The organism is Shewanella sp. AC34-MNA-CIBAN-0136 (assembly GCF_040309945.1).
Lineage (GTDB): Bacteria > Pseudomonadota > Gammaproteobacteria > Enterobacterales > Shewanellaceae > Shewanella.
On the sequence record NZ_JBEOPJ010000012.1, the window covers coordinates 57,672 to 115,342 of the forward strand.

Consider the following 57,671-nt stretch of genomic DNA (forward strand, 5'->3'; position numbering starts at 1 on the left):
CCGCATCCCGCCAACGAGGCCATAATGCCGAGTAACAAGGCATCATCAAACCATGATACTTGACGGGATGGAGGGGAACTTTGCTGCGAGTCCCCCTGTGTAGTGTTAGCGGGAAGATCATCGAGCAAAGGTGTTGTCATAGATTAAGCCATTAACGCCGTGAGAATAAGGGCAACGGCAATACTAATCGCCATTTCAACGGCTGCAATACCGATGTTTTGTTGTTTCTCAACTTCTTCAGCAAGATTGATACCGGCTAACACCATTTTTTTCACTATGGTTATTAATAACGATAATACCACCAGCATGATCAATGAGAATGCGCACCAACCAATAATGTTGCTTACATGGGCTGTTGGGTCATAAGCAATAAAATGACTCGCCGCATTAAAGCTTAGTGCCATGGCAATCATGTAGCCGCTGTGACGAAGTGCTAATGCCGTTTGGCCCTGAGTTAACGCTTGTTGCATTGACGCGCCTTGATTACGTTTGGCATAACGCTTTTCACGTAGTCGGGTGAGTATGACTAACATCAGTTGTGAGATTAAAAAGGCACTAAAAATAGCGATAAAGGTATCTAGAGTAATATCTTCAGCCCACATTAATACCGCGCGGATAATAATGGCAGTGGCTATGGCTGCAGCAGCATCAACCACAGCAACAGAAATATTACCTTTAAGAATCTCATCGTTTTTAGCAAATTCATTTAAGGCGATTTTATCATGTAAAAAACGGCCTAATTTAATCAGTATTAAGCCAAACAAGCCGTATGCCGACATGCCAATCGCTTCAGTTAAATAAGACGGAGCCGCTTCGCCTGTGATAGCGCCAGTTAGCACAATACCTAAAGCCGCCACAGCACCAGCGGTACTGATCCCAAAGGCAAAGTTGTCGCGCTCGGCTAACTCTGCACTGCTGTTGACTTTAACGCTCCACCCCTGCAAATAACGCATTAGCGTCAGCAAAATGATAGCGATGGTTAAATCAATGGCTAAAATAATCGCCAAATGTTGAGTTAAGCCATATTCTTGAAAAAATGTCATGGTGAGTCCTTACCTATTTTCCACGGCTAACACCGCGACTAGTGCGGCTGCTTGAGTTACGGAAACTGCTGTCTTTTGAGTAGCTCGAACGAAATTTTCTACTCGCGCTCTGAGTGGTGCTATTAGCTTTGGGTGCACTGGTACTTTGACGTGACAAGCTAGTAGAGCCTGTTCGAGCTTTTGCATAAGGGCTGTCGAATCGTTTCCCTTGGCTGTTAAAACGTTTCTTGGTTTGTTCAAAGGTTTTGGTTTGCGAAGTTGCTTGTTTTGGTGAAGTGTAACGGTAACGTCCCACATCATTATAATAGCTGTAACCACGGTTACCCGACCAACTACCGTAGCCTATTGGGCGGGAGAAGTTAGAAAACATCGCATACATGCCATACCAAGCCCAAATGGAGGTGCCGCTTGAATTATTTTGCCAGCTACCATATGCAGGATTACCCACAAGTTGGCTGCCTGCACCACTGCCTTCGGTGCCATTTGCTAGGGCTTCAGCCTCACGGCTAATAGCATTAACTCGAGCGAGTTGCCCTTTAGACATATCGGCAACAACATTGACTGGATCAGACAGCATATCGTTATACAAACTGGTGTCAGCGGCTTGATAAATATTCTGTGCTTCAGCTAACTGTTGGTCTAAATCAATAAAATTAGCGCTGTCGTTTAAGTCTTTGTAACGACGCGTTAATGACTTAAACATTGGCCCTTCAGTGCTGGCATCTTTAGCCAATTCTTCTAGTAATGGGGTTAAGTCGGATTGACGCTGAGCGAGAACTCGAGTGTATTGTTTGAGTAACGTCGCATTGCGTAACTGATTGTTATCGAGCGAACTGGCCAACAGATCAAGTCGTTGTTGGGTCAGTTGCTGGTACTTAGCAATTTGTTCCGGTCTATCGTCACCGCAACCGCCAAGGGTTAAGGCAACAAACAATACCGTTATCAATGTGAGTACACGTGGGAGGTGACCTACCATGTTTTCTCCAAAATGTAGATTTTTCATGTGCTAATTCAATATGACACAGGTTATAGTAATCTTAGTGTCAATGATATTAATCTGATCATTTGACTGGCTGATAGATATACCATTCACGACATAATATGTTCAACGTTCATTTTCTTTAGGGATCATTATTGCCATGCAAAACCAAAGTAACAAGGTATTATCTGCAGCGATGCTAGACAGCGCAGATCGTTACTGGTTAAGACTCTGCGACGTTTGGCCAGAAGCTAAAACAGCACTGACAGCCATGCAACAGCAAGAGTTAAAGGCCGTATTTGGCTTAAGTGACTATATGGGTGAGCAACTTTGTCGTCATCCAGAATGGATTGTGCAGTTATTTGATGGCTTATTAAGTGATGTTGTGCGCAGTGAGTTTGATGCGCAGTTACATTCGCTATTAGCTGAGTTAACTCAAGAAGAGCAAGTTAAGTCTGCCTTACGTCGTTATCGTAATCTGCAAATGGTGCGCTTAGCGTGGCGTGACTTTTTAAATTACACCCCAGTTGAAGAGTCATTACTCGATTTATCTGCATTAGCAGAGGCATTGGTAATTGCTGGACGTGATTGGTTATATCAAGAGATGTGTCAACAATACGGCACACCAACAAGTGCTGAAGGTAAGCCACAACCCTTATTGATTTTAGGCATGGGTAAACTGGGTGGTCGTGAACTTAACTTTTCATCAGACATCGACTTAATTTTTACCTTTCCAGAACATGGTGAAACCGTTGGCGGTCGACGGACTCAGGCAAATCAGCAATTTTTTATCCGCATGGGACAACGCTTGGTGAATTTACTCGACCAAGTCACCGTGGATGGATTCGTTTTCCGTGTCGACATGCGTCTACGACCTTATGGTGAAAGTGGTCCTTTGGTGGTCAGTTTTAGCGGTTTAGAAGACTATTACCAAGAGCAAGGCCGTGATTGGGAGCGTTATGCCATGGTCAAAGCGCGCGTACTTGGACCTTGGTCTGGCTATTGCGATGAGTTGCATGACCTACTACGACCATTTGTTTATCGCCGTTATATTGATTTTTCTGCGATTGAATCACTGCGTAAAATGAAGCAATTAATCGCCCAAGAAGTTAGGCGTCGTCAGTTAACCGATAATATTAAGCTTGGCGCCGGCGGGATCCGCGAAGTTGAATTCGTGGTGCAAAGTTTTCAGTTGATCCGTGGTGGCCGCGAGCCTGCATTGCGTCAGCAAAGTTTATTTGGCGCCATTGATACCTTGTACAGCTTAGGGCAATTGGAATACTTAGCGGTTGATGAGCTTAAACACAGTTATATTATATTGCGTCGAGTGGAAAACTTGTTGCAAGCCATTGACGATAAGCAAACGCAAACCCTGCCTAATAATGAGCTCGATTGGCAACGTTTATGTTATCCGCTAGACATGGCCGATGAAGCCGAACTTCGTCAAAAAATTAATCAAGCAATGGTCACCATTCATGGCCATTTTAATGCCACTGTGGGTGGTACTGACAGCCATGAACACAATGATCATTGGACTGCTTTATTTTGGAATGTGCAGCAAGATGAACACGCTAACGCCTTGTTGCAAGAGCAACAAATCGATGATGCCGAATTATGGCCACTATTAAATGAGTGGCATCAAACGGTGTCGAAACGTTCTATCGGACCTCGAGGACGTGAAACGCTAGACAAATTAATGCCTAAGTTGCTTGAAGAGTTAGTCACTCAAACTAAACCGAGCCAGGCGTTTAAACCAGTAGCTAAAGTGCTGGATAAAATTTTAACCCGTACTACCTATCTAGAGCTTTTATGTGAAAACCCAGGCGCTAGACAGCAATTAGTGAGTTTGTGTTGTGCAAGCCCTTGGATTGCCCGCGAACTGGCGAATTTCCCAATGCTGCTCGATGAGTTAATTGATCCGTCGCAGCTGTATGACATTACTTCGATTGATGATTATCCTAGTGAATTACGTCAGTATTTATTACGTGTACCTGAAGATGACATGGAACAGCAAATGGAAGCGTTACGGCAGTTTAAATTGTCTCAGCAGCTTAAGATTGCGGCCGCAGATGTTACTGGGGTATTACCTGTCATGCAGGTTAGCGATCATTTAACCTTTTTAGCTGAAGCCATTATCGAACAAGTTGTACTACAAGCTTGGCATCAGGTGGCATCTCGCCATGGTATACCTGCAGGAACGAGCCCAAGTAACATGGGTTTTGCCGTCATTGGTTACGGTAAGTTAGGTGGAATTGAGCTGGGTTATGGTTCTGATTTAGATTTGGTGTTTCTACACGGCCACACAGGTGCTGGCACAACTGATGGTAAGCGTCCTATTGATATCGGCCATTTCTACCTCAAGCTTGCCCAACGTATTGTGCATTTATTTGCTACCCGGACAACGTCTGGTGAGTTATATGAAGTGGATATGCGCTTACGTCCGTCAGGTGCTTCTGGTTTGTTGGTGAGTGAGATTGAGCATTTTGGTACCTATTTACAACAAGAAGCGTGGACTTGGGAGCATCAAGCATTAGTGCGATCTCGTTTTGTATTTGGTGATTATTCGCTTGCCGGTCGTTTTAGTGATTTACGTGCGAAAATATTGAAAATAGAGCGTGATAAAGAGGTATTAGCCAAAGCGGTCAAAGACATGCGGATAAAAATGCGTGAGCACTTGTTGCAAGTTGAACCAGGGCAATTTGATCTAAAACAGAGTGCTGGTGGTATTGCAGACATAGAGTTTATCGCTCAGTACTTAGTGTTAGCGAATGCTCATCAATATCAGGAATTAACCATTTGGTCTGATAATGTGCGTATCTTTGAAGTGTTGGCGGAGTTGGAGTTATTACCCATCATGCAAGCCCAACATTTAACCCAAACCTATTGCTGGCTGCGTGACGAGAATCATGAACTGACATTACAACAGTTGCCCGGTAAATTACCCATACAAAGTGTGCAACAAAAAATCGACAGTGTAATTGAAATTTATAATGAAATTCTATCGGTTTAAACATTAATCAAAGTAGATTAGGTTGATATTTAGTCACTTAACTGCTTTGATTATAGAACTATTATTTTGATTGAATAGGTTGTTTAATGCTGCTGGCACCGATACCTGACAATGAATACACTCGACTCGAAACGCTTCGAGGGCTGAACGTGCTCGATACGATCGCTGAAGAACGTTTTGATCGTATCACTCGGTTGGCTAAGCGATTGTTTTCAGTGTCAATTAGTGTGGTGAGTTTAATCGACTCCGATCGCCAATGGTTCAAGTCTGTGCAGGGGTTGGATGTATGCGAAACCCGGCGTGATATTTCATTTTGTGGTCATACTATTAATCAACAACATGTTTTAGTTGTGCCAGATACACTAAAAGATGAACGTTTTTCCGACAATCCGCTTGTATTGGCGGCTCCTAAGATTCGATTTTATGCCGGCTATCCGTTGACTATGCCTAATGGTGTGAGGGTAGGTACCTTGTGTATTATCGATGACAAGCCGAGATCTTTCTCTAAAGATGATGAAGATGCCTTGGAAGACCTTGGCAAAATTGTCGCAGAAGAACTGCTGTCGATTCAGCAAAATACCTTAGATGCGCTAACCGGTATTTCTAATCGTCGAGGCTTTGAATTACTCGCTAATAAGACGCTTGCTTATGGTGATAGGCTTGATTTTGCAACGTGCTTAATTTTCTTTGATTTAGATTATTTTAAAGCAATTAACGACAATTTTGGCCATGAAGAAGGTGATACTGCCTTGAGGACTTTTGCTGGCTTATTGATCGACAGCTTCCGCGAATCGGATATTATTGCCCGCTTTGCTGGTGATGAATTTGTGGTAATGCTGAGCCAAAGCGATGAAATTAGTGTTAATAATGTATTACAACGTTTTCAACAGTGCGTTAATCAACATAATTTGCACAGTGGTAAACCATACCAATTAAAGTACAGTAAGGGCGTGGCGCATCGACAAGCTAGGCAGTCATTATCGTTAAATGATTATTTGGTTAAGGTCGATAAAGCCATGTTTGTCGATAAAGAAAAACATCACCAGAGAACTCAAATTGATGTGAAATAGCGATGATTCGGCTGATGATATTGGTGTTTTTATCTGCGCATGTAACTGATTTGATAAGCTACAAACGTTAAACTCGTTGAGCCGCTGCAAATAATACACTTGGCGCAACTATTATTCATTTGCATATTCGCAGCGAAATAAATCAACGTTATTAACGATTGTTAACAACAATCGTTAATAACGTTCGTTAACAACAACTGCTAACATCGATTTATCGGCACGGTTATGAGTGTATCAATGCTCAGCTTAGTATTTGTTCTATCCACATTTTATAGATAGGTAAACCAATTAATACGTTTATTGGGAACGTTATTCCGAGTGATGCTAACATCGCTAAACCAATATTAGCGTCTGGTATTGCTGCCTTAATTGCGGCCGGCGCAGCAATATAAGACGCACTTGCACTTAAGCCTGCAAGTACTAATATGCTGCCAGAAGGTAAATCAAGTAACACGCCTAAGCCGATACCCGCCCAAGCTAAAATAAATGGAATTACCGCAGCAAATACCAATAAACGCCATTGTTTGTAAGGAATAGGGAAGCATACTTTGGCGGTACTAATCCCCATTTCTAATAAGAATAGTGCTAATAACGTTTTAAAACCACCCAATAACATTGGTGTAAGTGGTGCCATGCCACTAGTGCCATATATCCAGCCTATGATCACCCCTCCACAGAGTAATACGACTCCGCGGCTTGTCAGCGCTTCATGTAATACGCTGCCTGCCGAAGAGTGTTGGCTATCGCCTGCTACTTTTGCTTGTAAGTAGCGGTGTAGCCAAAGCATGATAATAATTGCAGGCAATTCGAGTAGCACTAGATACAACGTTGTTTCAGGTCGTAAAGGCCACTGAGATTGATCGACCATGGTCATCACCACGGCAAATGTTCCCGCACTCACAGAGCCGTAATGAGCAGCAATACTTATGGCTTCTTTTTGCGGTAATTGAATTAATTTTCGCAGTAGAGGATAAAGGCTAAGTGGGATAATGAATCCAAGTGCAATAACAGACAGTAATTCGGTGATCGCTAAATTGGCAGTTTCTCCATGCAGTGCCATGCCACCTTTTAGTCCTAGTGTAAGCATAAGTAAGATAGATAGGGTTTCGTAGGTTGCTTTAGGGACTTTTAAATCAGACTTTATCAACCCGGCAAGCAAACCGAGGGCAAAAAAGGCAATCACAATATCAGGCATGGTATAGGTTCTGTCTGTTATAAAGTATCGCGATTCTGCCTTGTTGTGTTAACAAAGGGAAATCTTTTCAGCGAAAAAATACTGCTATAGTAAACTTATCCATTTACGGCTGATCAGTCGTGTTGTACTTTGCGGGTTTATCATGTTTTTCTTCGCTGATCTATTAAGTGCAAATGGCGTATAGTATGCTTAAATGATAATGCAAAACATTAATAGCAGAGCATGATATGAAAAATGAAATTGATATTCACCGCGCGTTGAAAGTGTTTAACAAAGTCACGCAATATGGTGAGAAGCGGGCGCTTGAAGACGGTCATAATGGTCATGATTATTGGTTGTGTGGAATCAGTGCGCAAACGGATCATGATGGTTATACCATTACTTTAGCCGATGCTCAGGTTAGCTTGACAGTATTTTTTCACAATAAATATCAGTTCGATTACCCGACCAATGATGCTCTTGACAACTTTTTACTTCGTTTTAATGATGTTGAAAACTATCAAGCTTCATAATCTACTGCATAGACTCGCCTGTTAAGCGGTTCATTTCAGTGCTGCAGGCTTATTTACACCCATTGTTGCATTTCAATCAGGCGGCTATAAGTGCGTCTAAATTCAAATTGTAATGCCCCGTCGATATATAAATCTTCTAAGTTGCAGTCGCTATTGAGGATTAACATCACTTTTTGATCATACAATTCGTCCACTAAACTAATAAAGCGTCGAGTCGGATCGTCTTCACTGGCATACGCCAGTTGTCGTTCGCCTGTGGTGGTAGCTAATGCGCCATCTTCGGTGCCGCGAGCTTTAATCCAACTACGTACTTCACCGCCTAATGTAGGCACATTACTGAGCAATATATGGCTAAATCGGCTAGCTAATTCAATGTAATCCAATGCCGAACGTGGGCCTTGGCACAAAGCTGAAAATTCAAACCAAGCAAGTTGTCCATATTGAGCCTCAATGGCAATAGTGCGCTGACAAATATCAATTGAGTCAGGTGTATTTATTATGCTGACATTAGCTTGTGGGTATTGTTGACACAAAAGTGTAAACACCGCTTGAGGCGTTATTGCCGACGGCAATGTTAACCAGCGGGCTGATGTTGTAGGCGTTACGGCGCTAAAATGTAAGCGATGATCGATTTGACCGTCTAAGTGGATCGATTGGGTATATTGTAGGAGCAGATCGATTGTGGGTAAAAAACGATCGCGTTGTAAACCATTTTTATACAAGTCGATTATTGGTACATTTGAGGTTGCAACTAAGATGACGCCTGACTGAAATAATGTTTCAAATAATCGACCGAGTAAAATGGCATCACCGATATCAGCGACAAAAAACTCATCAAAACAAATAACAGAATATTTCTCCGCAATCTGCTTGCCTATGTGAGTTAATGGATCACGTATCCCCGAAGTTTGATTTAATTGCTGGTGGACCATGGCCATAAAACGGTGAAAGTGCAGGCGTAATACGGTTTTATCCGTTTTATGTTGTGAGCTATACATGCTCTGGTTGCACTGAATCTGATCGCACTGAATCTGATCGCACTGAATCTGGTCACACAAGCTTTGATAGAATAGGTCCATCAAAAAGGTTTTTCCTCGGCCTACATCGCCCCATAAATATAAGCCTCGGCTGTTTGTATTAACACAGAGACATTGTTGATAAAGCAAATCAAGCGCGAGTATTGCTTGCTGCTGTGCAGGATCATCAACAATATTTTGCTGAAGACGTTGTTGGTAAGCTTGTAATGGCGACATAGCACTTAGGGTAAATTGTTGATCTGGGTATTATACCATTAACGACTTACTTTATTATGAAGTGTATTTCCTTTAAGCTCTTGTGATAAAAATAACAATCTATCAACAAAGACGATTAACCCAGAGTAATAACTAAGAATAATAACCAAGAGTAATAATCCTAACAAGGACCCAAAATGAATAATAAAAATAAGGGCATGACCTATATTGGTGTCGATATGGCGTTGGAAGGTGATATGCATATTCAAGGTCCAGCAATAATCGCGGGCCAAACTAAGGGTAAAATCAGTTCAACCGATCAAATAAAAATAGAACCTAGTGGTGTGGTTGAAGGTGAGGTTTTTTGTCAAGAGCTGCGAGTGTCTGGCTTATTCAAAGGCAAGTTACATTGTAATAAACTCATAATTGTCAGTTCGGGTATTGTCGAGGGTGAAGTATCCAGCCATCAAATGGAAATTTATGATGGCGGTCAATTTATCGGCATGCGCACTAAAGGGCCTGAATCGTCTGGGTTACCCCAGGTTGATAACGAACGTTTTTCCGAACTCAATCAAACTCCTTCAATGCCGGATAAGAAAACGCCAATTTCTATGGGTAAGCTTAGTTTGGTTGCTGTGGCCGCAATCGTGATTATTACCGCTATGGTTATGCAACCGACAATTAGCTCCATGCTAAATCGCGGTCAAGCACCGTCAGCTGATAGTAATCAAGCAAATGCTCAGCAATACCCACAATCAGCATTAAATATAACAGAAGAAAATGCTGCCGCGCTTCTACAAGAAATGGATCAACAGACTTCATTTGCCGAGCAAACCGAAGAGTTAATTAATGCCGGTCAAAGTGACATTAATGTGGCGATGGAAGATTTACATGCATTAGCACAAACCAGTGAAGCGCTGGGTGATAGTCAGAATGTGAGTGAAAGTGATAATGTTGATCAGAATGGGTCGACGATAAGTACACCTGATAAGTAACTTCATTTCTTATCCTGAGTAGGGAGTAACTATCAAGCTGATATAAAAAATGGCTTTGTTAATCACAGTGTTTACTGAATTAACAAAGCCATTTTGTTATGTTTGCAGAAATCCAAACATTTTATGCTTATCGGTTAATGCCTAAGGATTAATCCGAGCTGGCATTCCAGTACGTTGCTCAAGTAATCGTTTTAATGTAAATGAGTCAGTGTCTGGGTGAGCAACAAAGCGAGTCATGGCTTTATCGAATGATAGTGCTACTGGTTCTAACGAATCAAATTCAGCTTGAGTTCGTGACAGTGGCTCATGAACTTCTAAATAGCGGTTACCATCAGGTTCTTCAGTGGCTTTAATCGGTTGGTTAATAAACTCAACACGTGTGCCAACTGGTACGCTATTATATAAATGTTCAATGTCTTCATCGCGTAAACGAACACAGCCAGAACTTACCCGTAAACCAATACCAAACGTGGCGTTAGTACCGTGAACCGCATACAAGTTACCGACATAAAGGGCGAATAACCCCATTGGGTTGTCAGCGCCTGCTGGCCATACAGCTGGTAATGTTATCCCTTTAGCCGCGTATGATTTACGAATATTAACCGTAGGTGTCCAAGTTGGATTAGCGCGTTTACGTTGTACTGTTGTTACCCAATTTTCAGGGGTATCTTTACCAATTTGACCAATACCAATAGGCAATACTTCGACGGTATTTTTACCCTTCGGATAATAATACAAACGCATCTCGGCAGAGTTAATGACCACACCTTCTCTTTTAGCGTTAGGTAGAATTAGCTGATGCGGGATCAGTAATGTGCTACCCGGTTTAGGTAAGAATGGGTCAACACCTGGATTAGCTTCTAATAAATTAGTCAACCCTAGCTGAAATTGTGAAGCAATTTGCTCTAAGGTTAGTTTCCCCTCAGGAACAACATAATATTGATTTTCACCTACTAAATTACTGCCTTCAGCCGGTAGACGATATTCAACAGCAGCACTCGAAAAACTTAATACAATGGCAGTCGCTGCAATTAAAGTAGAACGTAACGAATTTATCATAAGGGTTATATCATTCCAAAACAGACGTTATATTAGTCAGACTACAATATTTTGCCAAGTTTGACTATTTAGTACAAATAATTAGTACAGGTCATTTGTACAGATGGTTAGGGCGCATCGTTACTTATTACGGCTAATATTTCAACTGAAATTTTTTACTTTTTTTATTTTAATCCTAAGCGTTTAGCCAGCCTGTGTAAGTTACCTGAATCTATTTGCAATTGGCGTGCGGTTGCAGCCCAATTACTCCCTTGCTGAGTATATATTTGCTGGATAAATTGATTTTGAAACTGATCTGTTGCATCTCGTAAGCTTGTTTGTGGTAAAGATGTTGCCGACTGTTTAAGCGTCAGGTTTTTGTTTGAATGGATAGCATCAGGCGATGACTGTGCAAATTCAAAATGGCTGTTGTTAATGATGCATAAACCATCTTTTTGGCTTTGTGATTTAGCTAAAACAGCGGCTCGATGAATGGAATGCTCAAGTTCACGTATGTTGCCAGGCCAGTCATATTGCTCCAGTAATTGCAATGATGAAGGCTCTAATCTTAAATGGGCCAAGTGTAATTGCTGTCTATAGCGCTCGATAAAGTAGCCCGCTAATAAATGGATATCTTGTTGACGTTCTCTTAGTGGTGGAACCATAACCGGGAACACGCTTAAACGATGGTATAAATCTGCTCTAAATCGTCCGGCCAATACTTCGCTTTTTAGGTCTTTATTGGTTGCGGCAATAATACGAACATCGACTTTTAAGCTACGATCATCACCGACCTTTTGCACGTCGCCAAATTGCAGTACTCGCAGAAGTTTTGCTTGTAAGTTAAGAGGTAGTTCACCAATTTCATCTAAAAATAATGTGCCTTTATCGGCTACTTGAAATTTGCCGCTACGATGGCTAATAGCGCCAGTAAACGCGCCTTTTACATGACCAAAGAGTTCGCTTTCGGCAACGGATTCAGCAAGTGCAGCACAGTTTAAATACTCCAGTGGTTTATTGGCTCGTGCTGATTGTTGATGGATCTGCTTGGCTATCAGTTCTTTACCGGTACCCGTTTCTCCTAAAATCAACACGTTGAGTTCAGTTTCTGCCACCACATTCACTTCATTAAGCAGCGATAATAGATTATCGGCCTGACCAATTATTTCGGTTTCTGTTTCTGTGTCTAATAGCCTAGAGGGTTGGGTATGGGGGATGGTAAACGTTGACGCTTGTTTTTCAAGTTTATCAATCAGCAATGCGTTGTTTAATGAAGCCGCTGCAATTGCGCTAAAGCTGCGCAGTTCATTATTACTGAATTGATCAAACTTATTGGGATCTAATGCATCAATAGTTAATGCGCCAATGAGTTGCTCGTTAGCGAATAATGGTAAACCGATGCAGGCATGCACTTTTAAGTCACCATCTACATTGGGGATTAAGCCATCGTAAGGGTCGGGTAATTCGCTATTGGAAGGGAAACGGACAATATCACCCGCTCGGGCAATGGTTTCAAGTCGCGGATGCTCACTTAAAATAAAGCGCCGTCCTAATACATCCGCACTCAGTCCATCAATCGCTAATGGCTTGAATTGATGCCCTTGGAACGATAACAGTGCAGCAGCATCACAATCGAGGGTTTCTCTTACTGTGGTTAATAAACGAGAGAATCGATCACGTTTAGATAAATTGGACGTGATATCAAGTGCGATACGGGTTAAGTCAGCTTGTCTCAATGCCATGCTAAACTCCAGAAAGGAACATAATAAGTGTCATTATGACAAGTGTGAATATAACAACAAGGGTAAAGCCCAAATTGTTGAAACTAAAGGGGCCACAAAGGCCCCTGATGATGGTTATCAAAGCGTGTTTATTAATGCATACTTAGTTAATCGTTAATGGACTAGCTTGTTTCGCTTTAACGCCTTTGCTAGCAATGGCTTTCTTGATGATGTCAAATAAGAACGCCGCCATCAATAATCCACCAATACTGAAGATAATGTCACCAAACATTCGTGTCCATACAAGGCTTTCCACTAAATCGCTGTGGATCACAGCGGGTGAACGAGCATACCAATAGCCGTGGTCAATGACCGCAAAGAACTGCACAATTCCGACAGGCAATAATGACATAAACAGCATTGCTGCTAAGCCGATATTTAATGTCCAGAATGCCCCTTTAAGGTATTTTTGGTTCCATTGCATATCGCCTGTTAATCCGCGTAAACAGAATAGCATTAGCCCTATACCTAACATACCGTACACGCCCATAAATGCACCATGAGAATGTGTCGCAGTAGTATTTAAACCTTGGATAAAATAAAGCGATATTGGTGGATTAATTAAGAAACCTAATACACCGGCACCAATTAAGTTCCAAAATGAGGTGGCGACAAAGAACATAATGACCCAGTGATAACGTTCCATCCAAGGGCTCGCTTTACGTAAACGATAGGTTCCCACAGCTTCAAAACCAATTAATGCTAACGGCACCACTTCAAGTGCCGAGAATATGGCTCCCCAAGCAATGACTGAGGTTTGGGTACCGGTAAAGTATAAATGATGTAAGGTGCCGATTAAGCCGCCAGTTAAAAACACCACTGTTGTGAATAATACCGCACCGTTGGCACTGCGTGCACGGATAAGGCCTAAGCGAACTAACATTAATGCGATAACGGCTGTTGCAAATGTTTCAAAGAAGCCTTCTACCCATAAGTGGACCACCCACCAACGCCAGTATTCAGCGATGGCAAGGTTTGAGTGTTTGCCCATAAACAGGCCGGCACCATAAAACAAACCGATGGCGACACAAGAGGCGTATAGAATCCAAATTGCCGGCAGTATGTCGCTGTCAACTTTTAATGCAGGGCGCATAGCTGCAGTGATTAACACGGTCCAAATTAATAAGCCCACAAACAATAATATTTGCCATACGCGTCCTAAATCAATGTACTCATATCCTTGATGTCCGAATAAATAGTTCATGTCTAGGTCAAAGTATTGTTGTACGCCAATCCATTCACCAGCCATAGATCCCAATACGATAACGACCAACGCGACCCAAAGAACGTTTACCCCTAAGCGTTGATACTTCGGCTCGTATCCTGATAGTGCAGGGGCAATATATAGCCCTGTGCCTAACCATGCAGTGGCAATCCAAAATACTGCGAGTTGAGTATGCCAAGTACGGGTAACAGAATAAGGCAGAATTTCAGATATTGGGAAACCATAAAATTCTTGGCCTTCAACTGCGTAATGCGCGGTAATTCCGCCAACTAATATTTGCAGTAAAAACAGTCCAATAGCAGTAACAAAATACTTTCCGACGGCTTTTTGCGATGGAGTAGGTTTAGTAAAAAATAATGGATCACCTTTGGCTGGTTCTGGCAATGGTTCCTCTTTGCAGGTGGCGTGATGCCAAGCCAGCATGCCAATACCAAGAAGCAATGTCACTAAGCTTAGTACTGACCAAACAATGTTGTCTGAAGTGGGGACGTTGCCAATTTGTGGATCGTATGGCCAGTTATTGGTATAAGTATAATCATAACCAGGGCGCTCAGTTACCGCAGCCCACGCTCCCCAAAAGAGGAAGGCATTTAACAATTCACGATGTTCAGCATCAGTGATAGTGCCTTCTTTCATGGCATATTGTTCACGTAATGAACTTAATGCAGGATCATCACCAAATAACGATAAATAGTGCTTAGTCACTTCATTAATTGCCGCAATTCGGGTATTTGACAGCGCGACGTGAGTTTCACCCCCAGTACCTTTGATCACTGTGTTATGGCGAATATCATCTCTTAAGCCTTTTTCTAAACCGGCTTGCTGTTCTGAATCGAGTTCAGTGAAATCGCGGTTATAGCGCTCGTTTGCGGTGATAGACAACCAAGCTTGGGCTTCACGATGTAACCAATCTGCAGTCCAATCTGGTGCCACATAAGAACCATGGCCCCAAATTGATCCTAACTGATGCCCGCCCATTGAACGCCATACAAGTTGGCCTTGCTCAATATCATTTTTGGTAAATATGGGTTGGCCACTGGTGTCAGTGAAAGCCGTTGGAATCGGCGGTTTTTCTCGATATATGCCGCTGCCTAAACTGAGTAATACCGTGAAGGAAGCCACTAGCACGATTAGCAGTGCAATGCCGGTGAGTTTATTTTTGCTCATAAGTCCTCTTAGCGCAAAGTCATTTTGATACAGATGACCAGAGCATTACACAAGTCGTGCCAACTTTTTATTGTTATTAAGTTACTGTTATTAATGAATTTTGTTTTTACCTGTCGTTAATATGCTGTCAAAGTGACATATTTAATGAGTGTCAAAAAGACTGTTAATGTCAAAGTGACACTTTGTTTTGGTGATACTGATCATCTTTGTCTAAATAACACTCATTTTCTCTTTTCCAGGTAATGTCATGTGACTAAAGGCCTAATCTTTCTTGTTCGTGTAATCAACGCTAGTCATTTTTAGTCACAGTTATCAATAAATTAGTTTCAACGCTATAGAGGTTTTATGGATTAATTAACATCAGTCATTTACTTAGCATGCTAAGTTGTTATAATGCTTAGCACGCTAACTAAATGGCAATTTATTATGTATAAAGAATTAGAGCGATTAAAAGAACTTTCACTTGCTGAGCACTTAGGGCGATTACATCGTTTATGGCGCACCGCTGCAGACGCGGAGCTCGTACCATTAGGGTTAACTCACCCTCGCTGGACTGCGCTGTGGAAGTTACTGCGCTTGGGCGATAACGTGAGCCAAAAGGTGCTTGCCGATGCTTTAGAGATAGAATTGCCCTCTTTAATGCGCACTTTGAGCCAGTTAGAACAGCAAGGATATATACAGCGCCGCTGCTGCGAGAACGATAAGCGAGCACGAATAGTCAGCTTAACTCCTGAAGGCATCGACATGCTTAAGCAGATGGAAAGCCGCATTATGTTGGTTCGTCGCGATTTACTTGCAGGTATTAGCAGCCAAGAATTAAGTGAATTTGAACGTGTCATTAGTCTTATTAGTGATAATGCTCTTGCTGCGCTGCATAAGAACACTGAACAAGACAACAAAATTCCTGAATGAGAAATAACATGACCCCAGATCAACAATTTGCTCGACTCGTTAAAATCGCTATTTTTATGTTTGTAATGGTGTTTGGTTACTTTATGTTTGCCGATGCAGTAATGCCTATGACGCCGCAAGCCATGGCCACACGAATGGTCACTAAAGTGACGCCACAAGTCAGTGGTAAAATTGCATCTATTGCCGTCGAAAATAACCAACTTGTGGCTAAAGGTGATGTGTTATTTAGCATCGACTCAGCCCCTTACGAGTTAGCGGCTGAGCAAGCTACATTGGCGTTAGAGCAAGCAAAACAAGATAACGCTGAACTTGATGCATCGATACTAGCAGCCAAAGCAGATGTTCAGGCAAATCAAAGTAGTGCACAGCAGAGAAATAGTGAAGCAAAACGCCTTGATGCTCTGTATGCCTCCCGAGGTGTATCGCAGCAGTTAACTGATCAAGCTCAAAGTGAGGCCGTCACGGCGCAGGCCAATTTACTTGCCGCTAAAGCTCGCTTAACTAAGCTAGTGGTAAGTCGTGGACGCAATGGCGAAGATAATTTAAAAGTCCGTCAAGCTCAAAATCGTTTAGCTCAAGCAGAATTAAACCTGTCATACACTCAAATTCGCGCAGACCAAAATGGCGTGGTGACTAACTTACAGTTAGAAGTCGGCAGCTTTGCCACTGTTGGACAGCCGCTATTAGCTGTAGTGTCAGAAAACGTCGATATTATTGCTGATTTTAGAGAAAAAAGTTTACGCGGTATTGAGCCACAATCAACTGCGCTTATTGCATTTGATGGTCAACCTGGACGTTTATATCATGCCAAAGTTAGTACCGTAGATGCCGGTGTGAGTGCCGGGCAATTTGATGCCAATGGCCGTTTAGCTGATCCGCAAGAATCGGTACGTTGGGTACGTGATGCTCAACGCTTACGATTACACCTTGAACTTGACCACCAAGGCGTTAATGCATTACCCGCTGGAGCACGTGCAACGGTGCAATTAGTACCTAATAGCGGTTTACTTGGCTTTCTAGCCAAGGTTCAAATTAAGGTTATCAGCACGCTGCATTATATCTATTAACGCCGCAGTTAAGCCCAATATTGATTGTTAATACTCATTACACCAATTCACACTCAAGGCAATGCTGCAGGTTAATTTATTTGCGTGCAGTATCTTGTATCAATGTCGTAGGTTGTTCATATGTTATTACGCCATAGTCCTTTGACTCAAAACGATTTACGCCAATGTTTACGCATTGCAACAGGCGCCACGCTAGGGTTTGCGATATGCAAGTTTTTCGATCTCAGTTATGGTGTGTTTTTTACCGTCACTCCAATGTTGTTACTGGGTTTAGTCCCTGTGATGAATGCACATGCGATGAGGCAATTATTGGCATCATCTGTAATGTCTGGGATTGAAGTGGGTATTTTAGGCGGTTTATTTGGCTCTCACGCTGGGGTGATATTACCTATCGTGTTTGTGCTATTTTTGTATCGTTTTGCGGCAATGTCACGCGGTAGTTTGTTTTTATTTGGCGCTAACGGGGTTATCAGCTTAAGCATTATGCTGCACTTTGCCAGTTATCCGAGTGTCGATATTAATAATCTCATTTTCAGTAATTTTTGGGCGACAGCGGCCTCTGTTGTAATCGCTTATGCTATGACGGCTTTATGGCCCGATGTTGAACCAAGAGCGCCAGTTGCTGCCGTGGTTAAAGTGCCTAACCGCATGCGACACGAAGCGTTACTCGGTGCATCTATTGCAACTGCATCATTTGTGGTTTTTCAGGTATTTAACTTACGTGATTCTATGTCTGCTCAAGCCACCACCTTGTTATTGTTATTCCCAATGCATTGGAATGGTGCACTCGGTTATGCCCGCAAACGAGCTATCGGTACCTTGTTTGGCGTGACTTTCGGCTTGGTTGGACAAGGGTTACTCTATGATTGGTCTGGATTATTGATTTTTGTGATACCACTATTGTGGATAGGCTTAATGTTGTTTAGCCAAGTACACGTGAGAGAAGCGAGTGGCTCTGGAGTGGGATTCGGTGCTATGACCACCTTAGGGATATTATTCGGTCAATACTTAACCCCAGATAATGACTTAGTTTTTAGTGCTTTGTACCGAATAAGCAGCATATTAGTCGCTATCGTGGCAACATTATTACTGTGTTATGTGGTGCATCGGATATTGAATCGATTTGAAGCTACTCGATTTGGTTGAACATTGGTGTGTGCGGTAAATAAATCTCATTGGAGTATATGAGTTTACTAATATTCGTCAGTTGTGGATTGATTTTAATGGCAGTAGGGAAGTGGCTATTGTTAGAGTATTAGATTACTTTTGAAGAATAATTAGGTAATCGATTGATAATATTAGATATAACGTACGGTTAGTTTTATAGACATAATTACTATAGACATTTTGCATATAAATGCTAATAGTAATGAATCGTATATAAAAAGGACTTAACATGATGAAACAAAATGCTATTATTTTGAGCTTAATATTAAGCTTTCTCGCTTTCGCTCCATTTAAAAGCCAAGCAAACCAATTGCCTGAGTGTAACACGTCTGAATGTATTGAATACTTTAAAGCCTATCGCATTTTAACGAAACGAGGCCACTCCTCAGCAATGGCCATGTTAGCTGAATTCTATTACACCGGTTATGGCACCGATAAAGATTTAGACATGGCGTTAAAATGGTACCGACGTGCAGGTAAATATGGTGTACTGGATGCAAAATATAAAGCGGGTGTCTTGTATTTACAAGATACTCCTCTGAAAGATGTCGACGAAGGTGTTGAGTTTTTACAGTTCGCATCAAAGATGGGCCACTCTCAGTCATCGTATTTATTGGGTAAAATGTATTTAGGTGGTGGCATGGTAGAACAAGATTTGGCACTTGCAGATCAATACCTTGCTATAGCTTATGAAGAAAATAATTTTGCAGCCAGAAATTATGGGCAAATACTTTACCTACATGAATCAACTAAAGATTTACCGCTGAGCAAACTTTACGCTTTAATTTCAAAAGATGTTGTCACGTTAATCCCTGAGAAAACTGTTTCAAACCAGCAAACTGCAGCGATCAATTTTCCTCAAGGTGAAATGGAAACCATTGACGTACAAATGGATACATTTGAAGACATGTTTGGCTCGCATATTACCCAATTGAACCACATGATCCCTGACACTTCAAAAGGCACTGGATCCAATATAGCGGGACAAACATGTGCAAAAATGTGGGGATGTAGTAGTGAAGGTGATGGCCAACGTATTCAGGATGTCATGTTATCTGATTGGGGTTTAGAAACCCTTCAATTTAGGATCGAAGGTTCAATATTTATCATAAAATAATAGCCGAGTTAAATAGAATAATGGGTTTCAATGACAAACTGGTTATTTTTGTTGCAAGGCTAATAACGAAGTTATAGTCAGTTGTTGTAGTCAATACAATAGTAAACAGATAATAAGCGGTTTGATAACCGTTTATTATCTTGAAACTCGTTAGCTAAGGTTATGCTAATGCTAGTATAAAAAAGTGACTCATTGTATTTAAACAAGAGTCACTTTTTTTATTATCAAACGGCATAATAAATGTGTTTTGCAGTAGATTATTGCCAACCAATTTTCCACTGTTGCGGATCCTTAAGAACGCGCCAATTAATAGAGAATTCTTCTGCATTCATTTCTGCACGGATAAGACATTCAACCACGTTTTGTTGCTCGTCATACTCAACTTTAGTCACTGTAAAATGCTTCAATTTTTGAACCACGTTAACTTTGGTCCATTTACTATTCAGTAATTTTTTAGGGTGAATTTGATTCATATTCATGTGGTAGTTCTTATTTATTATTAACGTTAGTACTGGCGTTAATCGCTCGGTGAGTTATTGATTAATAATTGCTGGAGTTGACTCAACTCTTCGATAACAATATCGGCTAAATGTTGATAATCGCGTTCGATGCCATGATTAATTAAACAGGCTATCATTCCCGCGTTATTAGCCGCTTGAATATCGTATAAGTAATCACCAACATAGATAATATGCTGTGGATGTATTTGCCATTGTGTTGCAATGGCCAGTAACGCATCGGGTGCCGGCTTTGCAGGGAAGTGCTCTCGGGTTAACACATGGTCTATGGCGATATTATTTTGTGTTACCTTCATGGCACTGGCTGCAAGGCTATTACGAGTCACTATGGCTGTGGGTAATTTGGCCGCTTCAATAGCGTTAATCAGTTCGGTCATGCCTTTGATTGGTTTGGCACTCATAGCATCTTGATATTCATGCTCAAGAATAATTTTGTTTGCGTTGGCTTGAGTGGCTTTGCAACTTAACTCGTCGACGTATTTAAGAAGGTCTACGCCATTAGGGCAACCAATTTGTTGGCGAATTAAGTCAAAATCTAAACTGGACTCAACTAAGGTGCCGTCTAAATCAAAAATAATGCCTTTTATGTGTATTGGTAAATTCAATGAATACCCTTATGTATTAACATATTTATCGGTCAAACTGTATTGAGTGTAACTCAATTATAAATGGACCTTGTTGTTTTTGTGCCACGAGAAAACCAACACGATCAATATCTTCAAAGTTTAATGTAGGGGCATTCGTGACCGTTCGCCCTCTAAAGCTGACAGTAAAATCTGCCGGGGTAAAAGTATGTTGAGTGAGTGTATCAGCTTGAGTATTAACGTTAGCCACATAGGCTTCACCATAAGATAAATTCGGTGTTTTTAGACGGATTTGATATATTTTCCCGTCACCTTTGGCCGTGATAGTGAGTAATGATGCATCGGCAATTTGATGGATAAAGCTGGATTCTGTCGATGCAAATCCGCCATTATTTGCCAAGGAAACCTGTCCAGAGAATAATAACGCTTGTTGCTCATTAAGCTTCATTTGGCTTTGCGAAATACCGCCCATCACAGTGTCATTATTGATGTTCCACGCTGTGAAGTGGCTTGGGTCAGTAAAGTGAAATAGCATGTTGTCCTCACTGGCACTCCAGACGGGTTGGCCAATTAATAATAAAACCCCAACGGCAGTAGCAATGCCTATTTGTATTGTTTGGCAGACATGCCGATTATTTGCATTGAGTGATCCCATCATATACTCCTATTCATTTTAGTTCGATAAGCACATGTGCTATAGAAACAATGCCGTAAAAAAATGGCTTATCAGGGTGAGGGATAAGCCATAAAGGGTCTTACGGAGGATGATTGTCTTAGAACATCGGGTGTTACTTTATCGGATCAGCTATATCGGGGGATAGTCAATCAGATATCACTTAACGTCTAACTATTATTCATTACGCGTATTTGTGAATGTAGGTTCAGTTTTTTTTAGGTTATTTTGTTTATGTTGCATTATTCCTGGTTGAGGGGAGTTAAATTCGACAAATAACAATGTTGTCAGTACCCTTAATATAAGTTTTACAGAGAGCAAAATATTTTGGACGTAAACGATGTATCAACCGCTCCATCACCCGAGCTTACATTTAGTGTCGTAAGCATTAATTTATTTAACTTTATTGAACCGCCTCACGCCTACTACGACTTTGAAAACATCTATAGTGATAAGCAATGGCAAAAAAAATGTGCATGGTTAGGTGAGTTTATTAACCACAATCAACCTGACATTATTGCTTTTCAGGAAGTGTTTAGTCCTGATGCCTTAGCTAAGTTGACTGAGTCGTTGGGTTATGAATATTTTGTGGCGCTAGATTTACCCGAGGTAGTAAGTGATTATGTGTACCGCAGCCCTGTGGTCGCGATAGCATCAAAGTATCCTATTATTGATTCAGCTAATGTCAGCCCAGATCCGCAATGGGTTAGCCAGTTAGGTTTAGCGGAGTCATTTAGTTTTAGCCGTAAACCGTTACGGGCTACGATACAGTTACCAGTATTTGGTCCATGTGATTGTTATGTCATTCACCTTAAGTCTAAACGCAGTGGCGTGAGTCGTGACGATATCAGTGAAAGTGGCTTACATGGCGGTGCTGATTTTGTTGCACGGCAAGTGCTTGGGCGTTGGGCATCCAGTTTACAGCGCGGCAGTGAATCAGCTCTATTGTGCCATCAAATGCTGATGAGACGACAGCAAACTCAGCAGCCCTTTATGCTGATGGGTGACTTTAATGACACCATGGGCAGTGAACTCTTAGCGGCATTTAATAATCAATTACGAGTGTATCGCAGTGATATTGAAGACCCTGGGCTGGCTAAACTAGGTGAAACCTCATTAATGGCAGAGTTACAGCAAAGCAGTTTGTTTGACAGCTATGAGCTGTTTATCGCCGCGACTAAGTGTAACGCAACATTGGCCCTGGATGAATTTGAGTCAAGCTCACTAGTGGATGAGCAACCGCATCCTGCTAGGCAGCCGACACATTACTATGGCAACAGTGGCTCAGTACTTGATTACATATTAGTCTCAAGTGAGTTTAATCCGACTCAGCAGCAAAACCTCGCTCATATAATTGATTATAAAACGTTTGATCGTCATCTAGTTCGGCCTGACTATGAACGCGACAGCGACAGTACCGATCATGCACCAGTGATGATGAGCTTTTGCGTGCGCACTTAGTGAGTGGCAATGATGATGTTTATAGATGGACTATTGAAAGTGATCGCCACATAACTTGCTAAGTGTCGGCTCCATTTGGTCAAGATAATAAAAAGCGCTGATAAATATCAGCGCTTTTTTAGATTTAACGTAATTGATTTACCGTTGTAATGGGTAAGCTTACTGTAATGTTTGTTTGATTTTTACGCAGCGTTGTTCTTGTTGACGGGTTTCGAGTAGGGCGCGTCTCACCAATGGTGATAAACCCGTTTGTGTATCTAAAACGTGGCTAATAGCATCTATGTTTGTTGCACTACAATCGGTCGGAATTAATTGCGCCGCAAAACTGCGCATAAATACCGGACCTTTATCGTCCATTAGCGGCAAGTTGGCAAAGCGTTGTTCTGCCGTTGCGGCACTTAACAGTTTTTGTTCAGCCGGATAAATATTGTACATTGCGACGCGAATTTTTGAGAACGCCATGCTGTCATTGTTTTCAATGGTATTTAACCACTGACGCTTAAGCGATGACTGTGGGCGGATAACCTCGGCTGCAATCGCGGCTTTTTCACCAGAGTCAGATTGATCAAGGTGTTTTTCTTGGGCGAGTAGCGCCTGAGCATCACCGTAATCATAACGGTTTAATTGGCGGATCATCGCCCAGCGTAAATCTTGATCTATGCTTAACCCTTTAATATGGCTCTTACTTTGCAGTAATGATTGGATATGTTTTAACGCATCGCCATGGCTAGATAAACTAATATAAGCATCGAACCAACGGCGTTGAAAATCACTATTCCGGTAGCTTTCCATACTCATCCGCAGGCTCATTTGGCTAAGTGCCTTAGATATTTTACTGTTGTAAGCCGCATTAGCTGGCGCCATTAAATCAAGATAGTTCTTAGCACGCTGCAGATTACCAAGTACTTGGCCTAGAATGGTGTAGTCTTTTTCGAGTGGCGCATTAATTAACGCGATATTTAAAAACTGATCCAATGATGTATTACCATCAATCACACTGTCCCACATGCTTTGCCACAGCATAGAGCGTAATAGCGGATCGGTTACTTGACCTAGAGACTGTTTGGCGGTGTTAAATGAGCTAGAGTCTAGCGTTACTTTCACAAATCCCCAGTCATCATAGTTTGGGTACACTAAATCAGGACAAACCTCGCCAATTAACTGATCAACTTCGGTATAAGCGCCTTTGTATGTCACTGCAATCACTTGTTGTTTTTCTAGGCCATATCGAGTTTTGTTGAACAACCCTAGTTGTACTCGTTGTTCACGTAGCGTTGGATGTTGTTCATCATCAGATGTTTGCACTAACCCAAACGAGTCAATTTGACCTCGCTGACAAGTGTACTGAGCTTTGATGGTATTTACACCCGCCGCGTACAACCATTCTTTAGTCCACAAAGACAAATCACGACCACTGGCCTTGGCTAGACTGTTGATAAAGTCATTAAGCTCAGCATTTTGATAACTGTATTGTTGTAAATATTGGCTCACTCCACGGCGGAAGGTTTCTTCACCGAGTAAATGACGTAATTGCTTGATGGTCGATGCGCCTTTTTGATAAGTAATGGCGTCGATATTATCAAAGGCATTTTGGCTGGTGGCCACGGGCACTTCAATTGGGTGAGTCGTGACTAAACTATCTTGATGGTAAGCAGCTTGTTTACCAGAGGCATAAAAAGTGCGCCATGCATGACTAAATTCAGTGGCTTCACTGGTAGCAAGGGTGCCCATAAATGAGGCAAAGCTTTCATTTAACCATAAGCCATTCCACCACTTCATGGTGACTAAGTCGCCAAACCATTGGTGCGCCATTTCGTGCATGATAACGCCTGCTAAACGTTCTTTTTGTTCGGCAGTCATCTTGGCATTAAATAAGAAACGGTCTTCAGAAAAAGTGATCGCTCCTGCGTTTTCCATTGCGCCATAAAGAAAGTCAGGCACTAATACTTGGTCGTATTTTTTAAACGGATAAGCAATACCAAAGTAGCTATCAAAAAAGTCTAAACCTTGCTTGGTATAAGTGAACCAATCTTGAGGGGTAACTTGGTTGGCCACAGACTGACGCGAAAATAAACGCATCGGATAACGGCCTGAATTATCTTCCCAAACATGGTACGGACCTGCGTGCATAGAAAAGTTATATGGGCTTAATTTTGGGGTAGCAGGGAAGGTCCATAAGTTAGTATCGCCTTGGTCAACCACATTGGTTTCACGCATGGCACTGATCACTTGCCAATCTTTGGGTGCATGGACGTTAATCTGATAACTGGCTTTAAGATCCGGTTGATCAAATACTGCAAACATTTGCTGGGCGGCTGCAGGTTCAAAATGTGAATACAAATAAACTTTACTGTCTACTGGGTCGACAAAACGATGTAAGCCTTCGCCATTGGTACTGTGTTCTCGAGTAAATTCAACTTCTACAGTGTTGTGACCATCAACTAATAGACTTTGATTTAACACAATATAAGCGCCATTGTAATTAGGATATACCTTGGTTCCGTTAACAATAAATTGCTTAATATTGGCTTTGTTAAGATCAAGCGTCAGTGATTTTGGCACGCTGCTTAAGTCAAAGTGAACAATCGATTTTGCACTGAATTGGCTGTGCTCACTTAAAAAGAAAGTTAGCTCATATTGTGCATTTGATACCACGTTGGATCTTGCTTGTGCTTGTACTTGGCTTATGTAGGCAGAGCCATCCCGTTGCAAGGATGATGTTGAAAGTGAGCTGCTGCAGCTGACAAGGCTAGCACAACATAATGCGATGAGACTGGTTTTGATGACCCGAGGACTAAACAATTTCACGTTAGTGTTCCTAACTTTTTATTTGATGTATGAAAAAGCCGACAACAATGTCGGCTTTAGTGCTATGAGTAGTGATTTATAAGCCTAAAAAAGACTTTGATTTCATTTTACGGATTTCTTTTTCATCTGACCATTCAATTAAGCCAGTTTCAAGATCCATTAACCGCATGGTCATTTTGTAGTAAACATCTTTGGTGCTGCCATCTTGTTTAACGATGCTTGATAAGTTGCCATAAAGCATATATTGCGCGCCAATTTGACGGCCAAATTTAATTGCCGTAGATGGGTCTACCATGCCAGCATTGTTTTGATAATCAAGTTGTTTGCGTACAGTATCAACCTTAGTCATATCAATAAAACGGAACTTACCAGAGCGTAATAGTTTATTGCTAATGGTGTCGGTCACTGATTCTGTATCGATATGTTCAGAAGTTTTATTTTTAATTTTATCCACAAATACAATCGGGCGGTTGCTCTGTGTCATTACCACAACAGGTGGGAATGCCATCATGCTGTCGACCATTTTTGCTGCGATGACTTGCAGATCAGTTGAACCGAAGTTTTCGTTAACGGTTTCGACTTCCGTCGCGTCACCATACTCTACTTTAGATTGACAGGCGCTCAGCCCCATTACTGCAGCTAATACAAATATCAGTTTCAAATTTTTCATAGTAAATTCCATTGGTGATGAGTGACAGTTGATAAGCAATTATCGTCTATCAGATGATTATCGAATAAAAACGGGTACGATTTCCAGTCTCTATTGCCCAAATTAATGTTGTACGGTTTGGTTTTACGTCAATATTTACATTTTGGCTGCTATTTAAGCGAACATTATAGCTGCCGGCATCGATAAATTGTCGAGCAATTTGAGCCTGACGTGGCAGGGTTAACCAACTTCTACGGTCGGCTTGCTCGGTGATAACATTAAATATTTGCATTATCATCGCAGCAGCATCAACTTGATTATTGGCTCGTTGACTACTGTTTTGTACACTGCGATTCATTTGGTATTTAGCATAAACTCTTGCGGCTTGTCGAAACAACGCAGCGGGTAAATCTTCTTTTAAGGCATTAATGGCTAACGCATCAATGTTAGCAATAGTTTGTGCTGTGAGTGGCGCGTCTAACCCTTGGATTTGGCTGTTATTGACTAACTGACGTTGTGGTTGATAGGTCGCCAATGACGCGGATTGGATATTACCGTTAAGTGGAAAAGGTACCGTAATACTCTGTTTTTCTGGTACAAAATCACGTTCAATAATAAACACAACTTGGCCTTGGTCGGGTGTAGGCATTACCGCTTCTCCCCAGCGACGTTTAAATTCGTCGTATTGAGGCATCCCCAGTTGTTTAGCTAAACGAACTAAATCTTGCTGTAAATACACATTGTCTGGGGTAATTTGTGCTGCTTTGCGATAATCAATAAACGCATCATTAGGCTCGTTGGCGAGCTCGTGCAACAAGCCAGTAGTGTAATAGCTGTAAGCGTTTAGAAATGAACTGGTGACATTGCCGGCTTCTTTGCTTAATTGGGCTACTTGCGCGTCAATGGTGCCATTGGCCATGTCTTGCACTGATTTTTGTGATTTCTGATAGCGTGCTTGTTCCATACTTTGCAATTCATTACTGCGGCGAACTTCTACTAATGCCCCTTGAGCGTCGCCACTAAATAAATAATTAAGTGCCTGATATTGATGCAACATAATACGCTCATAACCCGGACCTCGATAAGGAATGGCATTATCGTTGAGTAAAAGACTGCTCGCCCCTGCACCTAATTTACTGGCACTCACGATGGCTTTATCATCAAAAACTTGATAATCGTCAATGGCTTGTTGGTAATAGGTTTTACTGCCGCTAAAGTCACCCGCAATTTGCATAATACGCCCAGACTCTTGGGCGTAAAGTAAGCCATCATTGCCGCTAATATTGTCGGCCAAATCAGTGATTTTTGCTGTTGGTGAATCGCTATTGAGTTGTTGCTTGTATGGCGCTATTTGCGATGGATAGTTAACAAATACACTATTAAAGGCACAACCGGATAGGCCAATAATGAGACTCAACCCAATACAGAATGTTCTTAACATTGTGGCACCAGTATCTGAGGTGTCATGAGGTTGACCCGTTCAAGTAAAGTAATACCCTGCAGGTGGTCATATTCATGTTGAAAAATACGCGCAACAAATCCCGTTAATGTTTGTTGATGTAACTGGCCATCAAGCGACTGATACTGAACTTCTATTTCGCTGTGTCGCGCAATAGATAGCCGCTGACCTGGAATGGATAAGCAACCTTCTACATCTGTTTCTGTTGCGGCAGATGCCGATAGAATCTGTGGGTTTATGACTACCGTTGGAGGCATTGATGGCGCATGGGGATAACGTTCGTTAGGATTTGACGCCATGATAAACATTGCTACGTTGCTGAACACTTGCGTTGCCGCAATACCGACGCCATTTGCATTTAGCATAGTGCTGAGCATGTTATCAGCTAAGGTATGTAATGCGTCGTCAAACACCGTCACTGGCTCAGCAATTTGAGTCAGTATCTGTTCGCCTGTGGTAGCAATGCTGAGTAGTGGCTTTAGCTGCATAGGTGACGGCTGTCCTTGTTATTCGCGTTAGATGACGACCTAGGTTAATCTTATTTATGGTTTAAATTGTTATGAGTAAGCAAGGTTATTACTTGCATAGTCTCATTCTATGGTACTGACCATTCACTCGATTTCAATACAGTCTATATCATATTTGCTGAATATCAGCTGACTATAAGCTGACTATAAGCTGACTATGATAGCAGTCAAAGTATCCTAAAATATCTTGTATGGTCGCAAGGCTTTAGTAATGTGGTGGTGGAGTCTCTTCGGCAGAAGACGCCATGTTACTAGGCTCAATAGAATGCAGTTTATTAACCATTAATAGCATTTGCTGTTGCTGTCTGGCAACTAATGCATTGAGTTTTATCACTTCTTGGTTTAACTCTTCAATGGAGATATCTTGAAATGATAATTTCATTTCAAGATCATCAATCTTTTGTAAAACGCTTTCCATGTCGACCTCTTATTACTGAATTATTACATTAGTTATTACTGCCAATATTCAACTAAACCTTGGCTGCTAATACTGACTATCGAGCCAGGTGCTATCATTGCGGCAGAGTATACTACAGCGCCTTTGTTTTGGGTGTTTTTACTCAATTGAACTTGCCAGCGAGAAAGTCGTTTACCTGAGTCTATTTGCCATAAAAAGATTTCTCTTGATGGCGTACCTGTGAGTAATTGCTGGTCATTATTAACAAAGCGAGCACTTGAAAAATTCATTTGGCGTCGATTAATATCGAGATGACTTATTGGTTTACCGGTATCCGACTGCCACAGGGTGGCATTACCAGTGATATCGCTTGCAAAGCTGAGAGTCGCTGAATCGTTAATCGCCACTTTAGTGATGCGGGATGTTAACTGCCATTGTTGTAATGGTTGACCCGTTTGGGCTTGCCAAAGTAATACTTTACCATCATTCCCGCCGCTTAATGCTGTATTGCCATCGGCACTAATAGACACGCTATTCACTTTTTCTTGATGGCCCAAAAATTGAATTAAGCGTGATTTTTCAGGTGACAATGACATCACAGAGCCATCGACTAAACCCACAAGGGTTTGCCCTGTATTAGCGATGGCGACACTTTGCGCATAAGAAGGCAAAGACCACCATCCGACAGATGAACCATCGGTTAATCGCCATATTGCAAGTGAGTGGCTGCTAATTGTTGCAGCATAAAGGCTATTTGCTGATATCGCAGTATCAATGACGTTACTGGTATTTTGTTGTTGGCCTTGGAGCCACTGGTAAGACAACGTTGAGTCAGTAAGATCCCATACCTGTACGCCATTATGAGCCGTGCTAACCAAGGCGATGGTTGCATCATTTGACAAACTTGCACTATAACTGGCATCAGTAGTGATGACCTTAACTTTCGTCGCTGTTGGTTGGCATGCAGATAATAGGCTTACTAAGACTAGAGTTGGCCAAAAAAACAGCATTGGAACGCGTATCATGAACTTGCTCCTTGAATTATTGTCCTAAACCTTGTCATATAAGGTTTACCCAATGGTATAACCGTTTTAACTAGTATAAAGTGGCAAGAGAACATGACCAATTAAACATCTCATTGATTGAATGTATTAAGGTTATTGTAACCACTATAGGATGCTGAGGAAGCTTTAATGAAATCTATTTACAAATTATCGTTAGTTGCATTAGCCGTTGTTGGCCTTACTGCGTGTAATCAGGAACAAGACGTTGCTCAAAAGAAAGTTGAATTGACAACTGACGTTCAAAAAGAAGCATATAGTGTTGGTGGTTCAATTGGTAAGTACATGTCTGGTCACATTAAAGAGCAAGAAGAATTAGGCTTTGCTGTTGACCGCGCTATGGTGATTAAAGGCTTTAGCGATGGCTTAGGCGAAGAAATGCAGTTAACTGAAGAAGAAATGCAGACTGTATTACAAAACCTAGATAAAAAACTAAACGACAAGCGCTTAGAGCAAGCTGAAACGTTAGCTGCTAAATCAATTGCAGATGGCAAAAAATTCTTAGAAGACAATAAAGCCAAAGAAGGCGTAACCACGACTGAGTCTGGTTTACAGTACGAAGTATTAGAGGCCGGTAGTGGTGAAAAGCCTGCTGCTGAAGATACTGTTGAAGTTCATTACCGTGGCACGTTAATTGATGGCACCGAATTTGACAGTTCATATGCTCGTGGTGAAACGGCTAAGTTCCCACTAAACCGTGTTATTCCTGGTTGGACTGAAGGCGTACAGTTAATGCCTGTAGGCGCTAAGTATAAGTTTGTTATCCCATCAGAATTAGCTTATGGCGAACGTGATACTGGCACTATTCCTGCTAACTCAACATTGGTTTTTGAAGTTGAATTAATGTCAGTAGAGAAAACACCTGCTGCAGTAGAAACTAAGTAATATCAACATTGTTTCAGTCGTTAAAAGACTGATAAATATAAATTAAAAAGGACGCTTCGGTGTCCTTTTTTGTTTACAGTTAAATTTGCTTAGAATGGCCTTGGATAAGTGATTAACTCCGTCGCTTTATATTGCTCAACGTTAGCGTATCTCGTTAGTCGTTTAACGTTAGGTAATACCAAGTTAACTCCGCTAATCATTACGTGCAAATTAGCCGCTCCTGACGAGTAGTTAACCCTCAGCAGATCAATGTCCATCATGTATATTAGAGACGGATTATAGCCATTTCAAACGGTAGAATAAGTACATTTGCAAACCTATCAGCGCAAACAATCCGCCACAGAATGCGGCAAAAGCCCAATTTGATTCAGCGCCAGGTATTCCGCCAATATTGACGCCCAATAAACCTGTTAAAAAACCTAATGGTAAAAATACCGCCGAAATCAATGATAAGAAATACAGTCTCTGATTCACTTGTTCTGACTGTTGTGATTGAAGCTCTTCCTGCGTAACGCTGGCTCGATCGCGTATTGCATCAAGATCTTCTATTACTCGAATAAGGGTTTCGTGTATTTCACGTAAGCGGACTTTATCATTGTCGTCAAATAGTTCGCTGGCTTCTTGTAGCATACGAGAAAATGCTTCTCGTTGGGGCGCGAGGTAGCGACGCAATACTACGGTTTGTCTGCGCAGCTCGGCAATGTCAGTACGTAAGGTTTTGTTTACTTGAGTGACAACGCGTTCTTCTAATTCATCGAGCTGCTCTTCCAGTTTGCCAATAAACTCCACTTTACGTTGCGTCAGACGCTCACAAATGGCCATGATAAACGCTGCACTATCAACCGGACCTTTGCCTTGTGTTATCGCATCGGCAACATCAATCACCGATTGTAACTGGCGCTCGCAGGTTGAGATGATCTTGTGCTCTTCAGCGTAGATCCGCACTGCGACCATGTCTTCTGGATCGGAGTTTGGGTTTAAATTAACTCCTCGTAACGCCAGTAAAATTCCTTTGTCGGAACTTAATACTCGTGGACGAGTATCAGTGGCCAACAGAGTATCCATCTCAACCCTCTGTAAGCCGGAGTTGAGGATCCATTTACGAGCTTTAGGTTCACGATATCGCAGATGTAACCACAACAGCCCATCAGCAGGCTGCCATTGTGCTATTTGTTCCGCGGTAAGTGACTGGCCAACATTGGGGCCGGTAAGCAATAAACTGTATATAAAACCATTATTCATTATTAGAGATTCCATGTGATCACTATCGCAATAATTTACGCTATTTTTTTATCTAGCCCAAGTTTAAAACCACCTTATAAAATGAAATCCTTTATTTATCGTGCATTTAACCATCAAGCGCAATATTTGCTGAACTAACGAGCAGCAGAGTGGCCGTTCATCGGTTAAAATAGAAAAAATGCTAATAAAAGAGTACTAGTATGGAATATCAATTTCGTCGAAATCGCCTAGAAGGCACGGTCTTTGCTGAATTTAGCATGGGTCATGAAGTGTTAGGCAGATGGTTTGCTGAAGAGCTTGGTGACGACAAGAGCAAAGCTAATCATATTCTCACCCAGATAGTGTTAATCAAATCTGGGGCGCTTGGCCATTTGCTAGATGTTGGTGGAGAGTTAACTATCGACATTGACTCTGAGCAAGTGAGAGTGTTTGCCAGTGTGATTGATTTTGAGGAAGAGCACTTATTAGAAGACTCCATGAACCTGTATAATGCGGAATCTGAGTGTTATTGTGGTCTGGAAGACTTTGAGTCGGTGCTGCAAAGCTGGTTAGCATTTATTAACGATAAATAGCCATTTCTTATTTCTAGCGGGAGTTAAATAACAACAAAACCACGTTTATGTGGCCTTGTTGTTAAGTGTGGTTTGAACTTTTGCGTGGGGCTAATTGTTAAGGTAGCGTACCGCCATTTCAGTGCGAGATTTAGCATTTGCTTTACGCAGTAAATTCTTCACATGAACTTTAACAGTGCCTTCGCTGATGTGTAAGTCTTCGGCGATCATTCGATTACTTTTACCTTCCGCCAGCTCCTGCAATATTTGTAATTCACGCGGGGTTAAATTCTCTATCCAGCTGTTGTCGTCAATCGTATTTTTCAACTCATAAAGATAAGCTTCTACTTCATCACTAATGACTCGGTGACCCAGCATGGCTTTTTTGAGTTGCTCTAACAGTAAATCAGGCTCAGTGTCTTTGAGTAAATAGCCGTCAGCACCCGCTCGCAGTAGTCTAATGACATCTTGTTTAGCGTCTGAGACGGTTAAAATCACAATTCTTGCTGTTACACCTTCTTGACGCATAGCATTGAGAGTATCAAGCCCAGACATGCCTTTCATATTCAAATCGAGCAAAATAATATCGGGTTCATCTTCGGCTACGGCGGTAAGAGCTTCTAGTCCCGTGCCCGTTTCACCAAAAAGCGAAAAGTCACCGTCGGAGGTGATTAATTGGCAAATACCACGGCGTAATAATGGATGATCATCGACAACAAGTACGGAATACGGCTTACCCATTTAAAGGCTCCTGTTGAGGTGGAAAACTCAGCGTAACAGTAGTACCGCCGAGCTGGTTACTATTGAACGAAACGATACCATTCAGTTTGTTGGCGCGTTCATGCATGATGCCAATACCAAAATGCTGATCTCGTTCAGCTAAATGTGTCACGCCAATGCCATCATCACATATTGTAATAGTAATCATGCCATTATTTGTTAACTGACAATCTACCACTATATGAGCAGGGTTAGCGTGTTTAATTGCATTTAATGTCGCTTCGCGAATTAATTGTAAAATATGAATGTGTTGTTTAGCTTCAAGTAAATGTGCTGATATCTTGTAATTCAATTGGATATTGATATTCGTTTGATGACGTAATTGATCCAACATAACTTCAATAGCTTGACTTAAATTAGGCTCTTTAATGGTTAATCTAAAGGTTGATAACAGTTCACGTAATTGTACATAAGCAGTACTGACACCTTCATTAATCTCTGTCAATTGACCTTCTACTTCAGGGCTACGACAACTGTGAGCAAGACTTTTACGTAATAAACTCACCTGGATTTTCAGAAAAGATAATAATTGCCCAATTGAATCATGTAATTCTCTAGCGATGACCGCACGTTCTTCCAGTAGCGCCAGTTGCTGCCGTTGTTCAGTAGCATTATGGATAGTAATTGAACGGGTTAACATCATGGCGAAGTTTTCAAACAATAATTTATTCAATGGCTTATTAGATATTACATCTAAATAGCCCATTTGGGTCTTTTCTATTAATAGCGGAAACTGTACCGATTCAGTGGCTAACTCATCAGGCCAGCCGCCTTCAGCTTTAATAACGTCTTTAGAGCCATCATCATGCTCAACGACTAAGCGAAGAAAGGTTAAGTCTTCATAATATTTCAGCTGATTGATTGCAGATTGTAATGCTTTATAGTCGAGTTTATCAGCATGTAACATGAGTAGATTGTCGTATAAAAACTTTAGCTCATTGTTTGCTCGGGTTAATGCCAAGGTTTTTTCGTTCACTTGGTTTTCTAAATCTTCATATAAATGGGCTAATTCCGCTGCCGTCTTTTGCAGTGCATTACCTAGAGCCGTCAGTTCTATATAACCCGTTTTAGGCATCTCAACTTTGAAGTTACCTTTCGAAATAGTTGCTGCGCTATCCATCAACAATTGCAATGGTTTAACAACCCGTTTACGTGTGAATACTACGGCAAAGAAAGCGATAACAAGTAAAATAAATAAGCCGATAATCTGCCCAATAACCAATAACTTTAATTTAAAGGCCGCGAACAATTCCATCTTTAATACCAAGGTATCAATGGTGTCGACAAAGTCGGTTAATGAGGCTGAGTAAAGTCGCGTATTCCCTTCTTCAATATACACTCTCATCACTTGCCATTTATCGATAACCAATAAATATTGGTCTCGCAGCTCTTTGGGGCTATACCATTGAAGAGAGCGTTTAAGTGCTTCTGAACTAAGTGTATTTTCGAATGCAGTAATTTTTTCATCGGTATTACTACTGCCGGCATTGGTATACAACAACAGCCTATAACTTTGCATTCGCAGTGAGCCTGAGGCGTTGATGCCTTTGGCATCGCCTAAGCTGAAGGTTAAATTGACGATAGAAAACACCGCTAAGCTTGATGACAACAAAATTAAAATGAGCATTAAACTTAAAATGGTGGAAGTAAGGCTGCCACGAGTAAACATAAAATCCTGCTGTTGATAGCGATTAGTGATTAAAAATAAGTCAAAAGTACTGTTTTATATGATGTCCAATAGTGTGTTCTACATTAGGTATGGGTTGATAACATTAACAAGTTTACAAAACTGTGAAATACATCCTGTTTACATGTTGATCTGGCGCAAACTTTCATCGCTATACCCCATAAGGGGTATATTTAAAGCGGTGTTAAATCGCTAACTTTGACTTTGGAGATGTCGTGATTATTAAATTAAATATAATGTAACACGGAGATAAAGGGTGATGAAGATGAATATGAAATCAATTGCACTGAGTGCAGTGATGGCAGCCAGTTTTTTAGCTGCTGGCGCAATGGCGAGTGATAAAACGGAGCCTCGAAATGAGGTTTATAAAGATAAATTTTCTAAGCAATATGACAGCTGGCATGCAACTGATGAAAGCAAAGAAGTTGTCGATATGTTGGAAAAAGTACCTAGTCTAGTCGTATTGTGGGCAGGCTACGGCTTTGCTAAAGATTACAATGCACCACGAGGTCATATGTATGCGGTTACTGACGTAACGAATTCATTGCGTACCGGTGCGCCAAAAAATGCTGAAGATGGTCCAATGCCAATGGCGTGTTGGAGCTGTAAAAGTCCTGATGTGCCTCGTGTGATTGAAGAGCAGGGCGAAGATGGCTATTTCAGTGGCAAGTGGGCTAAAGGCGGTCCAGAAATTGTCAATGTTCTTGGTTGTGGCGATTGTCATGAAAAAGGCTCATCTAAGTTACGTATGTCTCGTCCGTTTGCAGAACGCGCAATGACAACATTGAATACTCCATTTGATAAAGCTTCTCGTAAAGACAAGCAGTCAATGGTGTGTGCTCAATGTCACGTAGAATATTATTTCGAGAAAACGGCTGAACGTCCTGGTTTCGTTAAATTCCCTTGGGATATGGGTACCACTGTTGAGCAAATGGAAGTGTATTACGACAACATGGAGTTCTCTGATTGGACTCATGCTGTGTCTAAAACTCCTATGCTAAAAGCACAACACCCTGGTTATGAAACTTGGAAAATGGGTGTTCACGGTCAAAATAACGTGAGTTGTGTTGATTGTCATATGCCTAAAGTGACTAATGACAAAGGCCGCAAATTTACAGACCATAAAGTGGGTAACCCATTTGATCGCTTTGAAGAAACATGTGCAACTTGTCACAGTCAAAGCAAAGAGTTTATGGTTAAGCAAGTTAATGAAAGCAAACAGAAAGCACAAGACTTAAAAGCACGTGTTGAAACTCAATTGGTTAAAGCTCACTTTGAAGCTAAAGCTGCGTGGGATGCTGGTGCAACTGAAGTTGAAATGAAGCCAATCCTAATGGATATTCGTCATTCACAGTGGCGTTGGGATTTTGCGACTGCATCTCATGGTGCATCATCACATGCTCCTGCTGAAGTATTACGTATTCTAGGTACTTCATTGGATAAAGCGGCTGATGCTCGCGTTAAACTTGCTCAGTTACTCGGTGCAAAAGGTGTTAAGCAACCAATTGCTTACCCTGACACTTCAACGAAAGCAAAAGCACAAGCAGCATTAGGCATGGACATGAAAACCATGAATGCTGAAAAAGCTGAGTTTAAGAAAACACTGGTGCCTAAGTGGAAAGAAGAAGCTAAAAAGCGCGAAGCGACTTATAAATAAGTTGTACTTAGCATAAAAAATCTCCTCAGGTGTAAGCCTGAAAAATCTAACAAACAGCCCTCATTTGAGGGCTGTTTTTTTATCTGTGTTATGTAGAGATAGTTCACCGGTTTCTTGCTGCTAGGTAGCATGAAAGGTGGATGATTTGCTGCACCAAAACGATGCGTCGATGTTTCTTGTGCACTTGATTGGTGCCTTAATGTTAATAAATAAAAGAGTAAATAAAATAAAAGCTATATATAACAGTATTTTGAAAAAGTGGCCTAATGATTGAATTAACTCATCCAACAAATTAATAACAATTACATTTTTTCACACTTTTGGAGGTCGAGATGAAACTCGTCAGCGCTATCATCAAGCCATTTAAATTGGATGATGTCCGTGAAGCCATTGCAGGCATGGGCATTGAAGGTATGACTGTTACTGAAGTAAAAGGCTTTGGACGCCAAAAAGGTCACACTGAACTTTATCGTGGGGCAGAGTATCAAGTGGACTTTCTTCCTAAAGTAAAATTAGAAATTGCCACCAAAGATGAAAATTTGGACATGCTTATTGAAGCCATTACCAGTGCTGCACATACCGGCAAAATAGGTGATGGAAAAATTTTTGTGACTGATTTAGAACAAGCGATCCGTATTCGTACGGGTGAACTTGATAACGAAGCATTATAAGGAGGCTGCTATGGAAGAATTAACTCAATTAGGCCTGACGGTAACTGAACTACGTTTTGCATTAGACACGTTCTATTTCCTCATTTCAGGTGCGTTAGTTATGTGGATGGCAGCGGGTTTTGCCATGTTAGAAGCCGGCTTAGTTCGCTCAAAAAACACCACTGAAATATTAACTAAAAACGTGTGTTTATATTCAATTGCATGTGTGATGTTTTTATTCGTCGGATACAACATCATGTATGTCGACAATGTAGAAGGTGGTTTCATTCCTTCTTTTGGTTCGTTAATCGGTTCGCAAGCCGATGGTGCAGACCATGCTTTAGAATCAGACTTTTTCTTCCAAGTCGTGTTTGTTGCTACGGCAATGTCGATAGTATCTGGTGCTGTGGCTGAACGGATGAAGTTATGGTCTTTCTTAGCTTTTTCGGTCGTCATGACCGCTGTTATTTACCCTATTGAAGGTTACTGGACATGGGGTGGTGGATTCCTCTCTGAAGCTGGTTTTGTTGACTTTGCTGGTAGTGGCATTGTGCACATGGCTGGTGCTGCAGCTGCAGTATCTGGTGTGCTGCTTCTTGGTGCTCGTAAAGGTAAATATGGTGAAAATGGCCAAGTTCATCCTATTCCAGGCTCTAACTTACCAATGGCTACTTTAGGTATGTTCATTTTATGGATGGGTTGGTTTGGTTTCAACGGTGGTTCACAGCTGTTGGTTTCAGATGCTGAAAACGCCAGTGCTGTCGCTAAAATCTTTGTAAACACTAACTCTGCCGCCGCATTTGGTGCAATCTCAGCGCTTATTGTGTGTAAAGTTGTTTGGGGTAAAGCTGATTTAACCATGATTTTAAACGGTGCGTTAGCGGGTTTAGTGGCAATTACTGCTGATCCTTTATCACCTTCATTGTTAATGGCCGGTGTAATTGGTTTGGTTGCTGGTGCAGTTGTTATCTTCTCAGTGATTGCATTTGACCGAATTAAAATTGATGATCCAGTCGGTGCCATTTCGGTGCACGGTGTTGCGGGATTCCTTGGACTAATGTTAGTACCATTATCAAATGCCGATGCTAGTTTTGGCAGTCAGCTATACGGTGCTGCGGTTATCTTCATTTGGGTATTTACCACATCGTTACTGGTATGGTTTGTATTAAAAATGACTATGGGTATCCGTGTGACAGAAGAAGAAGAGTACAACGGTATGGATGCTTCTGACTGTGGAGTAGATGCTTACCCTGAGTTTGTGAGTGTGAAAACCGCTGGCTAATGAGTTTATTAGCTAACATAGAAAACAGAACCTTAGGGTTCTGTTTTTTTTGTAGATTAATAACGTTATTACTGACTCAATTGAGGTAAATAAAGGGCCATGTGCCAGCTTAACGTATACACTATTAGATGATGAAATCTGTGATGAGGTGATGATGAAACCAATACTGATAAATTTATTAATGGGATCTTTGTTATTAAGCGCAGCAAGCTATGCTGGCACCGTTGTGGTGCGCCAGTCATCAACGCCTTTTGATGCTTTTGCTGTTCGCGACAGTGTATTACAACAGCACGAATGGCAAGAGTTGTTAAGACAGCAACAGCAGATAATGATTTTGCAATCACTGCCTATTGGTTGTTTAGCCGTGACGTCACCATTTCATTATTTTAGCTGTGGCAATCAATTTTATCGTCCCTACGAATATCAAGACACACAACTTTTTATCCAAATAGATCCTCCTGTTAGTGTAAATCCTCCTCAGTAGCTAATAAGCCATTACAAACTTGTAGTGGTTGTTTTGGCCTAATGGGCATCTATTGACTATGCTTTTAGATAGCGTATTCCTATCTGAGGGCTGAATAATGTTTACTCATCACCCAAAAAAGACAGAGGTTAATTCCTTTACCAAGGATGACCACTTACGACTTCAATGGACCCATCTACTGCTTGTTGCTTTACTTTTCAGCATGAGCGCTTGTCAATCAACTCAGCCCCAAAACAAAGCAATCAAGATTACTGACCTATTTCATGATGAAATGTTCATGCCTGTTGAGACTGTGGCTATTGATGATATTTATCGTTTACCTGATAAGTTTGTCGCACAATTTAGGCGACAGTTTCAAGCAGATAGTACTCTTCGCAGTCAAAATATTCTGGCTAATGAATGGTTGGCTCAATATATAGGCGCACAAGATGGTGGTTTTGAGTACCGTGATAATGTTACCCGCTCAGCCAGTGAAACGGTGCTTAATCGTCAAGGTAATTGTATGTCTTTGGTTGTGTTATCGGCGGCGTTGGCTGATGCGTTAAATGTGCCCGTGGAGTTTAATGACATAGATGTAGAACCCGTTTGGGATAGGCGAGGTGGTTTTTATTTAGTTAATGGTCACGTTAATTTACGTTTGTTACCTCCAAGGGCTAATAACACTGTGTTATTTAGAGGTACTGATGTTCTAGTGGACTTTTTGCCTGAACGCTCTGTGCGTGCTTATCATAAAAAAACAGTTAATAAGCGCCAGCTAACCGCGATGTTTTATAATAATATTGCAGCAGAAGCGTTAATTAAAACTGATTTTGATGCGGCTTATGCACTGGTTAAAAAAAGCATTCAATTGGATCCGCAATATGTGGCGGCCATCAATACTCTAGCGGTTATTTATCGACATAAGGGCTACGAAGTTGAGGCTGAATATGCATATCGTTTAGCGTTACAAATTGACTCGCAAGATTTAACCACATTATACAATTTGGCGTTGATTTTAGGTGAACAAGGGCGTTTAGATGAATGGGCGCAAATACATAAAGTGCTTGAACTCGCGAGAATAAATAATCCGTTTTACTATTTTGACATGGCTCAACAAGCGTATTTTGATAAGCAATATCAAGATGCACTCATATGGTATAAACGAGCAGTTGATAAAGCGGATTATCGTCATGAATTTTATTTTGGGTTGTCTAGGGCTTATTGGGCAACAGGTGAAGAGCGTCTGGCTGAGAAAAACCTTAAACGTGCGTTAGCCTTAAGTGATAGCAATAATAAGCAACGTTACCAAATTAAGCTGCAAGCGTTTAAACAAAATTAGTACCTTTAAGGTATTTGATACTGCGGTTGATAATTGTTTTGTTCAGCTAGATCGAGTATCTCTTGGTAGCGATATGACTGTTTGAGTGTCGTAATGGCACTATCTACTCGGTTAGTCGTTTTTTGATCATAACAGGCAATTTTACGTTGAGCAGGGTCAAAGAGTGCCACTTCTGTTACTGGTATGCTGGTATCGAGTTTTGATTTGAGTAAATGACGATAATATTCAAATATTCGTCTTTCTAAAACAATGACCTCCACATATCCATTAAATAACATCACCACTTGGCTTTTCTGATTGGTGATTTCACTGTAGTTAGGGTTGGCATTCGCGATGTCTTTAAACTCATCACCTAAGTATTGTTTTGAATTTTGGAATCCTAAAATAGACAATGCGCTAAGATCGGTAATTTGTTCAATCTTAAGGTTATTTCTAGATAAGTAAAACACGCTATTTTGATATTCAAGCAAGCTCTGTGTATAAAATAGTCCTGCCACGTTATCGGGTGCATTGATCATGCAGTCTATTTTATTGGTTTTGACTAGGCGCTGCGCACGCAAATTAGGCGCATGCACAATCTCTTTTATGTCTATATTTTCACTGTCCAGAGCTGCCTTCAGAAGGTCATACTGCACACCAGTGTTTTCATCGGTAAAGAAGTAGGGTGCAATACTGTTACTGGTAGAGAAACTGATGCTATTAATGATCGGAATCAACGTTGTATGGTAATTTTGCGAGTGGAGTTCGACTAATTCGTGCGTATCATCGATGGGATCTACTGACGTGGCAATCGCAGGATTGCAAAGAGTTAACAATGAACCTAATAAAAAAATATTAAAATATTTCAATCTGTTATCCTCCTCTGGATAGCTTGCCAAGTATTAAGTTGCTCATCTTCCTTGTATTGAGTTAATGATGTTAATCATTAAAGTAAAGCATATTAATATCATCAGAGTGTCTTTTTTATGAGACAGTTTATTTTAGTGATATTTGGTGCTAAAAAATCAATGTATAAGTGTATTTCATACTCGGTTTACGGGGTAGCCAAGTGAGCTCAGTTGCTATTGCTTCCTATTACGTATTCCCAATCACATACTGATAGTCACTACTATCGGCACTGATGAATAATACTTGATTGATTTGTCGATAGATACTGGTTAAATTGATGATTCATGTTCATTTTTTCGATGGTTTTTTATCATTTTTAATGAATCGTATCAGCTGATTTATTTATTGAATCAGACTCATAAGACGTTTTGCCGGAGTTGTAACCACTATGCATTATCAAAATGACGATATTCGTATCGATGAAATAAAAGAATTGCTTCCACCCATTGCGATTCTAGAACGATTTCCGGCAACCGAACATGCATCATCAACTGTTTTCAATGCGCGTAACAGTATTCATCAAATTCTAGCCCGTAAAGATGATCGCTTATTAGTGGTGATTGGCCCTTGTTCAATTCATGATCCTGTTGCCGCCTTAGAGTATGGTCAACGCTTAGTTAAATTGCGGGAACAGTATAAAAATCAGCTTGAAATTGTCATGCGAGTGTATTTTGAAAAGCCGAGAACGACAGTAGGTTGGAAAGGGTTAATTAATGATCCGTATATGGATAACAGTTTTCAATTAAATGATGGTTTACGGACCGCTCGTAAATTACTCGTTGATTTAAATGACTCTGGTATACCAACAGCAGGTGAGTTTTTAGATATGATCACGCCTCAATATGTTGCTGACATGATGTGTTGGGGCGCTATTGGTGCACGTACTACCGAATCTCAAGTACACCGTGAACTATCATCGGGGCTATCTTGTCCAGTAGGATTTAAAAATGGTACCGATGGAACCATTAAAGTGGCTATTGATGCCATTGGAGCTGCGAGCGCTCCACATCATTTCTTGTCGGTCACTAAGTTTGGTCATTCAGCCATAGTGTCAACCAAAGGGAATCCAGATTGTCATATTATTTTACGTGGAGGTCGGGCGCCTAATTATAGTGCCGAACACGTGTCCGATATTGCCAAGCAGCTGGCTAAATCTGGTTTGACAGATAATATTATGATTGATTTTAGCCATGCTAATAGTAGTAAAGATTACAAGAAGCAGATGATGGTTGCCGATGATGTTGCAGGGCAAATATCTCAAGGTAATCATGCTATTTTTGGTGTGATGGTTGAAAGTCATTTAGTTGAAGGACGCCAAGACCTTATTGAAGGTAGTGCATTGTGTTATGGACAGAGCGTAACAGATGCTTGTATCGGCTGGGATGATACAGAGTCACTTTTAGCAACACTAAATAAGAGTGTACTTGACCGTCGTAAAGCTTGATATTTGATTAGTTACACCTAAAAAAATAAGGCGCACAATGCGCCTTATTTTTTTATATGTTGTACTAAGTATTCATTGGCCTTAGCTAAACTGCCAAACGCTGAAATAAGATTATCACGTCCTTTATCTTGCAGTTCAGGGTTACCTGATTCAATCATCATCCATACCCATGTTTGTATTAGTTGTAATGGTGGGTATTGAATTTTCGAGCTATCCAACATAAAGCATCCTTTAAACTAGTAAATCGTTGTTTGTTTATTATCAAACAGGCGTTTATCTGTGCTTGAAGAGTAACAAATTCTGCTGACAGAAATAACTCTATTTAGCTTAAAAAAGCATAAAATGACTAAAAAAATTTAAAAAGTAGTATTTTAGTCTGTGTGATTTCATTCATTGATAGTTCTAAAGTACTATTTACCTGACGCTCAAATAGCCCTTTTATGATAAACATGAGTGTGGGCTTAATCCATAGTAATGTGACCGATGTCTGATTAGAAAATGACATATAATAAGACAATCAATATTAGGTCGTGGCGAACTGCCTATAGCAGTGGTAATTAATTGGAGCATAAATGAGACCTTCTGCGTATTTCGAAGGCCCGGTAGGGAAGTTAAATTGGCATGTTTTAAGATTATTATGGCCATATTTATTAGAATTTAAAGCACGAGTGTTGTTAGCAATGATTTGCTTAATCGTTGCTAAAATTGCGAGTGTTGCACTGCCATTTATTCTGAAAGAATTAGTCGATACGCTTGATAAGCAATCTTCAGCCCAGCTCATCGCAGTTCCTGTTGGATTGGTGCTAGCTTACGGCATGGTACGTTTGCTGAATGTTATAATTGGCGAGATACGAGATACGTTATTTGGCCGTGTTACCGAACGCGCTATTCGCCGCCTTGGAAGAGCCGTTTTTGAACATTTACATCGGCTCGATCTTGATTTTCATTTAGATCGCCGTACTGGCGGCCTGTCTCGTGATATTGAACGCGGCACAAGTGGCGTCAGTTTTTTAATGCGCTTTATGGTATTTAATATTGTGCCAACCCTGCTTGAGATTGCCTTAGTGATCGGTATTTTCTTTTATAACTATGGCGCCAGTTTTGCACTGATCACTTTATTTTCTGTGGTGGCCTATATTGGTTATTCAATTGTGGCGACAGAGTGGCGCACCGGTTATGTGCGCGATGCTGCGAGAGCTGACTCGCTGGCTAATACGCGTTCAATCGATAGCTTGTTAAATTATGAAACTGTAAAATATTTTAACAATGAAGAATTTGAGTCACAACGGTATGATTCCGCACTTGAACAATGGGAAGTTGCAAAGCGAAAAAACCGTTTATCATTGTTTGCGCTAAACGGTGGACAAGCATTAATTATTGCTGTTGCGATGACGGCTATGATGGCGCTGGCGGCTTATGAAGTGAGCCAAGGCTCGATGACAATTGGTGACTTTGTTCTCATTAATGCTTTTATGATGCAGCTGTTCATTCCATTAAATTTTTTAGGCTTTGTTTACCGTGAGATCCGTGGAGCATTAGCCAATATTGAGCGTATGTTTGATATTTTAGACAAACAACCACAAGTGTTAGACCGCGTCGATGCTATTGAAGCCAGTCCAACTGTCGGGGCAATAAAGTTTACTGATGTGAGCTTTCATTACGACCAACGCGCTATTTTAAACAGCGTTAGTTTTGATGTGCCAGCAGGGAAAAAAATTGCCGTAGTGGGCGACAGTGGCGCAGGTAAGTCAACTATCATTAAACTGTTATTCCGCTTTTATGATGTTGACCGTGGGTCTATCACTATTGATGGTATTGATGTGCGTCAACTTAGCCAACAGGCCTTACGAAGAGCCATCGCAGTGGTACCGCAAGATACTGTGTTATTTAATGATTCTATTTATGAAAATATTAGGTATGGCCGCTCAAATGCTACCCATGATGAGATTCTCGCGGCGATTAAATTGGCTCATTTGAGTGACTTTATTGAATCATTGCCGGATAAAGGTAACACCAAGGTCGGTGAGCGAGGATTAAAGCTCTCCGGCGGCGAAAAGCAACGAGTTGCTATTGCACGCGCGGTGTTGAAAGGAGCGCCTATTTTAGTGTTCGATGAAGCCACATCTTCATTAGACTCACGCTCAGAGCAAGCCATTTTGAGCGCCTTGCGAGATGCAGCCAAAGGCCATACAAGTTTAGTCGTCGCCCATCGTTTATCGACCATTATTGATGCTGACCAAATCGTTGTATTGAGTAAAGGTAAGATTGTTGAACATGGAACTCATACCAGTTTGTTAGCTCAACAAGGGCTTTATGCTCGGCTTTGGCATATTCAACATGAACAAAAAGATCTGCCAAATGATTAAGGGTTGGTCAATGGATATCGCGCTATGATGTTGTCGGGTAAAATACTGTCGTTGCCACAAATAAAAATCTCTATAGCGTAAACACTCAGTATCTGACTACTTTAACAGCGCTGAGTGGTGTTTAAATCGTCTGGATATATTTAACGCGAATGAATCTTTTGACGACAGTGATCAACGCAGTTAATCTATAGCCTAACTTGTGGGTTATTTATTCCAGATAACTTTATTTTTCAATCAATTGGATTTTATCAAAGGTGCGAATTCGTGTATGGAGGTGACTTGTGCATAATATTGCGTTAATTGCGGCGCTAGAAGGCACCCGACATCAAGTGACAACCGATTGGTTTGCTATTATGGCAATGCTTAAAACGCGTAACATGTCTGATGATGCTATTAAAATAGTTTATGACGACTTATGTGCCGGTTTGAGAGTAACGACTCGAGGACTCACTTTAGCTAAAGCAATGAACAAAGACCTTGATAAAAACATTATTAAACAAAGTGATGATCCGCAGGACATGCTTTCTTAGTTTACATCGCGTTAATCAACTTATGTTGGTTCATTGATTTGCATATTATGCAGATAAAGTGATATCAACGGATGTATTTTGACATGTTCAAATGACTTTAGTCGCTAGTATTTGGCTGGTTTACGGTATCAAATACTTGGAAGAAGATAGGAATTATAGTGAGTTGATTCAATGGTAACGAGTGCTGCTACTAATGATCAAAAGCTTACTTTTTCTGCCAACCAATACAGACCATTTTTATGAGTGCAGCTGGAGAAGGATCTAAAGTTAAGCGTTTGATTTTTCCTTGTTCAAAACACACAAATTCACCTTCGATTTCTGTCATCCGATTACAGTTTCTGCAGCTTAAACTTAAGCTTTTGACATTTAGATCTGCTGCATTCGTTTTTATGTTCAACACGAAATCCCCTGAATTGATGCCTCTTTAAAATCACATTAATACTGCTTATTGTGATCGATATCAAAGTATATTGTACACCTATTCTTAAATTCGGCAAAGTAATCCGCTGAGTGCACCTCAGTAATCCGCTCAGCGCACCCCAGTTATTCACTGGGGTTGAGGTTTAATTTATTGCATATGTCGGTAATGTTTATCGAGAGTGACCGCTACACCCGTTGATTGCACTATTCGGGCATGATGGCGAGTTAAGTATCTTGGGTCGGTTACACCACATGAATGTGCGATCATGTTTAAATCGTAATGTAAGAAATGATTGTAGTTTGCGACGCGTGCAGATTTATCTTTTGGATCCAAGCCTTTTTGCAATCGTATATTATGGGTCGTTATACCGGTTGGGCAGGTGTCTCGGTTGCACTGTAACGATTGAATGCAGCCCAAGGCAAACATGTTTCCGCGAGCTGAAGCAATAAAGTCGGCGCCAGTGGCTAATGCCCATGCCACGTATGACGGCATGATCATTTTACCGGTCGCAATCACTTTAATGCGTTGTTTAAAGCCGCGTTCATTAAGTAAATCAACCAGTAACGGTAAACTTTGGCGCAATGGTAAGCCGACATTATCCATTAAGGCTTGTGGTGCCGCGCCCGTACCACCATCTGAACTGTCTAAGGTAAAAAAGTCTGGCGCATATTCAATACCACGACGTTCAATTTCATCTAGAAATTCAGTAACCCATGACATGTCACCTAATACCGCTTTAATACCGGTTGGTTTACCGCTGATATCTCTTACTTGATTGATCATATCGACAATGTCAGCAACATTATGTAATTCAATGTGGCCATTGGGGCTTATGGAGTCTTGTCCTGCTGGGATACCGCGAATAGCTGCGATTTCTTCGGTGACTTTTATCGCCGGTAAAATACCACCTTTGCCAGGCTTAGCACCTTGGCTTAATTTAATTTCGAACATTTTTACTTCAGGATGAGCTGCAATATCGGTCAGTTTTTGTGGGTCTAAATGACCATGCTCGTTACGCACACCATATTTAGCGGTACCTATCTGAAACACTAAATCACAATGTCCTTTTAGATGATAAGGACTTAACCCACCTTCGCCAGTATTGAGCCAACAGCCTGCTTTTGCTGCACCATGGGATAGTGCTGTAATGGCTGGGCGAGACAAGGCTCCAAAGCTCATGGCCGAGATATGGCAAATTTTATCGGTTGTGTAAGGGTGTTTACATTCAGGACCAATGATTACCGCGATGGTTTGGTGAGTGTCATGATCACTGACGGGGAATGCTGAGTTCATGAACATTACCGCACCCGGTTTATCCAGAACTTGTGTCGACCCAAACGCAATTGTCCTGTCAACATTTTTAGCTGCGCGATATACCCAACTACGTTCGGCTCGATTAAACGGCAGTTCTTCGCGATCTTGAGAAAAAAAGTATTGTCTAAAAAACTCACCTTGTTTTTCAAATATATATCGAAATCGACCGATAACAGGGTAGTTGTGTCGAATGGCTTGTTTGGTTTGCAGTTTATCAGCGATAAACATGTAAATTACAGCGATCAGTAATAACCAAAATAACACTAAGAAAAGACCAGAAAAAATATCTATTCCCCACATGAACCAATGTTGTTGCGGCATGTTGTTATTCCTATTTGGCTATCAATCTGATTACCATATTAGCAGATGTTCATTTGGGCAAGTTAAATTGATGATGTTAATCAACAGGCTATTCTTTAGTAAAATTGATATTAATAAATTTCTCTTAATTGTTTTAATTTATGACTTTAGAAATGAGTTTTTTGGTCGATAATTAAGCTATCGGTCATTGTATGCGAGCTAATATCATGGAAATTAAACAATCAAATAGCAGTAATGCCAGTCCACTGCGTGACAATAAAACAGTTAATACATCGCAAACTTCATCAAGCCACCAAGCTGAGAAAAATTCCCCGGTTGAGCCTAAGTTAACCAGCAATCAGCTAAGTCGACAAATGATGAATAATTCGATTTTAGCGGCGCAAGAAGAAGTCAGTATTGCTGCGGGTGATAAGTCTATGGCATTACTTTACCGTGCCGCGATTGAAGCCATTAATGAAGAGCTTGCGCCAACACTGGGGGAGAACTCAGTCCAAAAAAGTATTGAAAGTGGAGTGGATTACTCTCCTGAAGCGACAGCCGATCGTATTGTCAGCTTTGCGACAAATTTCTTCTCGGTACATCAACAACAAAATAAATCCATGGGGTTTGATGAGCAAGTTAGCAGTTTTATGGTGAAAATTGGTGATGCTATTGATCAAGGTTTTAAAGAGGCTAGCGATATCTTATCTGGGCTCAAAGTATTAGAAGGCGATATTGCAGCAGGAGTCGATCAAACCTATGAGCTCATACAACAAAAACTTGCTCAGTTTCAACAAGACCGCCTAGATGCCCATTCAGCTAAGCAAGATTCATCAACTACGTAAACTTAGCTCTGTTCTTTTAAGTGAGTTAATCGCGTGTGATTATTCACTATAGATATAAATCGGGGAGGCTTTTAATTAAGCAAATATCTGTATAGATTGGTATTATAGTAAATACATACGCCAGTCTAAAAGGAACAAAGTCATGTGGATTACCGGTACCGTGCTAAAACGCATTGATTGGAATGATAAATTATTCTCGTTGCGTATCAAAGCCGATGTCGAACCTTTTATCGCAGGTCAGTTTATTAAGCTCAGCCAAATGCGTGATGATAAACGTGTCGCGCGTGCGTATTCGCTTGTAAATCCCCCTGGGACTGATTATGTCGAGGTGCTGGCTGTTGCGGTAGAGGATGGTCAGTTATCTCCAGATCTAAAAGCATTAAGCCCAGGTGATACCATTCAAATCACGCCCAAAGCGACCGGTTTTATGACCTTAGATGAGGTGCCTAAAGGGGCATTGCAAGGTAAACACTTATGGCTGTTATCAACAGGCACTGCAGTGGGGCCTTTTATCTCTATGCTTGCAACCGATGAGCCTTGGCAACGCTTTGAAAAAGTCGTGCTAGTTTATGGTGTAAGACTTGGTGAAGATTTAGCTTATTTAGAAACGATTAAACAGTTTATTAGTCAATATCCTCAACAGTTTGTGTTTATTCCCATTGTGACCCGTGAAGAATATCCCGAAGGCTTATCATGTCGTATTCCTGATGGCATTAGCAGCGGATTAATTGAACAGAAAGCAGGCTTAGGGATTAATGCGGAACATTCTCAAGTGATGATTTGTGGTAACCCAGGAATGATAAATGATGCGCAAACCGCTTTAGTTGAAAAAGGCTTAGTAAAAAATCTTCGACGAGCGCCTGGACAAATTACGGTCGAAAAATACTGGTAGTGTTTTGGTCAATCATAATTTCATGATAGTGGCTTAAGCTTGCCATATTGGCTTACAGCATAACAATTTGATGTTTTAGCCTTGGCGTTTTAACCGCTGAATGTGAAACAGCACTTGCTCCTTTTGATATGATCACTTACTCTGTTGCAATTGATAACCATTATCAATTGCGCCGGTGGCGGCGGAATATTGATTCAGTTAAGGAGCGTTGATTAATGAAATTGCTAAAAAGTGTCGCATTATTAGGCTTGGCTTGTGTTGCTTCTTCTGTGAGTGCTGCAGATGCATTAACGGTTTATTCTTATCGCCAAGCTTTCCTGATTGAACCTATTCTAGAAAAGTTTACCGAGCAAAGTGGTGTCGACGTAAAGGTTGTTTTTGCTAAAGATGGCATTGCAGAACGTATGGTACGTGAAGGTCGCCTATCTCCCGCTGACGTGGTGTTAACATCTGACTTCCCTCGCTTAATGGAATTAGTGGAAAAAGATCTTGTTTCTCCCGTCGACAGTGCGGTGATTAATAGCAATATTCCCCCTCAATATCGGTCACAACAGAACAATTGGTATGCGCTGACGATGCGTGTTCGTAATCTGTATTCTTCAAAAGAGCGTAGCGGTAAAATTGACATCGATTACGAAGACTTAGCTTCAGCAGAATACAAAGGTAAAATTTGTACCCGCAGCGGTAAACACCCTTATAACGTCGCATTAGTGGCGTCGATGATTGCCCATGACGGTGAAGCAAAAACGAAAACCTGGTTAGAAGGGGTAAAAGCTAATTTAGCTCGTAAGCCTCAAGGCAATGATCGTGATCAAGTATTAGCAGTTAAAGAAGGCATGTGTGACATTGCTATCGGTAACAGCTACTACTACGGCAACATGCTGATGGATAAAAATCAGAAAAGCTGGGCTGAAGCGGTTGAAATTAACTTTCCTAATCAACAGAACCGTGGTGCTCATGTAAACGTATCAGGTATGGCATTAGCCAAACATTCACCGCATAAAGATAATGCGATTAAGCTAATGGAATTTCTTACTTCAAACGTTGCACAGAAAATGTATGCTGAAGTTAATATGGAATATCCGGTAAAGGCTGATGTCGAACCGTCTGAATTAGTGGCGTCATGGGGTGATTTTAAAGCCGATAGTTTGCCTATCTATAAGTTGGCTGAATACCATCAAGACGCTGTAAAACTGCTTGATGAAGTGAAATTTGATCTTTAATTGAAGCTTGTTTAAACATTATCAGCGCATTATCGATATGATTGATAGATTGATAGATTGATAGATTGATAGATTGATAGATTTATTGATGGTGCGCTAAGTTAACTCGGTATTATTTATGATTTTAGGTTTAACCAGAAGCTGGTCGCTTGCTGGTTATTTTATTACGGCAATATTAATCTTGCCACTGATTGCCTTAATTGTGCAGTCCACTCTTCCTGATCAAGCTGTATTTAGCCATTTATTCAATACAGTGCTACCGACATACATAGTCAATAGTTTATTGCTTATGTTGTTGGTTGGACTCGGAAGCCTACTTTTAGCGATTCCTGCTGCTTGGTTAATTGCCCGTTGTGACTTTCCCTTTCGCCGTTACTTTCAATGGCTACTCCTTCTCCCGTTAGCGATGCCAGCCTACATTGTGGCTTATGTTTATACCGACATGCTTGATTATGCAGGTCCGGTGCAACGTGTATTGAGGGCTTGGTTTGACTGGCAATCTCCCCACGACTATTACTTTCCCGCGATACGCAGTCTTGGCGGAGCAGCGATAATATTATCGTTAGTATTGTTTCCTTATATTTATTTATTAGCGCGTACTGCGTTTATGGAGCAGTCTTCCAGTTTGTTATATGCATCGCGTGTCATGGGATGTAGTCCGTGGCGCAGTTTTTGGCGTCTTGCGCTGCCAATGGCAAGACCCGCTTTGGCTGTCGGCGTTGCACTTGTGGCAATGGAAACCGCAGCAGACTTTGCCACCGTGAGTTATTTTGCTGTACCGACATTAACCACAGCAGTTTACGACACGTGGCTCGGCTATGGCAGTTTAACCGCGGCAGCAAAGCTGTCAGCCATTATGCTGTTAGTGGTATTTTCTATGATTGGGGTTGAGCGTTTTGCCCGGCGGAAACAACAATTATTTCAAAAACAATCTTCTCTTAATGAAGCTGACAGATATGTGTTGTCACCAAAAATGGCTTGGGTCGCATTAGGCTATTGCTCTGTTTTGTTATTTACAGCCTTTTTATTACCTTTCATTGTGTTGTGTGGATATGCTATCGATTATTTCAATGAAAGTTGGGATGTTCGATTTTGGCAGTATAGCCTAAACAGTTTATATATTGCCGCTATTGTCAGTGGTGTGTGCGTAGTCCTATCATTGATATTAATGTTTGTACGCCGTGTGAGTCCGCGACAAAGTGATCAGCTTCCCGCAAGATTGAGCAGTACTGGTTATGCTTTACCGGGAACGGTGTTGGCGATTGGTGTATTAGTACCTCTGACGTTTATCGACTTTGCGATTAACGATATTTACGATTGGTTTGGCGCCCAAGGCCCAGGTTTATTGCTGACTGGCAGCGTGTTTGCACTGATTTTTGCTTTTTGTGTTCGTTTTATTGCTATATCCATCGGCAGTTTAGAAAACAGTTATAAACGTATTTCCCCTTCTTTAGACATGGCGTGTATTACCTTAGGACGAACGCCTACTCAGCTACTATGGCGAGTACATTTGCCTTTATTACGCAAAGGGATTTTTGCCGGTGCTTTGTTAGTGTTTATTGAAAGCATGAAAGAATTACCCGCAGCGTTATTATTGCGTCCTATAGGATTTGAAAACTTGGCGACTTATGTTTTCCAATTTGTCTCAGATGAAAAACTAGAACATGGCGCATTGGCCGCTATTGTGATTGTGTTAGTTGGGCTTGTACCCTTGATTTATCTTAATCGCTCTTTGGAGCAACAAGGCTAATTATGTCAACCTTAACCATTGAAAATGTTTGCAGCGATTATCACGGTCAAGTGGTGTTGCGCCATTTAGATCTTACCTTGGCGCAAGGTGAAATTGTCGCATTATTAGGCCCCAGTGGCTGCGGCAAGACAACACTGCTGCGCGCGATTGCGGGCTTACAAGCCATTAGCCAAGGTTGCATCAGCATCAATGGGCAAACGCTGAGTGGTGATGGTGTGTTTGTTGCGAGCGAGCAACGTGGTGTGGGAATGATTTTTCAAGACTATGCCTTATTTCCGCACTTAACCGTGGCAGACAATATCTTATTTGGGGTTAACGAACTCAATCGTACTGCGCGGTTAGCTCGATTAGAAGAAATGCTCGAGTTGGTTAAATTAACCGGGTTGGCATCGCGTTACCCGCATGAATTATCAGGCGGTCAACAGCAACGAGTGTCGATTGCACGTGCATTGGCATATCAACCAGAATTATTATTGCTAGATGAACCTTTTTCCAATATCGATGCGCAAGTTCGTAACGATATGATGTTAGAAATTCGCGCCATATTGAAACAACGTAATGTCAGTGCCGTGTTTGTGACTCACAGTAAAGATGAAGCATTTGTGTTTGCAGATAAACTGGCTTTATTTAAGGATGGCGCCATTATTCAGCATGGTAAAGCCGAAACCTTATACAGTGCACCAACTGATCGCTACGTTGCCGACTTTTTAGGCGCAGGTAATTATTTACCTGTTACGGTCACCTCCAGCCATCAAGTGCACTATTCCTTGGGCGATCTTAGCAGCACAGAAGCATTGTCTTTACCTGTTGGCAGCCAAGGGCAATTATTATTGAGACCACAGCAAATTGAGTTACATCCTTGTATCAATGGCCGAGGATGCATTGTCGAAAGGCATTTCCTTGGTACGGTATGTCATTATCAGGTCCAAATTGGCGATGATATTTTGGACGTCAGTAGCCAATCAACGACGTTAATGCCCGGTCAACGAGTGGACATAAATATTACAGCGCATCCACTGGTGATTTTTAATTAACTATCAATGCTGTAATTTTAATTGTCCAGCCTGTAGTGAACCTTAGTTCGGGGAAAGTGGTTATCAAATTCCCCTTTGTTTGCTAAAAGTGTTGCTAACAGTACGTTATTAACTTGTAATAACGCTGCTTTAAACACCCCAGCAATAAGATACTTACCTCATGCTTGCAAAATAATGGCTAATTTTACGATGACATAGGCTAAATATCTGATTTAGGGCTTACTTTTTGGCCCTTAACTCTAGTGAGTTCGTTAACAATTGTAATGAATGATCAAGCTGTTATCTGCACGAATATGAATACAATATGTATTACAAACGGGCTAAATGTGAGTACACTTCAAGTAATTTAAATTTGATTAAGTTAATCTAATGATTAGCTTAACTGGTAAGAGATGTTAATCGCCGTCGAATAACATCAAAACGTTAAATTATCACCGTTTAGGCCGACATTTAGTATTAAGATGGATGAAGTTAATATGGGTAACCAAGTTATGCCTCGTGAACAGTTAGGAATTTGCGCAGAAGGGAATTTACACAGTGTGTACTTGATGTTTAATGCCAACGATGGTGTTGAAGATCAGTTACGCCCATCTATTGCTAATGTAGCGCAGTATATTTATGAACTCACGGATCAATATGCCGACAGTGCTTTTAATGGCTTTGTGGGTATTGGGGCTAATTTTTGGGATACCTTTTATCCAGAATCTCGCCCTGCATTATTAAAACCTTTTCCGGCCATGAGTGAAGGTAACCGTGATGCACCTGCAATGGAATATGATCTGTTTATTCATATCCGTTGTGATCGCTATGATATTTTGCATCTTGTCGCCAATGAAATTAACCAAATGTTTGAAGATTTGGTCGAGTTAGTCGATGAGGAACGTGGCTTTCGCTTTATGGACAGTCGTGACTTAACTGGTTTTGTTGATGGTACTGAAAACCCTAAAGGACGCCATCGTCAACAAGTTGCACTTGTCGGTGATGAAGATCAAGAATTTGTCTCTGGTAGTTATGTTCATGTCCAAAAATACATGCATAACTTAAGTAAGTGGCATCGTTTACCGCTTAAAAAACAAGAAGATATTTTTGGTCGTACCAAAGTTGATGATATTGAGTATGAATCAGAAGATAAGCCATTAACCAGCCACACAAAACGAGTTAACTTAAAAGATCCACACGGTAACGCATTAGAAATTTTACGTCAAAGCATGCCATATGGTTCGATTAGAGAACAAGGATTGATGTTTATTTCAGTATGTCGTACACCGGATCACTTCGAACAAATGCTCCGCAGTATGGTGCACGGTGATGGTCACGGGAATCATGATCATTTGATGTTGTTTACTAAAGCGCTGACTGGATCGTCTTTCTTTGTGCCATCATTGGATTTTTTAACTCAATTTGATGATGCGTAAACGCCAGTTTTAGGTAATAAAAAAGCAATGCCATGGCATTGCTTTTTTATTGAAATGGTTTTTTATTCACTATAGTTGAATAAAGATCTAACCGTTTCTAATGTCTCATCAATGGTTTTAATACTTGCTGGACAGATGAAAATAGTATCATCACCGGCAATAGTACCTAATATCCCTTCTGGTTTGCCTATTGAGTCGAGCAAACGGGCGATTAATTGCGCAGCACCAGGGCTAGTTCTTACCACGATCATGGCTTGGTTATGATCGACATCCAATACCAAATTTTTAACTGGGCTACCCGCAGTAGGTACGCCTAGCTCGGCAGGGAGGCAATACACCATCTCTTGCTTAGCGTTGCGAGTGCGTACAGCACCAAATTTGCTGAGCATACGTGATACTTTAGATTGATTAATATTACCGAATCCTTCGGCTTGAAGCGCATTAACAATCTCGCTTTGGCTTCCAAAACGTTCTTCTTTGAGAATCGCTTTAAAAGTGCGTACGAGCTCATCCTGATTTCTTGTCGCTGGCATAGTGATAATTCATCTTATAGTTGTTATTCAAAAATCTAGCACATTTTGAATAGATTGACTTATTAAGTCAAGAAAGAATCAGATTTATTGAATAAAAATTCATTTTTTAATGGAACTTTAAACTGACACTAATAACTAATCCGGCGACTCATTTAAACCATAGGCTTTAGGATAAGGGTAACGATTGTTTTGTCAGTACCAATAGCGTATCACCATTTATAGACAATAGATTGAGTTTTCCTTTAGAGAAATCAACTTGTTCTACCAATGAAATCGCTTGCATCAGTTCAGCTTCTTGGGTGATTAAACTATCGATACAGGCTTTCATAGTCGAACCTGATGGTGCAAGTTGAAGCAAGTGACCTTGTTGGGCGTAACGACCAAAAAATTGATTACAGCTATTATTACCTGTCAGTTCACCGTTTGGAGCAAAAACTAAATTTGCTGGGCTATTATTAATGGTAGGAGTGTCGAGGACGACTTCTACATGCCAAGTACCAATTAATTGTTCATTTGAGACAATTTGAGTGTGGCTTTGACAAGCACTAAGGCCTAAAAATATAACAGTGGCGCCGAGAATATGCTTTATCATGTTAAGAGATTTCCATATACCAAAAAATTGCCGTTATTCTACTACTTGAGTGTGAATAAGAGCGTAAATAATTGTAATGTTTTGGATTAATGAACATTATTTAACGTATTAAAGAGTCGCAAATGATCAAATTAGTTAAAGTGTTACATTTCGTCGGTTTAATCATGTTGTTGGTGGGTGTCGGCTTATATTGGCAAAGTGATATCGGTCAACAAGTCAGTGGGATGTTGGTCATTGCTTCACTCATTGGCGTGGGAACACTAATTATGTCTCCGCTGCCCGTTGCGCTAGTGATAGAATGGGCTAAGAAACAATCTCCCAATTCAGGGTCAAAGGAATAATCATTGTCATTTATTATCCGTAAGGCGTTATTAACCGATGTTGCTGCTATTGTGCAGTTAGAACGAGCCCATGTTGATGATGAGTTGGTAGGTTCAAATAGCCAACTTCATGCTCATTCATTTACCAAAGCAGAGGTGAGCCAGTTGATAAATCAACATTGGTTTATCGTAGCTGAAGAGCAAGGGGTGATCATTGGGTATGTGATGGCGGCAAAATGGTCATTTTTTTCCTCGCAACCATTGTACCGACATATTATTCAAAAACTTAAGTTTGCCGATTTAAATGGACAAGCTTTATCGACGACTAACACGTGCCAATATGGACCCGTTTGGATACAAGAATCAAAACGCGGCCAGGGAGTTTTTTCGGCGCTGGTTACCGAATTAAAAAAACAAGTGGCAGATACCTTTCCATTTATGGTGACGTATGTTGCCGCTGACAATGCGCGTTCGTTGGCAGCACATCAACAAAAAGCCGCAATGACAGAGATTGATCAATTTCGTTTTGAACAACGTGATTATTGTTTACTGGCCACAGCTAATATTACGTGATCGTTATACTAAGGGGTGTTGATAAAGTGGTTATTTATGAGGAATATTATGAGTACTAACTTTGAAGCACTCTTTTCACCCTATTTGGATTTAAGGTTATCTGCATTTGACAATATGAAGCTAATAGCCGCGGTGTTGACTGATGCGACAGAGTTGTATGAGTGTGTTGAAGCCGATTTACAAAATCCAGATGATCCGCAATTGCAGCAATCGGGGTATTTTGTGCGCTGGCAAGACATGTGGCTATTTTGTGGCGTAACCAATAATTATCAAGCAGCGATTACGCTATTTACCGATGTCGAGCGGATTAACTTAGCGTCTATCAGTGTCAAAGTAGTGCCCGTAATGACAATGCAACAAGTGTCGTTTATGTGTATTGAAAGTTCACATTTCGATCATTGTTAACGAGTTCGATCACCTTGTACTTATGCTGACTTAGTTTGATTACGCTTAAGTCTATTTGGGCTAAAATTATTGGTGTGCAATAGCCTTGAGAGGCTTTAATACGATCTAGATTTTGTCTGAGTTTGGCTCATTGATCTTATTGAGTTAGATTATTAATCTAGATTATTTATCGGGATCATTGAGCTTCATCAACACTAGTGGTCGTTGTTCACTGTGATAGCGACGATACAACTGAGTGATGTCTGCTGGTATCGCTGATAAATCATTTTGACCTATCACGTCATTTTGATCTATAACGATAAAGTGCTGCTGTTGATATAAGCCAATTAACCACGGATGAGCAAACAAGAAGCAATTTTTAGCGGTTAATTTGGGCACGATAAATTTCAATAACTGAGTTGAAAGCTGTTGTCCACGGTAGTCAGGGTGAACCAATAATCCATTGATTAATTGATATTGGCCAATAGGTTTAACTCTTACCGCAGCGATTATTTTTTGCTGGCTTATATCAACTTCATCAGTAGCTGGTGGGCTTAGATGATGAATGACAGCCACAGACTCTTTCTGAGCTAATCGAGCATACGGCATATGTTGACGATAGAATAACTTGATTGCAGACCACTGTTTAATGGCTGGCAAGTTA

General features: G+C 41.0%; 55 protein-coding genes (2 of these 55 cut by a window edge). 28 read left to right on the forward strand and 27 right to left on the reverse strand.

Annotation, left to right across the window (positions count from 1 at the left end; translation table 11 throughout):
- The 3 genes in view from AAEY94_RS13175 to AAEY94_RS13185 are tightly spaced (at most 13 nt apart) and all read right to left on the reverse strand, a layout consistent with a single transcriptional unit that may run on beyond the window.
- Positions 1–140, reverse strand: partial view of a polyamine aminopropyltransferase gene (locus tag AAEY94_RS13175; RefSeq protein WP_259395368.1) — the 5' portion only. 1,621 nt of this gene lie to the left of the window's left edge; 140 of the gene's 1,761 nt are visible here — the first part of the coding sequence; it begins with the start codon at positions 138–140; its stop codon lies beyond the left edge, outside the window.
- A gap of 3 nt (positions 141–143) precedes the next feature.
- Entirely contained in the window at positions 144–1,043 is a 900-nt protein-coding gene (locus tag AAEY94_RS13180) for a DUF350 domain-containing protein (protein WP_101085279.1), read from the reverse strand.
- A 13-nt stretch (positions 1,044–1,056) separates the two neighbouring features.
- Positions 1,057–2,019: a hypothetical protein gene (locus AAEY94_RS13185; RefSeq protein WP_101085280.1), complete on the reverse strand. Its 963-nt coding sequence runs from the start codon at positions 2,017–2,019 to the stop codon at positions 1,057–1,059.
- Positions 2,020–2,176: 157 nt separating this feature from the next.
- Between AAEY94_RS13185 and glnE the strand changes: the two genes are divergently transcribed.
- The gene (gene glnE, locus AAEY94_RS13190) at positions 2,177–5,032 is read left to right on the forward strand and encodes a bifunctional [glutamate--ammonia ligase]-adenylyl-L-tyrosine phosphorylase/[glutamate--ammonia-ligase] adenylyltransferase (RefSeq protein ID WP_101085281.1); all 2,856 of its coding nucleotides are present in this window, start codon (positions 2,177–2,179) and stop codon (positions 5,030–5,032) included.
- Between the two features lie 86 nt (positions 5,033–5,118).
- A complete protein-coding gene (locus AAEY94_RS13195) occupies positions 5,119–6,102 on the forward strand; it encodes a sensor domain-containing diguanylate cyclase (RefSeq protein WP_101085282.1) in 984 nt (327 codons plus the stop codon).
- Positions 6,103–6,343: 241 nt separating this feature from the next.
- Here the strand turns inward: AAEY94_RS13195 and AAEY94_RS13200 are convergent, their stop codons facing one another.
- Positions 6,344–7,297 carry a sodium-dependent bicarbonate transport family permease gene (locus AAEY94_RS13200; RefSeq protein ID WP_101085283.1) on the reverse strand — a complete coding sequence of 318 codons (954 nt, stop codon included), beginning with the start codon at positions 7,295–7,297 and terminating at the stop codon, positions 6,344–6,346.
- 227 nt (positions 7,298–7,524) lie between these two features.
- Between AAEY94_RS13200 and AAEY94_RS13205 the strand changes: the two genes are divergently transcribed.
- Positions 7,525–7,809, forward strand: coding sequence for a DUF3081 domain-containing protein (locus AAEY94_RS13205; protein ID WP_101085284.1), 285 nt, complete (start codon positions 7,525–7,527; stop codon positions 7,807–7,809).
- A gap of 53 nt (positions 7,810–7,862) precedes the next feature.
- Here AAEY94_RS13205 and zapE read toward each other — a convergent pair whose 3' ends face one another.
- Positions 7,863–9,062 carry a cell division protein ZapE gene (gene zapE / locus AAEY94_RS13210; RefSeq protein ID WP_101085285.1) on the reverse strand — a complete coding sequence of 400 codons (1,200 nt, stop codon included), beginning with the start codon at positions 9,060–9,062 and terminating at the stop codon, positions 7,863–7,865.
- Positions 9,063–9,238: 176 nt separating this feature from the next.
- Between zapE and AAEY94_RS13215 the strand changes: the two genes are divergently transcribed.
- On the forward strand, positions 9,239–10,036 hold the full coding sequence (locus AAEY94_RS13215; protein WP_101085286.1) for a polymer-forming cytoskeletal protein: 798 nt from the start codon (positions 9,239–9,241) through the stop codon (positions 10,034–10,036).
- A gap of 141 nt (positions 10,037–10,177) precedes the next feature.
- Here AAEY94_RS13215 and AAEY94_RS13220 read toward each other — a convergent pair whose 3' ends face one another.
- From AAEY94_RS13220 to AAEY94_RS13230, 3 genes are all read right to left on the reverse strand, one after another.
- Positions 10,178–11,092 (reverse strand): L,D-transpeptidase family protein, encoded by a 915-nt coding sequence (locus AAEY94_RS13220; protein ID WP_101085369.1) that lies wholly within the window; start codon positions 11,090–11,092, stop codon positions 10,178–10,180.
- A 167-nt stretch (positions 11,093–11,259) separates the two neighbouring features.
- On the reverse strand, positions 11,260–12,816 hold the full coding sequence (gene norR, locus AAEY94_RS13225; protein ID WP_162023849.1) for a nitric oxide reductase transcriptional regulator NorR: 1,557 nt from the start codon (positions 12,814–12,816) through the stop codon (positions 11,260–11,262).
- Positions 12,817–12,958: 142 nt separating this feature from the next.
- Positions 12,959–15,247, reverse strand: a complete 2,289-nt coding sequence (locus AAEY94_RS13230) for a nitric-oxide reductase large subunit (RefSeq protein ID WP_101085288.1) — start codon at positions 15,245–15,247, stop codon at positions 12,959–12,961.
- Between the two features lie 426 nt (positions 15,248–15,673).
- Here AAEY94_RS13230 and slyA point away from each other — a divergent pair, with 426 nt between their 5' ends.
- The 4 genes from slyA (at position 15,674) to AAEY94_RS13250 (ending at position 19,510) form a co-directional block, all read left to right on the forward strand.
- On the forward strand, positions 15,674–16,159 hold the full coding sequence (gene slyA, locus AAEY94_RS13235) for a transcriptional regulator SlyA (protein WP_101085289.1): 486 nt from the start codon (positions 15,674–15,676) through the stop codon (positions 16,157–16,159).
- Between the two features lie 8 nt (positions 16,160–16,167).
- The gene (locus AAEY94_RS13240) at positions 16,168–17,226 is read left to right on the forward strand and encodes an HlyD family secretion protein (RefSeq protein WP_101085290.1); all 1,059 of its coding nucleotides are present in this window, start codon (positions 16,168–16,170) and stop codon (positions 17,224–17,226) included.
- A 120-nt stretch (positions 17,227–17,346) separates the two neighbouring features.
- Positions 17,347–18,372 carry a DUF2955 domain-containing protein gene (locus tag AAEY94_RS13245; protein ID WP_192114224.1) on the forward strand — a complete coding sequence of 342 codons (1,026 nt, stop codon included), beginning with the start codon at positions 17,347–17,349 and terminating at the stop codon, positions 18,370–18,372.
- A 250-nt stretch (positions 18,373–18,622) separates the two neighbouring features.
- Positions 18,623–19,510, forward strand: a complete 888-nt coding sequence (locus AAEY94_RS13250) for a tetratricopeptide repeat protein (protein WP_101085292.1) — start codon at positions 18,623–18,625, stop codon at positions 19,508–19,510.
- A gap of 257 nt (positions 19,511–19,767) precedes the next feature.
- Here the strand turns inward: AAEY94_RS13250 and AAEY94_RS13255 are convergent, their stop codons facing one another.
- Genes AAEY94_RS13255 through AAEY94_RS13265 form a run of 3 tightly spaced genes read right to left on the reverse strand, consistent with a single transcriptional unit; the run spans position 19,768 to position 21,270 of the window.
- Positions 19,768–19,989, reverse strand: coding sequence for a TIGR02450 family Trp-rich protein (locus tag AAEY94_RS13255; RefSeq protein WP_101085293.1), 222 nt, complete (start codon positions 19,987–19,989; stop codon positions 19,768–19,770).
- Positions 19,990–20,027: 38 nt separating this feature from the next.
- Entirely contained in the window at positions 20,028–20,633 is a 606-nt protein-coding gene (locus tag AAEY94_RS13260; RefSeq protein ID WP_059746633.1) for an HAD family hydrolase, read from the reverse strand.
- A gap of 25 nt (positions 20,634–20,658) precedes the next feature.
- On the reverse strand, positions 20,659–21,270 hold the full coding sequence (locus tag AAEY94_RS13265; RefSeq protein WP_101085294.1) for a CIA30 family protein: 612 nt from the start codon (positions 21,268–21,270) through the stop codon (positions 20,659–20,661).
- Positions 21,271–21,612: 342 nt separating this feature from the next.
- On the opposite strand from AAEY94_RS13265, the gene AAEY94_RS13270 reads away from it, so the two are divergent.
- Positions 21,613–22,746 (forward strand): endonuclease/exonuclease/phosphatase family protein, encoded by a 1,134-nt coding sequence (locus AAEY94_RS13270; protein ID WP_101085295.1) that lies wholly within the window; start codon positions 21,613–21,615, stop codon positions 22,744–22,746.
- 159 nt (positions 22,747–22,905) lie between these two features.
- Here AAEY94_RS13270 and pepN read toward each other — a convergent pair whose 3' ends face one another.
- The 6 genes from pepN to AAEY94_RS13300 form a co-directional block, all read right to left on the reverse strand.
- Positions 22,906–25,554, reverse strand: coding sequence for an aminopeptidase N (pepN, locus tag AAEY94_RS13275; protein ID WP_350979026.1), 2,649 nt, complete (start codon positions 25,552–25,554; stop codon positions 22,906–22,908).
- A 76-nt stretch (positions 25,555–25,630) separates the two neighbouring features.
- Positions 25,631–26,224: a penicillin-binding protein activator LpoB gene (lpoB, locus tag AAEY94_RS13280; protein ID WP_174839654.1), complete on the reverse strand. Its 594-nt coding sequence runs from the start codon at positions 26,222–26,224 to the stop codon at positions 25,631–25,633.
- A gap of 49 nt (positions 26,225–26,273) precedes the next feature.
- On the reverse strand, positions 26,274–27,644 hold the full coding sequence (locus tag AAEY94_RS13285; protein ID WP_350979027.1) for a COG3014 family protein: 1,371 nt from the start codon (positions 27,642–27,644) through the stop codon (positions 26,274–26,276).
- Positions 27,638–28,150 (reverse strand): peptide deformylase, encoded by a 513-nt coding sequence (gene def, locus AAEY94_RS13290; RefSeq protein ID WP_101085298.1) that lies wholly within the window; start codon positions 28,148–28,150, stop codon positions 27,638–27,640. Before def ends, AAEY94_RS13285 begins: the two co-directional genes overlap by 7 nt.
- Before the next feature lie 244 nt (positions 28,151–28,394).
- Positions 28,395–28,607 (reverse strand): SlyX family protein, encoded by a 213-nt coding sequence (locus AAEY94_RS13295; RefSeq protein WP_011638679.1) that lies wholly within the window; start codon positions 28,605–28,607, stop codon positions 28,395–28,397.
- A gap of 35 nt (positions 28,608–28,642) precedes the next feature.
- Positions 28,643–29,611: a WD40 repeat domain-containing protein gene (locus AAEY94_RS13300; protein WP_101085299.1), complete on the reverse strand. Its 969-nt coding sequence runs from the start codon at positions 29,609–29,611 to the stop codon at positions 28,643–28,645.
- 168 nt (positions 29,612–29,779) lie between these two features.
- On the opposite strand from AAEY94_RS13300, the gene fkpA reads away from it, so the two are divergent.
- Positions 29,780–30,532, forward strand: coding sequence for an FKBP-type peptidyl-prolyl cis-trans isomerase (gene fkpA, locus AAEY94_RS13305; protein ID WP_101085300.1), 753 nt, complete (start codon positions 29,780–29,782; stop codon positions 30,530–30,532).
- 276 nt (positions 30,533–30,808) lie between these two features.
- Here the strand turns inward: fkpA and AAEY94_RS13310 are convergent, their stop codons facing one another.
- Entirely contained in the window at positions 30,809–31,774 is a 966-nt protein-coding gene (locus AAEY94_RS13310; protein ID WP_192114244.1) for a zinc transporter ZntB, read from the reverse strand.
- 200 nt (positions 31,775–31,974) lie between these two features.
- Here AAEY94_RS13310 and AAEY94_RS13315 point away from each other — a divergent pair, with 200 nt between their 5' ends.
- Entirely contained in the window at positions 31,975–32,346 is a 372-nt protein-coding gene (locus AAEY94_RS13315; protein ID WP_101085302.1) for a YacL family protein, read from the forward strand.
- Between the two features lie 90 nt (positions 32,347–32,436).
- Here the strand turns inward: AAEY94_RS13315 and AAEY94_RS13320 are convergent, their stop codons facing one another.
- Positions 32,437–33,066, reverse strand: a complete 630-nt coding sequence (locus tag AAEY94_RS13320; protein ID WP_101085303.1) for a response regulator — start codon at positions 33,064–33,066, stop codon at positions 32,437–32,439.
- Complete coding sequence (gene narQ / locus AAEY94_RS13325; protein ID WP_101085304.1) at positions 33,059–34,774, reverse strand: nitrate/nitrite two-component system sensor histidine kinase NarQ; 1,716 nt, start codon at positions 34,772–34,774, stop codon at positions 33,059–33,061. Before narQ ends, AAEY94_RS13320 begins: the two co-directional genes overlap by 8 nt.
- A 283-nt stretch (positions 34,775–35,057) precedes the next feature.
- On the opposite strand from narQ, the gene nrfA reads away from it, so the two are divergent.
- The 5 genes from nrfA to AAEY94_RS13350 all read left to right on the forward strand — a co-directional run bounded on the left by nrfA (position 35,058) and on the right by AAEY94_RS13350 (position 40,183).
- Complete coding sequence (nrfA, locus tag AAEY94_RS13330; RefSeq protein WP_192114231.1) at positions 35,058–36,449, forward strand: ammonia-forming nitrite reductase cytochrome c552 subunit; 1,392 nt, start codon at positions 35,058–35,060, stop codon at positions 36,447–36,449.
- A 332-nt stretch (positions 36,450–36,781) separates the two neighbouring features.
- Positions 36,782–37,120 carry a P-II family nitrogen regulator gene (glnK, locus tag AAEY94_RS13335; protein WP_011636110.1) on the forward strand — a complete coding sequence of 113 codons (339 nt, stop codon included), beginning with the start codon at positions 36,782–36,784 and terminating at the stop codon, positions 37,118–37,120.
- Between the two features lie 10 nt (positions 37,121–37,130).
- Complete coding sequence (locus tag AAEY94_RS13340) at positions 37,131–38,381, forward strand: ammonium transporter AmtB (RefSeq protein WP_101085306.1); 1,251 nt, start codon at positions 37,131–37,133, stop codon at positions 38,379–38,381.
- A 151-nt stretch (positions 38,382–38,532) separates the two neighbouring features.
- Positions 38,533–38,865, forward strand: coding sequence for a hypothetical protein (locus tag AAEY94_RS13345; protein ID WP_392341409.1), 333 nt, complete (start codon positions 38,533–38,535; stop codon positions 38,863–38,865).
- Between the two features lie 97 nt (positions 38,866–38,962).
- Positions 38,963–40,183, forward strand: coding sequence for a tetratricopeptide repeat protein (locus AAEY94_RS13350; protein WP_101085308.1), 1,221 nt, complete (start codon positions 38,963–38,965; stop codon positions 40,181–40,183).
- A 5-nt stretch (positions 40,184–40,188) separates the two neighbouring features.
- On the opposite strand, the gene AAEY94_RS13355 is transcribed toward AAEY94_RS13350, so the two are convergent.
- On the reverse strand, positions 40,189–41,031 hold the full coding sequence (locus AAEY94_RS13355) for a substrate-binding periplasmic protein (protein ID WP_101085309.1): 843 nt from the start codon (positions 41,029–41,031) through the stop codon (positions 40,189–40,191).
- A 428-nt stretch (positions 41,032–41,459) separates the two neighbouring features.
- On the opposite strand from AAEY94_RS13355, the gene aroG reads away from it, so the two are divergent.
- Complete coding sequence (gene aroG / locus AAEY94_RS13360; protein WP_101085310.1) at positions 41,460–42,515, forward strand: 3-deoxy-7-phosphoheptulonate synthase AroG; 1,056 nt, start codon at positions 41,460–41,462, stop codon at positions 42,513–42,515.
- Between the two features lie 44 nt (positions 42,516–42,559).
- Here the strand turns inward: aroG and AAEY94_RS13365 are convergent, their stop codons facing one another.
- The gene (locus AAEY94_RS13365) at positions 42,560–42,736 is read right to left on the reverse strand and encodes a hypothetical protein (RefSeq protein ID WP_011636116.1); all 177 of its coding nucleotides are present in this window, start codon (positions 42,734–42,736) and stop codon (positions 42,560–42,562) included.
- Positions 42,737–43,087: 351 nt separating this feature from the next.
- Between AAEY94_RS13365 and AAEY94_RS13370 the strand changes: the two genes are divergently transcribed.
- Positions 43,088–44,881 (forward strand): ABCB family ABC transporter ATP-binding protein/permease, encoded by a 1,794-nt coding sequence (locus AAEY94_RS13370; protein WP_350979028.1) that lies wholly within the window; start codon positions 43,088–43,090, stop codon positions 44,879–44,881.
- 281 nt (positions 44,882–45,162) lie between these two features.
- The gene (locus tag AAEY94_RS13375; RefSeq protein WP_350979029.1) at positions 45,163–45,411 is read left to right on the forward strand and encodes a hypothetical protein; all 249 of its coding nucleotides are present in this window, start codon (positions 45,163–45,165) and stop codon (positions 45,409–45,411) included.
- A gap of 205 nt (positions 45,412–45,616) precedes the next feature.
- On the opposite strand, the gene AAEY94_RS13380 is transcribed toward AAEY94_RS13375, so the two are convergent.
- Positions 45,617–45,808, reverse strand: coding sequence for a hypothetical protein (locus tag AAEY94_RS13380; RefSeq protein WP_162023832.1), 192 nt, complete (start codon positions 45,806–45,808; stop codon positions 45,617–45,619).
- Between the two features lie 171 nt (positions 45,809–45,979).
- On the reverse strand, positions 45,980–47,467 hold the full coding sequence (locus tag AAEY94_RS13385) for an FMN-binding glutamate synthase family protein (RefSeq protein WP_350979030.1): 1,488 nt from the start codon (positions 47,465–47,467) through the stop codon (positions 45,980–45,982).
- Positions 47,468–47,673: 206 nt separating this feature from the next.
- Between AAEY94_RS13385 and AAEY94_RS13390 the strand changes: the two genes are divergently transcribed.
- The 6 genes from AAEY94_RS13390 (at position 47,674) to AAEY94_RS13415 (ending at position 54,605) form a co-directional block, all read left to right on the forward strand.
- Complete coding sequence (locus AAEY94_RS13390; protein ID WP_162023830.1) at positions 47,674–48,291, forward strand: DUF5610 domain-containing protein; 618 nt, start codon at positions 47,674–47,676, stop codon at positions 48,289–48,291.
- A gap of 142 nt (positions 48,292–48,433) precedes the next feature.
- Complete coding sequence (locus tag AAEY94_RS13395; protein WP_101085314.1) at positions 48,434–49,183, forward strand: ferredoxin--NADP reductase; 750 nt, start codon at positions 48,434–48,436, stop codon at positions 49,181–49,183.
- Between the two features lie 215 nt (positions 49,184–49,398).
- Positions 49,399–50,406, forward strand: coding sequence for an extracellular solute-binding protein (locus tag AAEY94_RS13400; protein WP_350979031.1), 1,008 nt, complete (start codon positions 49,399–49,401; stop codon positions 50,404–50,406).
- A 118-nt stretch (positions 50,407–50,524) separates the two neighbouring features.
- A complete protein-coding gene (locus tag AAEY94_RS13405) occupies positions 50,525–52,156 on the forward strand; it encodes an ABC transporter permease (protein WP_350979032.1) in 1,632 nt (543 codons plus the stop codon).
- Positions 52,156–53,190, forward strand: coding sequence for an ATP-binding cassette domain-containing protein (locus AAEY94_RS13410; RefSeq protein WP_192114245.1), 1,035 nt, complete (start codon positions 52,156–52,158; stop codon positions 53,188–53,190). Before AAEY94_RS13405 ends, AAEY94_RS13410 begins: the two co-directional genes overlap by 1 nt.
- 476 nt (positions 53,191–53,666) lie before the next feature.
- Positions 53,667–54,605: a Dyp-type peroxidase gene (locus tag AAEY94_RS13415; protein WP_101085318.1), complete on the forward strand. Its 939-nt coding sequence runs from the start codon at positions 53,667–53,669 to the stop codon at positions 54,603–54,605.
- Between the two features lie 62 nt (positions 54,606–54,667).
- On the opposite strand, the gene argR is transcribed toward AAEY94_RS13415, so the two are convergent.
- Together argR and AAEY94_RS13425 are read right to left on the reverse strand one after the other, a co-directional pair.
- Positions 54,668–55,138, reverse strand: a complete 471-nt coding sequence (gene argR, locus AAEY94_RS13420) for a transcriptional regulator ArgR (protein ID WP_011636127.1) — start codon at positions 55,136–55,138, stop codon at positions 54,668–54,670.
- 166 nt (positions 55,139–55,304) lie between these two features.
- A complete protein-coding gene (locus AAEY94_RS13425; protein ID WP_101085319.1) occupies positions 55,305–55,730 on the reverse strand; it encodes an META domain-containing protein in 426 nt (141 codons plus the stop codon).
- 122 nt (positions 55,731–55,852) lie between these two features.
- On the opposite strand from AAEY94_RS13425, the gene AAEY94_RS13430 reads away from it, so the two are divergent.
- The 3 genes from AAEY94_RS13430 to AAEY94_RS13440 are packed head-to-tail and all read left to right on the forward strand — an operon-like array spanning position 55,853 to position 57,028.
- On the forward strand, positions 55,853–56,071 hold the full coding sequence (locus AAEY94_RS13430) for a hypothetical protein (protein WP_101085320.1): 219 nt from the start codon (positions 55,853–55,855) through the stop codon (positions 56,069–56,071).
- 3 nt (positions 56,072–56,074) lie between these two features.
- Positions 56,075–56,623, forward strand: coding sequence for a GNAT family N-acetyltransferase (locus AAEY94_RS13435; RefSeq protein ID WP_101085321.1), 549 nt, complete (start codon positions 56,075–56,077; stop codon positions 56,621–56,623).
- Between the two features lie 48 nt (positions 56,624–56,671).
- Positions 56,672–57,028, forward strand: coding sequence for a hypothetical protein (locus AAEY94_RS13440; RefSeq protein WP_123777952.1), 357 nt, complete (start codon positions 56,672–56,674; stop codon positions 57,026–57,028).
- Positions 57,029–57,190: 162 nt separating this feature from the next.
- Here the strand turns inward: AAEY94_RS13440 and AAEY94_RS13445 are convergent, their stop codons facing one another.
- Positions 57,191–57,671, reverse strand: partial view of a GNAT family N-acetyltransferase gene (locus tag AAEY94_RS13445; protein ID WP_350979033.1) — the 3' portion only. It continues 122 nt past the right edge of the window; only the last 481 of its 603 coding nucleotides appear in the window; its start codon lies beyond the right edge, outside the window; it ends in the stop codon at positions 57,191–57,193.

Bases quoted from the DNA above. Each gene is read 5' to 3' on its own strand.
- AAEY94_RS13180 (WP_101085279.1), bottom strand. From the start codon at position 1,043: ATGACATTTTTTCAAGAATATGGCTTAACTCAACATTTGGCGATTATT.
- AAEY94_RS13185 (WP_101085280.1), bottom strand. From the start codon at position 2,019: ATGGTAGGTCACCTCCCACGTGTACTCACATTGATAACGGTATTGTTT.
- AAEY94_RS13195 (WP_101085282.1), top strand. From the start codon at position 5,119: ATGCTGCTGGCACCGATACCTGACAATGAATACACTCGACTCGAAACG.
- AAEY94_RS13200 (WP_101085283.1), bottom strand. From the start codon at position 7,297: ATGCCTGATATTGTGATTGCCTTTTTTGCCCTCGGTTTGCTTGCCGGG.
- AAEY94_RS13205 (WP_101085284.1), top strand. From the start codon at position 7,525: ATGAAAAATGAAATTGATATTCACCGCGCGTTGAAAGTGTTTAACAAA.
- zapE (WP_101085285.1), bottom strand. From the start codon at position 9,062: ATGTCGCCATTACAAGCTTACCAACAACGTCTTCAGCAAAATATTGTT.
- AAEY94_RS13215 (WP_101085286.1), top strand. From the start codon at position 9,239: ATGAATAATAAAAATAAGGGCATGACCTATATTGGTGTCGATATGGCG.
- norR (WP_162023849.1), bottom strand. From the start codon at position 12,816: ATGGCATTGAGACAAGCTGACTTAACCCGTATCGCACTTGATATCACG.
- AAEY94_RS13230 (WP_101085288.1), bottom strand. From the start codon at position 15,247: ATGAGCAAAAATAAACTCACCGGCATTGCACTGCTAATCGTGCTAGTG.
- slyA (WP_101085289.1), top strand. From the start codon at position 15,674: ATGTATAAAGAATTAGAGCGATTAAAAGAACTTTCACTTGCTGAGCAC.
- AAEY94_RS13240 (WP_101085290.1), top strand. From the start codon at position 16,168: ATGACCCCAGATCAACAATTTGCTCGACTCGTTAAAATCGCTATTTTT.
- AAEY94_RS13245 (WP_192114224.1), top strand. From the start codon at position 17,347: ATGTTATTACGCCATAGTCCTTTGACTCAAAACGATTTACGCCAATGT.
- AAEY94_RS13250 (WP_101085292.1), top strand. From the start codon at position 18,623: ATGATGAAACAAAATGCTATTATTTTGAGCTTAATATTAAGCTTTCTC.
- AAEY94_RS13255 (WP_101085293.1), bottom strand. From the start codon at position 19,989: ATGAATATGAATCAAATTCACCCTAAAAAATTACTGAATAGTAAATGG.
- AAEY94_RS13265 (WP_101085294.1), bottom strand. From the start codon at position 21,270: ATGATGGGATCACTCAATGCAAATAATCGGCATGTCTGCCAAACAATA.
- lpoB (WP_174839654.1), bottom strand. From the start codon at position 26,224: ATGAAAAATTTGAAACTGATATTTGTATTAGCTGCAGTAATGGGGCTG.
- AAEY94_RS13285 (WP_350979027.1), bottom strand. From the start codon at position 27,644: ATGTTAAGAACATTCTGTATTGGGTTGAGTCTCATTATTGGCCTATCC.
- def (WP_101085298.1), bottom strand. From the start codon at position 28,150: ATGCAGCTAAAGCCACTACTCAGCATTGCTACCACAGGCGAACAGATA.
- AAEY94_RS13295 (WP_011638679.1), bottom strand. From the start codon at position 28,607: ATGGAAAGCGTTTTACAAAAGATTGATGATCTTGAAATGAAATTATCA.
- AAEY94_RS13300 (WP_101085299.1), bottom strand. From the start codon at position 29,611: ATGATACGCGTTCCAATGCTGTTTTTTTGGCCAACTCTAGTCTTAGTA.
- fkpA (WP_101085300.1), top strand. From the start codon at position 29,780: ATGAAATCTATTTACAAATTATCGTTAGTTGCATTAGCCGTTGTTGGC.
- AAEY94_RS13310 (WP_192114244.1), bottom strand. From the start codon at position 31,774: ATGAATAATGGTTTTATATACAGTTTATTGCTTACCGGCCCCAATGTT.
- AAEY94_RS13315 (WP_101085302.1), top strand. From the start codon at position 31,975: ATGGAATATCAATTTCGTCGAAATCGCCTAGAAGGCACGGTCTTTGCT.
- AAEY94_RS13320 (WP_101085303.1), bottom strand. From the start codon at position 33,066: ATGGGTAAGCCGTATTCCGTACTTGTTGTCGATGATCATCCATTATTA.
- narQ (WP_101085304.1), bottom strand. From the start codon at position 34,774: ATGTTTACTCGTGGCAGCCTTACTTCCACCATTTTAAGTTTAATGCTC.
- nrfA (WP_192114231.1), top strand. From the start codon at position 35,058: ATGAATATGAAATCAATTGCACTGAGTGCAGTGATGGCAGCCAGTTTT.
- glnK (WP_011636110.1), top strand. From the start codon at position 36,782: ATGAAACTCGTCAGCGCTATCATCAAGCCATTTAAATTGGATGATGTC.
- AAEY94_RS13340 (WP_101085306.1), top strand. From the start codon at position 37,131: ATGGAAGAATTAACTCAATTAGGCCTGACGGTAACTGAACTACGTTTT.
- AAEY94_RS13345 (WP_392341409.1), top strand. From the start codon at position 38,533: ATGATGAAACCAATACTGATAAATTTATTAATGGGATCTTTGTTATTA.
- AAEY94_RS13350 (WP_101085308.1), top strand. From the start codon at position 38,963: ATGTTTACTCATCACCCAAAAAAGACAGAGGTTAATTCCTTTACCAAG.
- aroG (WP_101085310.1), top strand. From the start codon at position 41,460: ATGCATTATCAAAATGACGATATTCGTATCGATGAAATAAAAGAATTG.
- AAEY94_RS13365 (WP_011636116.1), bottom strand. From the start codon at position 42,736: ATGTTGGATAGCTCGAAAATTCAATACCCACCATTACAACTAATACAA.
- AAEY94_RS13370 (WP_350979028.1), top strand. From the start codon at position 43,088: ATGAGACCTTCTGCGTATTTCGAAGGCCCGGTAGGGAAGTTAAATTGG.
- AAEY94_RS13385 (WP_350979030.1), bottom strand. From the start codon at position 47,467: ATGCCGCAACAACATTGGTTCATGTGGGGAATAGATATTTTTTCTGGT.
- AAEY94_RS13390 (WP_162023830.1), top strand. From the start codon at position 47,674: ATGGAAATTAAACAATCAAATAGCAGTAATGCCAGTCCACTGCGTGAC.
- AAEY94_RS13395 (WP_101085314.1), top strand. From the start codon at position 48,434: ATGTGGATTACCGGTACCGTGCTAAAACGCATTGATTGGAATGATAAA.
- AAEY94_RS13400 (WP_350979031.1), top strand. From the start codon at position 49,399: ATGAAATTGCTAAAAAGTGTCGCATTATTAGGCTTGGCTTGTGTTGCT.
- AAEY94_RS13405 (WP_350979032.1), top strand. From the start codon at position 50,525: ATGATTTTAGGTTTAACCAGAAGCTGGTCGCTTGCTGGTTATTTTATT.
- AAEY94_RS13415 (WP_101085318.1), top strand. From the start codon at position 53,667: ATGGGTAACCAAGTTATGCCTCGTGAACAGTTAGGAATTTGCGCAGAA.
- argR (WP_011636127.1), bottom strand. From the start codon at position 55,138: ATGCCAGCGACAAGAAATCAGGATGAGCTCGTACGCACTTTTAAAGCG.
- AAEY94_RS13425 (WP_101085319.1), bottom strand. From the start codon at position 55,730: ATGATAAAGCATATTCTCGGCGCCACTGTTATATTTTTAGGCCTTAGT.
- AAEY94_RS13430 (WP_101085320.1), top strand. From the start codon at position 55,853: ATGATCAAATTAGTTAAAGTGTTACATTTCGTCGGTTTAATCATGTTG.
- AAEY94_RS13440 (WP_123777952.1), top strand. From the start codon at position 56,672: ATGAGTACTAACTTTGAAGCACTCTTTTCACCCTATTTGGATTTAAGG.